The sequence below is a fragment of the Streptomyces sp. OR43 genome, from assembly GCF_008042275.1.
Classification (GTDB): Bacteria; Actinomycetota; Actinomycetes; order Streptomycetales; family Streptomycetaceae; genus Streptomyces.
The window spans coordinates 1-44,813 of sequence record NZ_RDBK01000005.1; the positions used below are offsets into that span (position 1 = coordinate 1).

Below are 44,813 nucleotides of genomic sequence, written 5' to 3' on the forward strand. Positions count from 1 at the left end.
GTCCCCCACCCCGTCCGCTCGCCCGGCGCCACCCGCGKCCGTGGCGCTTCCTTCGTACCGCAGACCCGTACGGAAGGCCGTCGAACGCCAAACCTCCCTGGTCACGCTCACTTTGATGATCACAGCCCCCGCAGTGTTCGCCGTCGCCGTACTGCGGCCCCGTTCCCGATGACCTCCGGAGGCACCCATGTCGGAATGGCTGGTTCTCACCCTCGCCATGGCCGCGGCCAGCACCGTCGTGCTGACCATCGCCGTACTCAACAACCGCCGGCTCCCCGAGGACGACGACCCGTCCGAGACACCTGACGTCATCGAGTACATGACGATGATGATCGGGGTCGTCTACGCGATCGTGCTGGGCCTCGCCATCGCGGGCGTCTGGGAGGGTCGCGGCGCCGCCCAGGAGTACGTACGCCAGGAGGCTCAGGCGCTGCACGAGGTCAGCGCGCGCTCCTCGGTCTATCCGGTCGAGGTCCGGACCCGGATCCGCGCGGACGTCGACGCCTACGTCAGCTACGTCGTGCACGAGGAATGGCGGACCATGAGCGAGCACGGCACCCTCAGCGACCGGGGCGGAGTGCTCCTGGACCGGGTACGCGCCGACGTCACGGACTACCGGCCGAAGACGGACCACGAGGGGCAGGCCTACCAGCCGCTGGTCGACCAGGTCGCGGCGGCGGACGACGCCCGCAACGCACGGGGGCAGAGCGCGGGCGCCACGATGCCCGGGGTCGTCTGGTTCGGGCTGATCACCGGGGCGCTGGTGACGGTGGGGCTGATCTTCACCCTGCAGATCCGCCGGACGTTCCGCGAACTGCTGCTGGCCGGCCTCTTCAGTGTGCTCATCGCCTTCCTCCTCTTCCTCATCTGGGACTTCGACTCCCCCTTCGGCCGCGGCATCTCGGCCACCGCCGCGCCGTTCCTGGATCTGTTCCCCGGCGCGGCCGGCGGATAGCGGGCCGCTCCCCCGGGCGGTGCGCCGCTCGGGGGACAGCGGTGCCCCGAGCGGCGCACCCCGATCGCGGGCGAAATGCACCACTTCTAGCGTTGCGCGCATCGAGGTGCATTTCTGACGCTTTGTGGAAATCCGTTCCGCAGCTGCTCCTCGGGGACCCGGAGGATTCACCATGCGCGCAATACGTGTCACACCCGTCGCTCTGCTCGGCGCCGCAGCACTCGCCCTGACCGCCCCGGCCGTGACCGCGTATGCCGCTACCACGGGCGGACCGTCCAGCAACGGAAGCGGATACACCGTCACGCCTTCGGTGATCGCGCCCGGCGGCCAGGTCACCCTGGCGGCCAGGGCCTGCTCCACCACGGCCACGGCGTCCTCGGGGGTGTTCGACACCGTCAGCATTCCCCAGGGCGGCACCGGCCGGGCGACGGTCGACGCGGACGCCAAGCCGGGCGCCGCCTACGAGGTGACGTTCACCTGCAACACCTCTCCGGTCTCCACGGCCAAGGTGAACCTCACGATCAGCGCGGCCACCAGCACACCCACCACGAGCTCGACGAGCTCCGCGGTGTCCACCGCCTCCCCGGCCGGTGTGCAGGGCGGTCTCGGCGGCAGCATCGACAGCATGGACACCGGCGAGATCGTGGCCGGCACCGCGCTGGCCGTGGCGGCCGCCACCGGCACCGTCTTCGTGGTGCGGCGACGCAAGGAGAGCCGCTCGCACTGACCGGCACCGCCGGCACAACGAAAGTCGCCCCGGGTCCTCTTGGAGGACTCGGGGCGACTTCGGTTATCGGGCCGGTGGGTGCGTCGTTACGGTCAGACCGCCCCATGGCTCATCCTCCGGCGGCGCATGACGTACATGCCTCCGCCGAGGGCCGCCGAAGCGACCAGGCCCGCGCCGACGCCCATCTCCGCCGGGCTCGCGGCCATCGAGCCGCCGAAGCCGCCCTGCGCGCCCCGGCTGTTGAGCACGGTGAAGCGGTGTCCGGCCGTCCGGTCGGTGCCGTCGCAGCGGACCGTCAGGTTGTAGGAGCCGGGTGTCGCGTCGTTGAAGATCCGGACCCGGGCGTGGCCGACCCGGCCCGCCGAGAGCCTCGTGGTGCGGAACGCGTTGGACGAGACGCTGCCGCCCCGGCCGCAGCCCTCGGCGCTGACCTGCATGGCCGCGCCCTGGTGGACGCGCTCGGGGTCGACGGTCACGTTGTTCGGACCGTTGTTGCGGCCGTTCCCGCCGTTCCCGCCGTTCCCGCCGTTCCCGCCGATTCCGCCGTTGCCGCCGTTTCCTCCGATTCCTCCGTTGCCGTTGCCGTTGCCGTTGCCGTCTCCGTTGTCCCAGTCGCCCGGGTCGTTCCAGTCGTTCTGGCTGTTGCCGTTGTTCTGGCCGTTCCCGACGTCTCCACCTGCTGCTGCCATCGGGGCACCGAGCCCGAGAGCGGCGACGGCGGTCGCGGCGACAACGAGAGCGCGTGTAGCACGCATCGTTCGAACCTCCAGCGGAAAGCGCCCCGGAGCTCTGTGCACCGGGATGGATCGACGAGAACGCCTCCCATGACGAACCCTCACCAGATCCTTGATCCACCGCATTTCGGGACTGCTCCACCCCGGTGATCCGACACACCGGGCGAACGACCGCGAACCTGATGGACCCGCAGGTCACAGACCGTCAGAACTTTTATCCGGCCGCTACTCCGATAAGCAGCCCGCCGGGTCGCCGCCACCCGTTCGCGCTTCCCTGAATGCCGCCCGGCCGACCCACGCCTAGCGTTCCCCTCGTCGCGACGAAGGGAGAACCATGGGCCGGGACAACTGGCGCCCAGAACGGATCAGACACTCGCCGTGGGGCGCACTCGCACTGGCGATGCTCACCGGTCTCGCGTTGATGCGGAACGGCGCGGACCTCTCACCCGGGCCGCCGCAGCCGGTCGCCGCCACGTCGGTGGGCCACCAGAAGGTCGCCCCGGGAGCGCCGGTGGCCGGCCCGGCCGTGAAGCCGCTGGCGTACGCGCCCGTCGCACGCGTCGGCATCCCCTCGATCGGGGTCGACGCACCGGTGATCGACGTGAACCTCGACGCGAACGGCTGGATCGAGACACCGCCCCCGCAGGATCCCAACCTGGCCGGCTGGTACCAGAACGGCATCGCGCCGGGTCAGCTCGGCACCTCCGTCATCGTCGGCCACGTCGACAACCAGGCGGGACCCGCCGTCTTCTACGGACTCGGCTCACTGAAGAAGGGCAACCGCGTCGAGGTCACCCGGAGCGACGACCGGATCGCCGTGTTCGAGGTCTACGGCGTCGAGGTCTTCTCCAAGAACGACTTCCCCGGCGCCCGGGTGTACGGCGACACGGGGCAGGCGGAGCTGCGGGTCATCACCTGCGGCGGCGGATACACGAAGGCCAACGGCTACGACGGCAACGTGGTGGCCTTCGCCCGCCTCGTCGAAACCCGCTGAGGCCCGCCGAGCGCCGCTGAGGCCCCTCGGCGCCTGCTGCCGGGGGACGCTGTCCGTCCCCCGGCAGCAGCCGTGCCCCGCCTCAGCGGCGCTGCGGCACCGTGATGCGGTACCCGTCGTCCAGCAGCTCCGGCAGATAGCGGCGCAGCGCGGCCACACTCTGCGAGCGGTTGCCGCCCGCGTCGTGCGACAGCACCACCACTCCGGAGCCCGCTCCCTCCCTGACCCGGCGGACGATGCTGTCGGTTCCCGGCACGGTCCAGTCCAGGGTGTCCACCGTCCAGGCCATCGGCTCCATGCCCAGCGCGGCCCCGATCTCGAACGAGTTCCGGTTCCAGGCCCCGTAGGGCGCCCGGTACCAGAGCGGCGGAGCTCCGGTGATCTTCTCGATCACCTCACTGGTACGGCCCAGTTCGTCGGTGACACCGGACCGGGACAGCTTGGTGACGAGCGGGTGGGTCCAGGAGTGGTTGCCGACGGTGTGCCCCTCGTCGGCGATCCTGCGTACCAGGTCCTCGTTGTCATGGGCCATCTCCCCGCAGAGGAAGAACATGGCCCGTACGTCGTGCTTGCGCAGCGTGTCCAGGATGTGCGGGGTGTAGAGCGGGTCGGGACCGTCGTCGAAGCTCAGCACCATGGCGCGGCCGATGTCCGGCAGTTCCTCGAACGGCCGGGTACGGACCGGTGGCGTCGCCGGCCGGTAGTGGGGCGGGTTGCCCGCGGTCATGGGCCTCAGCCGGTAGGCCAGCGGCCGGGTCCGCAGGGCGGCTGCCTGCGGACCGGCCGCGACGGCCGACGGCGGCGCGGGACGCCGGAACGGGGTGCCCGCGGAGTCCGCCGCGACCAGGCGCACGACAGTGGCGGCGCCCAGCCCGGCCGCCAGCCTCAGCAGCGTTCTGCGCATCGGCGGCATCTGATCATTCTTCATGACCAACTGCTCGCACATCCGCTCTGTCACCCCTCTCAACGACACCGGTCACGGAGGGTTCTGCACCCAATGGAGGGAGCGCGTCCGCGCATCCGGCAGCAGCGCGCCGGGGCACTCGAGAGCCCGGGACGGGGGCGCCCGAAGGAGCCGATAGCCTCACTGCCGTGACAGACCAGCAGCCCCACCAGTTCGAACGTGGCACAGACGGCCCGAAAGTGATCGTCGCGGGCCTCGACGGTTCCGATTCCTCCATGCGCGCAGCCGCGTATGCCGCAGGGCTCGCCCGCCGTCAGCGGGCCATGCTCGCCCTCGTCTACGTCCAGCCCGTGCTGACCGCGGGTGCCGCGCTCGGAGCGCCGGTCGGCGATGCGACCGGGGATGTGGCGGAGAGCCTGGTGAACGAGATCCGGGAGTCGACGGAACGGATGAAGGACATATGGGATGTGCGCTGGGAGTTCCACACCTTCCGCGGTGATCCGTACAACGGGCTGGTGACGGCGGCGGACGAGCTCAAGGCCGACGCCGTCGTGGTGGGCGCGTCCGAGTCGGCGGGGCACCGGTTCATCGGCTCGGTGGCCGTACGTCTGGTGAAGGCCGGGCGCTGGCCCGTCACCGTGGTCCCGTAGCGCGCCCCCTCCCGCGCCGCCGCCCGACCGTTCACCGCACCATTCGCCGCTCCGTGCGACCGCTCGTCGCACGGGGCCGCTTTTGTCCTGTTCCCCGGGGCGTGAATGCGTTCGTATACGCCAGTCAGCAGCGAGGCGGCAGGGACCTCCGCGGGGAAGGGCGTGCATCATGACCACGACGACGACCGATGACCGGGCACTCGCGGATCTGCAGCGTGAGCACGGACCCGCCCTGTTCCACTTCCTGCTCGGCCTGACCTTCGGCGACCGGCAGCGGGCGGAGGATCTCCTCCAGGAGACGCTGGTGCGGGCCTGGCAGCATCCGGAGGCCTTCGACGGACCCTACGAGTCGATGCGGCCGTGGCTGTTCACCGTGGGACGCCGGCTGGCGATCGACGCCCGCAGGTCGCGGCTGGCCCGGCCGGCCGAGGTCAGCGACGCGGTGCTGGAGAGCGCCCCGGGCCGGGAGGACACCGCAGAGACCGCGGCGTCCGCGCTCGATGTGCGCGAGGCGGTCCGCACCCTCAGCCCCGAGCACCGGGCCGTGCTCGTCCAGATCTACTTCCGGGGGCTGAGCGTGGGCGAGACCGCCGAGGTGCTCGGGATACCCGCCGGCACGGTGAAATCCCGTTCCTACTACGCCCTGCGCCTGCTCTCCCGTAACCTCCCCGGCTATTCGAGCAGGTCCTCCTCCGTGAGCAGCGGCAGCAAAGCCGCCGCCTCCGCGACCGCCGCGTAGTCGGCGGCGCAGCGCTCGCAGCTCGTGAGATGCCGGGCGACGGTGCGCGCCTCGGCGGCCGGTAGCGCGTCCAGGACGTAGGCGCCGAGCAACTGCCGCATATGGGGTCCCTCCTCCGGGTGGCCGGTCATCGCAACCTCGTATCTGTGACGGATCCGGTCCGGCGGATCCTGTCCTTCTGGCCACGCGGGGCGCGCTCCCCCGGTTCAATGCTGCGTGTAGGGCCGTACCGAGAACGGAATGGGGCGAGACCGGATGCGTCCGGAACGTCAAGACGGATCCAGTGGCGGCGGGCTGCTGATCCCGATGGCCTGGATGTACGCGGAGTACATCGCCGACGAACTGCTGCGGACCGGCGAACTGATGGAGCCGGCGACGCTGGAGTACCGGGCGGGGCGCGATGCGCTCGCCCTGACCGTGTTCCTCTCCGACGGTGCGGTGGCCGGGTCCCTGCCGTCCGCCCGGGTGGACGAGCTGCGGCTGCTGACCGCGTACGGAGCCCCGTGGCGCGGCTGGGTCTGCGCGCGGCTCGACGCGCTGGCGGAGGCGGGCGACACCGGGCCGGACCTGGCTCTGGCCCGTGCTGCCTGGCGGTGGCTGGAGGACACCGAACTCCTGGCGGCCGACCTGGACGCGCTGGGTCCGCAGGAGCTGGAGCCGGCCGACCGTTCCGGGGCGGCGGCGGAGGAGCGGGCGGCCGCGCAGGTCTGGACGCCTGCCTGGCAGCTGGGGCTGCCGCTGGGGCACCTCTCCATCCACCTGTACTGAGGGGCTTGAGGGGCCACGGTGCTGAGGGGTGCTTGACGGGCCGCTGTGCTGAGGCACCGGCCGCCCCGCTTCAGGAACCGTGCACCCCGGCGCGGTACTTCGGCAGCCGTACGGTGATGCGCATGCCGGCGCCGATGCCGGTCTCGATGACGAGCCCGTAGTCGTCCCCGTACACCTGGCGGAGCCGTTCGTCGACGTTGAGCAGGCCGATGCCGGTGGACTTCCCGCCTTCGCCCCGCAGGATGTGGCGCAGGCGTTCCGGGTCCATACCGGTGCCGTCGTCCTCGATGACGACCTCGGCCTCGGAGCCGGCGTCCAGGGCGCTGATGGTGATGCGGCTGGAGGTGACTGCCCCTTCGAGCCCGTGCTTGACGGCGTTCTCGACCAGGGGCTGGAGGCAGAGGAACGGCAGGGCGACGGGCAGCACCTCCGGGGCGACCTGGAGCGTGACCGAGAGGCGTTCGCCGAACCGGGCCCGGACGAGGGCCAGGTACTGGTCGATGGAGTGCAGTTCGTCGGCGAGGGTGGTGAAGTCGCCGTGGCTGCGGAACGAGTAGCGGGTGAAGTCGGCGAACTCCAGAAGGAGTTCGCGGGCCTGCTCGGGATCGGTGCGGACGAACGAGGCGATGGCGGCCAATGAGTTGAAGATGAAGTGCGGGGAGATCTGCGCGCGCAGGGCCCGGATCTCGGCCTCGATGAGCTGGGTGCGCGAGCGGTCGAGTTCGGCGAGTTCCAGCTGTACGCAGACCCAGCGCGCGACCTCGCCCGCGGCTCTCGCCAGCACGGCAGACTCGCGCGGGGCGTAGGCGATCAGGGTGCCGAGGACCCGGTGGTCGACGGTGAGCGGCACGGCGACGGCCCACCGCAGCGGGCAGTCCAGGTCGTCGCACTCGCTGCGGAAGGCGGTGTCGCGGCCGGTGGCGAGGACGTCCTGGACCTGGTCCATGATGTGCCGGCCGTGGTGGTCGCCCTCGCCGTCCCAGGCCAGGATCCGGTCCCGGTCGGTGAGGCACAGGGCGTCGGTGCCCAGCAGCGAGCGCAGGCGGCGGGACGATCTGCGGGCGCTCTCCTCCGTCAGCCCGGCGCGCAGCGGGGGCGCGGCGAGCGAGGCGGTGTGCAGGGTCTCGAAGGTGGCGTGTTCGACGGGCGTGCCGACGTCGCTGGTGCGGACGGGGCGTGCGGTGCGCCGGCCCGTCACCAGGCCGCCGCCGAACAGCAGCAGCACGAGGAGCACGATGACGGCGTATCCGGCCCCGGTCACCGGTGCCTCCCGGTGGTGAGCGCCTCGGGCAGGTGGAAGCGGGTCATGGCGGCGTTGGTGCCGGCGGGTATCCGGCCCGGGGTGGCGAGCGAGACCAGGATCATGGCGAGGAAGCCGACGGGGACGGACCACACGGCGGGCCAGGCGAGCAGCGCGTGCGGCCAGCCGGGGGGCCGCACCGCGCCGCTGACGGTGATGGCGACGGAGAGCAGCGCGGAGCCGCCGCCCAGGACGAGTCCCGCCACCGCGCCGGGCGGGGTGAGCCGGCGCCACCAGATGCCGAGGACCAGCAGCGGGCAGAAGGAGGACGCGGACACGGCGAACGCCATCCCGACGGAGTCGGCGACCGGTACCCGGCTGACGATCAGCGAACCGGCCAGCGGGACGGAGATGGCGAGGACGGTGGCCAGCCGGAAGTGCCGTACGCCGCGCGAGGGCAGGACGTCCTGGGTGATGACGCCGGCGACGGCCATGGTCAGTCCGGAGGCCGTCGACAGGAACGCGGCGAAGGCGCCGCCGGCGATGAGCGCGCCGAGCAGGTCGCCGCCGAGCCCGCCGATGACCCGGCCGGGCAGCAGCAGCACGGCGGCGTCCGCGTCACCGCCGTGGATGAGCTCGGGTGCGTACAGCCGGCCGAGGGCTCCGTAGACGGGCGGCAGCAGGTAGAAGACGCCGATCAGGGCGAGGACGGCGACGGTGGTGCGGCGTGCGTCGCGGCCGTTGGGGCTGGTGTAGAAGCGGACGACGACGTGCGGCAGGCCCATGGTGCCGAGGAACGTGGCGACGATGAGGCCGTAGGTGGCGTACAGCGGATGGTCGGCGCGGAAGACGGAGAGCTGCTCGTCGAAGGTGACGCGGGGCCGTCCGTCGCCCTGCCAGGCGAGCACCAGGAAGAGGGCGGGGACGAGGAGCGCGGTCAGCTTCAGCCAGTACTGGAAGACCTGGACGAAGGTGATGGAGCGCATTCCGCCCGCGGCGACGGCGAGGACGACGACGGAGGCGACGAGGACGTCACCGAGCCAGCCGGGCGCCCCGGTGAGGATCTTGAGGGTGAGTCCGGCGCCCTGGAGCTGCGGGACGAGATAGAGCCAGCCGGCGCCGACGACGAGGACGCTGACGAGTCGGCGTACCTGCCGCGATTCGAGCCGCCCCTCGGCGAAGTCCGGCAGGGTGTACGCCCCCGAGCGGCGCAGCGGGGCCGCGACGAAGACGAGCAGCACCAGATACCCGGCGGTGTAGCCGACCGGGTACCAGAGCATGTCGGGTCCGTGGACGAGCACCAGGCCCGCGATGCCGAGGAACGAGGCGGCGGAGAGGTACTCGCCGCTGATCGCGGCCGCGTTCAGCCGGGGCCGTACGGTGCGCGAGGCCACGTAGAAGTCGGAGGTGGTGCGCGAGATGCGCAGCCCGAACCCGCCGACGAGGACGGTGGCGAGGACGACCGTGGCGACGGCCGCCACCGCGTACGTGCGGCTCACTGTGCGGGGCGGCCTTCCACGAGCCGGGCGAAGTCGCGCTCGTTGCGCTCGGCGCGGCGCACGTACCACCAGGCGAGCAGCGTCAGCGGCGGGTAGGCGGCGAAGCCGAGGACGCCCCAGACGACGGCGGAGCTGTGCAGGGCCTCGAAGACGAGGGGCAGGGTGCCGACGACGACGGCGAGGCCGGTGAACGCGGTCAGCCCGGCGCGGAGCTGGCTGCGCATCAGCGAGCGGACGTAGGCGCCGCCGAGCGCGGTCTGCTCGTCGATCTCCGACTGGGTGCGGTAGCGCGGCAGCGGACGCACCCGGCGGGGCTCCCCCGTCACCACTTCACGCCGGGGCGTTGGCTCTGCGGACATGGGGCCGGAGTGTACGCAGCACCCGACCTTGCTGGGAAGGGGTCCGGGCGCGGGTAGACGCTGGTCAGCGGCCGGTCTGCCGCATCAGCAGATCGCGCAGCGCACGGGTGTGCCGGCGGCTGACGGCGAGTTCCGCCGTACCGATGCGCACGCTCATGCTGCCCGCGTCCAGGCGCAGTTCGTCGATCCGGCCGAGCGCCACCAGGTGGCGGCGGTGGATGCGGACGAATCCGCGGGTGCGCCAGCGCTCCTCCAGGGTGGTCAGCGGGACGCGGACGAGATGGCTGCCGGTGGCGGTGTGGAGCCGGGCGTAGTCGCCCTGGGCCTCGGCGTACGCGATGTCGTCGATCGGGATGAACCGGATGACACCGCCGAGTTCGACGGGGATCTGGTCGTGCGCGGTGTCGTGCGCGGGTGCGGAGCGGCCGCCGACCTGTTCGGCGACGCGGCGCACCGCTTCGGCGAGGCGTTCGCGGCGCACCGGCTTGAGGACGTAGTCGACGGCCTTCAGATCGAAGGCGTGCACGGCGAAGCCCTCGTGAGCGGTGACGAAGACGATGAGCGGGGGCGCGGCGAAGCCGGCCAGCAGCTGGGCGACGTCGAGTCCGGTGAGGCCCGCCATGTGGATGTCGAGGAAGACGACGTCGATGGCGGCCGGGTCGTCCGGACCGGCCTCGACGGCGCCGCCGATGCGGCGCAGCGCCTCGGTGGCGCCGGTGGCTCCCTCGGCGCTGCGGATCCGGGGATCGGCGCGCAGGAGGTACAGGAGTTCCTCCAGGGCGGGTTCTTCGTCGTCGACGGCGAGTACGCGGAGCATGAGGCCGGAGTTTAGGGCCTGTACGACGCGGTGCGGTGGGGTCTGCTGAGTGATTCACGGGCTGTTTCCGTACGGGAGCGCATGTGCAGCCCGCAACACCGTCGCGATGTCGGCGCCTACGTCCTGGAGGTGCTCGGCGCCGCCGACGCCTTCCGTTTCGAGGAGCATCTGGAGGACTGTCCCCGGTGTGCGGGCGCCGTGGTGGAGTTCGGCGGGGTGACGGCCGCTCTCGGGCGGTACGCACGGCTGACGCCGCCGGGCGTCGACCCCGTGGCGCGCGCCGGTCCCGGTCTGGTGCGGCGGGCCACTCGGGCGGTGGCGGCCGGGCGGCGCAGGACGCGGCGGCGGCGCCTGGTCATGGGGGCGGCGGCCGTGGTGCTGGCGGCCGGGGCCCCGTTCACGGTGCCGGACGGGGGGTCCGGCACCGGGCGGTGGGCGGCCGTGGACCGGGGTTCGGGAATGGCGGCCGTCGTGACGGCGGGGGCGCGCGAGTGGGGTGCCGAGGTCGGGCTGGAGGTGTCGGGGGTGCATGGGTCCGGGGTCTGCTCGCTGGTCGCGGTGGGGCGGGACGGGGACGAGGAGACCGTTGCCACCTGGTCGTCGGCCGGTCCGGGTGAGGCGCCGCTCCGGATCGACGCGGGCGCGGCCCTGCGGCCCGGGGACATCGCCCGCTTCGAGGTGCGTACGGCGGCGGGCCGGCCGTTGCTGCGGCTCACCCGTTGAGGCGCGCTACTTGAGCAGCTTGGAGAGCCGCCGGTCGGCCAGCGGCTTGCCACCGGTCTGACAGGTCGGACAGTACTGGAGCGAGGAGTCGCTGAAGGAGACCTCACGGATGGTGTCCCCGCAGACCGGGCAGGCCTGACCGGTGCGCCCGTGGACGCGCATGCCGCTCTTCTTCTCGGCCTTGAGGCGTCCCGCCGCGAGGCCGCTGGAGCGGGCGACGGCGTCGTTCAGGGTGGTGCGCAGAGCCGTGTGGAGCCGGGTGATCTCGTCGTCGGTGAGGTGCGCGGTGAGTTTGAACGGGGACATCTTCGCGACGTGCAGGATCTCGTCGCTGTAGGCGTTGCCGATTCCGGCGATGAGGGACTGGTCGCGCAGGGCGCCCTTGATCTGGCGGCGTTCGCCTTCGAGCAGCGCGGCGAACGCGTCCCGGTCGAAGGCCGCGTCGAGCGGGTCGGGGCCGAGGCGGGCGACGCCGGGGATCTCGGCCGGATCGCGCACCAGGTACACGGCGAGGCGTTTGGTGGTCCCCGCCTCGGTCAGGTCGAAGCCGTCACCGCCGGTGAGGACGGTACGCAGCGCCAGGGGGCCTTTGCCGGGGCGCGGCGGGGCGGCGGGAAAGCTGTCCTTCCAGTGCAGCCAGCCGGCCCGGGCGAGGTGGGTGACCAGGTGCAGCGGGCCCACGGCGATGTCGAGGAACTTGCCGTGCCGCCGGACGCCGGTGACCGTCCCGCCGTGCAGGGCGGTGAGCGGTGGGTCGTACGTCTTCAGGACGCTGATGGCGAGCGGCAGGACGCGGTCGATCTCCCTGCCGACCAGGTGGTCGTCGAGGAAGACCCGCAGGGCTTCGACTTCCGGCAGTTCGGGCATGGTTCCCAGCCTGCCGCAGCCCGCGCCCGGGCGCCTACCGGAGGCCGTACACGCGCTCGGCCGTGGTGGCGAGGACGGCGTCCCGCTCGTCGTCCGCGAGGCCTTCGAGGAGCGCGAGCGCGGTCTCGACGACCTCGGTGTACGTGGCGGCCAGCCGGCAGACCGGCCAGTCCGAGCCGAACATCACCCGGCCGGGCCCGAAGGCGTCGAGGACCGTGCGGGCGTACGGGCGCAGGTCCTGGACGGTCCAGTCGTGCGGGTCCGCCTCGGTGACCAGTCCGGAGAGTTTGCAGACGGTGTTGGGGAGGGCGGCGAGCGCCCGCAGATCGTCGGCCCAGGGGCGCCGCTGCCCGGCGGCGATCCGCGGCTTGCCCGCGTGGTCGAGTACGAAGGTGAGCCCGGGCAGCAGTTCGGCGGCGCGGACGGCGGCGGGCAGCTGGTGGGGCTGGACCACCAGGTCATAGACGAGTCCGGCGTCGGCCACGGAGGCCAGTGAGCGCAGCACGTCCGGGCGCAGCAGCCATCGGGGGTCGGGTTCGCCCTGCACCTGGTGGCGGAGCGAGACGAGCCGGTCGCCACCCGGGAGCTCGCGCAGGGCGGCCAGGGTCCCGGCGACGTCCGGGGCGGTGAGATCGGTCCAGCCGACGACGCCGGCGACCAGGTCGCTGCCGTGGGCGAGCGCGAGGAGCTCGGGGGTCTCCTCCGGGACGGTCACGGTCTGGACGAGCACGGTCGCGGACACGCCGTTGGCCCGGGCCTCCGGCTCCAGGTCGGCGAGGGTGAAGTCGCGGCGCAGGGGGGCCAGTTCCTCGCCGGTGATCCAGTCCTGGTCGCGTACCGAGAGGTCCCACACATGGTGGTGGGCATCGACGATGTGCGGGCGGCCGGTCATCTCACAGCTCCCAGGCGACCGGGAGGCCCGCTTCGGCCCCGTCCGACGAGTAGTCGTGCGCGACGTCGAGGAGTTCGGCCATCCTGGCCTGCCAGGCGACGTTGACGGGGAGCTGTTCCAGTTCGGCGAGGAGGCGGGCGTAGTCGTCGCACTCGATGACATGGAACAGGTCGGTGCCGCTGCGCCAGATCGTCCAGGAGGCGGCTCCCGCCGCCCGGATCGCGCGGGTCAGTTCGGCCGGGACCTCGCGGTGCGCGGCCTCGTACGCGGCGATGCGGTCCGCGCGGACCTTGGTGTGCAGGGCGATCCGCATGTCAGTGTCCGTTCTCGGTCAGCAGGCCCTCGGCCCGCAGGTCGTCCCAGAGGGCGTCGGGTATCTCCTGGCGCAGGAGCGCGGCGGCGTCGCGCACCTCGTCGGGCGACCGGGTGCCGACGAGCACGCCGGCGACCGCCGGGTGGCCGAGCGGGTAGTGCAGGGCGGCGGCGCGCAGGGGCACGCCGTGGCCCTCGGTGACGGCCTTCAGGCGCAGGGCCCGGTCCAGGAGGTTCAGCGGCGCGGCGGCGTAGTCGTACGTCGCGCCGGGGCGCGGGTCGGCGAGGAGGCCGGAGTTGAAGACGCCGCCGACGACGACACTGCGGCCGCGGGCAGCGGCCGCGGGCAGCAGATCGCTCAGGGCGGACTGGTCGAGGAGGGTGTAGCGGCCGGCGCAGAGCACCACGTCGACGTCGGTATCGATGACGAAGCGGGTGAGCATCGCGGTCTGGTTCATCCCGGCCCCGATGGCGCCGATCAGCCCTTCGGCCCGCAGCTTCTCCAGTTCCGGGTAGGCCTCGCCGAACGCGGCTTCCGCGTGGTCGTCGGGGTCGTGGAGGTAGGCGATGTCGATGCGGTCGAGGCCGAGGCGTTCCAGGCTGTCCTCGATGCTCCGGCGGACGCCCGCGGCGCTGAAGTCCCAGCGCCTGCGGTGCGTCGCACGGACGGCGAAGCCCTCGGAGAGTCCTTCGGCCGCGGCGGCCCCGCCGCCGGGCAGCGGGTCGAGCACCCGCCCCACCTTGGTGGACAGCGCGTACGCCTCGCGGGGCCGGGCGCGCAGCGCCTCGCCGAGCCGTCGCTCCGAAAGACCGAGCCCGTAGTGCGGCGCGGTGTCGAAGTGGCGCACGCCCTCGTCCCAGGCAGCGTCGACGGCCGCCGCGGCCTGCGCGGGCTCCACGGCGCTGAAGAGATTGCCGATGGCGGCCGCTCCGAAGGAAAGCTCGGTGATCTCGACCGCGCTGTTGCCCAGCCTGTTGCGCCGCATGTGTCCGCCGCCCTCCCCGAAGATCGCTGCCTGAACACAGCGAATATTCATCGGATCACTTGGGCGCGTCAACACCCAGGAGCACATCAGTGACGGCAATTACTCGTCGATCTGTCCGATCTATGGGGCGGTGCTCACGGGCAGCAGCGTCAGCAGTTCCGCCACCTCCTCCTCGGCGCAGCGCCCCAGCCGCTCCAGGTCGGGCAGCGCCTTGCCGTCGGCGACCAGGCCGATCTGCACCGTGCCTCCGTACGTGGTCAGCGCGACGGCCAGCGACTGGCCGCGGGCCAGGGGCGCCATCGGGTAGAGCGCGCGCAGTGGGCAGCCGCCCAGCGAAAGGGCCGAACGCGGCAACGGCACGCTGGTCACGAGCACGTCGAAGAGCATGCGCGCGGCGTTCCCGGCCAGTGGCGCGCCGAAGCGGTGGGCCAGCGAGGGCAGTTGGTCGGCGAGGACCGCGACCGCTCCGGCCCCGCGCAGCGGCCCGGCGGACTTGTTGCGGTCCATGGCGTGGCGGACGGCCCGCAGCCGCTCCCAGGGGTCGGGCTCGGAGACGGGAAGGCCCAGCAGATACGCGGAGAGCCGGTTGCCGTGGGCCGCGGCCGGGCCGCCGGGGCGACGGCGGGAGACGGGGACCAGGGCGCGCGGGTCGGAGCCGGGCAGCGGCTCGCCGCGCTCCAGCATCCAGCGGCGCAGCGCACCCGCCACGACCGCGAGCAGCACGTCGTTGCCGGTGCCGCCCGCCGCCCGGCGGATCCGCCGCACGGATTCGAGGTCGAGATCGGCCGTGGCGAGGCGCCGGGTGCCCGACGAGCTTGCGCTGAGGGCCGGCGCGCCGCGCAGATCGAGGCGGCTGGCCCGTACGAGCGAGGCCCCGACGCCGAAGGCGCGGCCGAGGTCCTCGATCCGGCCGAGGGCGAGTCCGGCGACCTGACGGGGTCCGGGCATCCAGGAGCGCGGGGGCACGGGGCGGGCCCGGCCGGCCGCGGGTCCCGGCCGGGCCCGGCCCGCGGCCGAGGCGATCTCGTCGAAGATCCCGGCGCCGATGGCGACCGCGCGCATGCCGTCGGCGAGCGCGTGGTGGAGCTTGACGAGCACGGCGAAGGGGCCGTCCGGGGCGCCTTCGATGAGGTACATCTGCCAGGGCGGCAGGCCGCGGCGCAGCGGCTGCTCCATCAGTTCGCCCGCGAGCAGCGTGGCCGCCGCCATGAACCCGGCCTCGCCCTCACCGGCGGTCGCCGCCTCGGGCAGCCGCACGCGCTTGACGTGCCGGTGGACGTCGAAGTCCTTGTCCGCCGACCAGGCGGCGCCGCCGACGGGCAGCAGCACGTCACGCACCCGCATCCGCAGCCGCGGAATGGCGGCGGCCCGGGTGCCGAGCAGGTCGAGGAGTGCGTCGGGGCGCGGAAGGCGGTCGCCGTCCGGCGCGAAGACGGCGAGCGCGCCGAGGTGCATGGGGTGCGCATCGGACTCGAGGTGCCAGAAGGCCAGATCGAGAGGTGCCAGTAGCTCAGTGCCCAACGGGTCCTCATGTCATGGAAGACGAAGACTGACAGAACCGCAGTCAATCTCGCGCGGTCGGTTACGGTCAAGTACAGACATGTTACGTTCTGTTACTTTTCAGTAGTGTGCAATTCCAGGACCCTGCGGCGCCCTCGGCAATCAGCCGCGTGGCGGAATGACGAATTCGCACCAGACGCATTTGCCGGTGCCCCGGGATTCGACGCCCCAGGCGTCCGCCAGCCGGTCGACGAGCATCAGCCCGCGGCCCGAGACTCCCGCGTCACCCGCGTCACGGCGGCGCGGCAGCGCGCTGGACCGGTCCTCGACGTCGACGCGCAGGCGCCGTTCGGGCCCGGTGAGGACCCGGATGGTGACGATCGCGCCGCCGTCCGTGTGCATCAGGGCGTTGGTCGTCAGCTCGTCGGCGGCCAGCTCCACCTCGTCGGCCCGCTCCTTCGCACCCCAGGCCCGCACCGCCGCGCGGATCATGTGGCGCGCCGAGCTGAGCGCCTCCGGGTCGTTCTGTCCCACGTGCTGCTGGAGCCGGCCGCCCGGCTGCGGGGCATGGGCGGCCTTGCGGCGCAGCAGCAGCACCGCCACATCGTCCTCACCGCCGCGCTCGTCGACCGATTCGCAGAGCCGGTCGGCCAGTCGCTGAAGGTCCTCGGGGCCGTTCCTGATCATGGCGGTGAGCAGTTGCATGCCCTCGTCGAGGTCGGCGCCCGGCAGCTCGACCAGGCCGTCGGTGAACAGCACCATGGTCTGCCCGGGATCCAGCTCCACCGTGCTGACCGGATACTCCAGCCGCCCGAACTCGGCGGAGAGCCCCAGCGGCAGCCCGCCCTCGACGAGGACCTTGCGGCAGCTCCCGTCGGCGTCGCGTACCAGGGGGTCCACATGGCCGGCCCGGACCACCTGCACCACCCCGGTGGTCAGGTCGGCCTCGGCGTACGTACAGGTCGCGAAGCGGTCGGTGTCCAGCTCGTGCAGGAAGACGGAGGCCCGCGCCATGACCGTGGCGGGGCTGTGCCCTTCGGCCGCGTACGCGCGCAGCACGATGCGCAGCTGGCCCATGACGGCGGCGGCATGGGTGTCATGACCCTGGACGTCCCCGATGACCGTACCGACGCGGCCTCCGGGCAGCGGGATGACGTCGTACCAGTCGCCGCCGATGTCCCGGCCCAGCCGGGCCGAGCGGTAGCGCACGGCGATCTGCGCTCCGGGGACATCGGGGATGCGGCGGGGCAGCATCGCCTGCTGGAGGCCCTCGGCGAGGTCGTGCTCCTGTTCGTACAGCATGGCGCGCTGGAGGCTCTGGGCGATGGAGCTGCCCAGCGCGACCAGCAGGTTGCGTTCGTCCGCGGTGAATCCGTCCTTGTCGCTGTACAGGAGGCCGAGGGCGCCGATGGGGCGGGCCTGGGCGATCAGCGGCAGATAGGCGGCCGAGGTGATGCCGAGATGGCTGATGTGGGGCCAGAGAACCGGATACGAGTCCGCGAAGTCCTCGGCGGACTCGATGAAGCGGGGCCCGAGCGTGCGCACGACCTCGCTCATCGGGTACTGCTCGTCCGTCCGCGTGTACCGGGTGCCCGGCACGAAGGCGCCTTCGGGCCCGTCGGCCACCAGGTGGATGCGTCCGGCCTCGATCAGCCCCATGACCAGGCTGGTCGCCCCCAGGTGAGCCAGTCCCTGGGAGTTCTTGAGCACGTCGATGACGTCCTTCACGGTACGGGCGTGGGCCAGCGCGGCCGTGGTGGCCTCCACCAGGCTGGTCCGCCGCCGCCGCTCCTCGTCCAGCTCGTGGCGGGCGGTGGCGTCGGCCAGCTCCTGCGTGGCGTCGCGGACGATCCCGATGATGCGGCGCGGCCGCCCGGTGGCGTCGCGCTGGACGAAGCCCTGGGTGTGCGTCCATTGGAGGGTGCCGTCGCGCCGCAGGATGCGGAAGTACGCCCCGTAGTTCTTGCGGCCGGACTTGAGCGCCTGGGTGACCATGGCGTCGAGACGTACGCCCTCGTCCGGCGGCACCCGCGTCCCGAGTGTCGTCGGCTTGTTGTCGTACTCGTCGGCCCGCAGGTCGAAGACGTCCAGGGCCGCCTGTTCCATGTGCATGAGGCCGCTGTCGAGGTCCCAGTCGAAGCTGCCCATACGGTTCAGGGCGAGACTGAGGTCCGGGTGGGCGGGCCAGTCGTCCGGGAGTGACAGGGCACCCGCTACCCGATCATCCATGTGGGTCACTCTGCCATCATTTGTCCGATTCTTCGAGCGAGCCGTCCATCTGGTGAACGTGCGATGGAACACATTTCCAAGCCGCTCGAACGGGCCTTCTCCCCGGAGATTCCGCGGGATTCCCCGGTCCGGCAAAGGTGCGGGGTGCCGGATATCGCCGCAGAACGCCGACCCGCCCCGAAAGCGGGCAGAGCCAGCGGCTAACGTGTGCGTCGGGGTGGAGTAAGCCAAGCCTTACCACGGCCCGCCCCGCTCCTGCTCGTTCGTCCTAAGGAACAGCTCGCCATGACACGCCCCGTCCGCGTAGCCATCGTCGGAGCCGGCCCTGCCGGAATCTACGCAGCGGACGCGCTGCTCAAATCCGATGCCGCCGCCGACCCGGGCGTCTCCATCGACCTGTTCGAGCGGATGCCCGCCCCCTTCGGCCTGATCCGTTACGGCGTGGCTCCGGACCATCCGCGGATCAAGGGCATCGTCCAGGCGTTGCACCAGGTCCTCGACAAGCCCCAGATCCGCCTCTTCGGGAACGTCGACTACCCGAACGACATCGGGCTGGACGAGCTGCGGTCCTTCTACGACGCGGTCATCTTCTCCACCGGCGCCGACGCCGACCGCGCCCTCGACATACCCGGGAGCGGCCTGGACGGCTCGCACGGTGCCGCCGAGTTCGTCTCCTGGTACGACGGTCACCCGGACGTCGCGCGCACCTGGCCGCTGGAGGCCGAGAAGGTCGCCGTCCTGGGCGTCGGCAACGTGGCCCTGGACGTCGCCCGCATCCTCGCCAAGACCGCCGACGAGCTGCTGCCCACCGAGATCCCCGCCAACGTCTACGACGGCCTGAAGGCCAACAAGGCGCTGGAGGTGCACGTCTTCGGGCGACGCGGTCCCGCCCAGGCCAAGTTCAGCCCGATGGAGCTGCGGGAGCTGGACCACTCGCCGAACATCGAGGTCATCGTCAACCCCGAGGACATCGACTACGACGCGGGCTCGATCGAGACGCGGCGCGGCAACAAGCAGGCCAACATGGTCGCCTCCACGCTGGAGAACTGGGCGATCCGCGACGTCGGCGACCGGCCGCACAAGCTCTTCCTTCACTTCTTCGAGTCCCCCGTCGAGATCCTCGGCGAGGACGGCAGCGTCATCGGCCTGCGGACCGAGCGCACCGAGCTGGACGGCACCGGCAACGTCAAGGGCACCGGCCGGTTCAAGGACTGGGACGTGCAGAGCGTCTACCGCGCGGTCGGCTACTACTCGCAGGAGCTGCCCAAGCTCCCCTTCGACGTCGCGTCCGGCACGGTTCCGCATGCCGCCGGGCGGGTTCTCGCCGGCGGCGAGCCGATGGAGTCGGTGTACGTCACCGGGTGGATCAAGCGGGGCCCGATCGGCCTGATCGGTCACACCAAGGGCGATGCCAACGAGACGGTCGCCTGCCTGCTGGAGGACCACACCGCCGGCCGGCTGCCCGCCCCGGCGCAGCCCGAGCCGGCGGCCGTGACCGAGTTCCTGGAGTCGCGCGGCGTCCGCTACACCACCCGTGAGGGCTGGTACCGCCTGGACGCGCACGAGCGCGCGCTGGGCGGGGCCCAGGGCCGCGAGCGGGTCAAGGTCGTGGAGCGCGACGCCATGCTGGACGCCTCGGAGCCCGGCAACTGACACGACGGCGAGGGCCCCGGAACACACCGCTCGGAGTGTTCCGGGGCCCTCGCCGTCAGCGCGACGTCAGCGGCCCTGCAGCGCCTTGACGTTGTCGCCGAAGGTCCAGCCCCTGGAGCCGTCCCAGTTCAGCGACCAGGTCATCAGGCCCTTGAGGCTGCCGTTGTAGTGGTTCCAGGCCTGGGCGACGAGGTTCGGCGCCATGTGGCCCCCACCGGCGCCCGGCTGGGCGGGCAGGCCCGGCACCTGCTTGTCGTAGGGCACCTTGATGGTGGTGCCCTGGATCACGAGCCCCTTGTCGAGGCAGTCCGTCTGCGCCGTGAAGCCCTGGACGGTGCCGGCGGAGTACGAGTCGCCCGCGCAGCCGTACATGCTGCCGTTGTAGTACTGCATGTTCAGCCACCAGAGCCGGCCGTTGTCCGCGTACTTCTTCACGATGGGCAGGTACGCGCCCCAGATCGAACCGTACGCAACACTGCCGCCGGTGACGTAGGCGGTCTCCGGGGCCATGGTCAGACCGAAGTTCGACGGCATCCGCGCGAGCACGCCGTCGATGATGCGGATCAGGTTGGCCTGCGAGGCGGACAGCTGCTTGATGGTGCCGCTGCCGGTCAGGCCGGTCTCGATGTCGATGTCGATGCCGTCGAAGTTGTACTTCTTCAGGATCGGCACCACGGTCTCGACGAAGCGGTCGGCGACGGCGCTGGAGCTGAGGTCGATCCCCGCGGCGGCGCCGCCGATGGACATCAGGGTGGTGAGTCCGGAGGCCTTCGCCTGACACATCTCGGCGGGCGTCGGGACCTTCACGGTCGAGTCCATCCCGTCCTGCCACAGGACGGTGCCGTCCGAAAGGATCACCGGGAAGGCCGCGTTGATCACGTTGTAGCCGTGCTGCGGGATACGGCTGTCGGTGACCGGGATCCAGCCCAGGGGCGGGTGCACGCCGTTGGACGCGCCGTCCCAGTTCTCCCAGTACCCCTGGAGCACCTTGCCCGACGGCTTCGACTTGACCGCGCAGGTGTCCTCCTGCGCGGAGCTCGGTGTGGCCGCGACCAGCATCTGTACGATGCACGCCGCCGCGAGGCCGGCTCCCAGCAGCCGTGAGGTGCGACCGAACATGACGGACTCCCTTCCCTGATTAGCATGCCCCTGACAATTCATGACGGGGCCGCGCTTGCGCTCAACGTAAAGTGGTCCAGACCTTCCGTCAATAGGTCTGGACCAAAGGTGTCCGGCTTGTCCGTTCACCGGTCGGCGGGTACGCCCCGGGACCGTTCGCGCACCCGGTCCGGATAGCGCTCGGTGAACCGGACCGCCAGGACCAGCAGGACGACGGGGATGATCCAGTTGAACCAGTCGGCCCCGGACGACGTGTGCACCGCGACCAGCCCCAGCAGCGCAGTGGCGGCGAAGACACCGCCCCAGACCAGGGTCAGCACCTGGTTCACCCGCCGGAACACGGGCGACCCCCACACCTCACGGGGCGTGGTCTCCCGCGCGTACTGCTCGGTGAACGGGACGAACGCCAGCGAGCCGAGCGCCACCACCGCGACCACCGAGCTGGACAGCACCTGCGCATACCGCTCCACCCAGGAGAGGTCCTGGGTGTCCAGGAAGAGGGCGAGGATGCCGAGTACGGCGAAGAAGACGATGCCGGTGACCTCCAGCACCTTGAACGAACCCCGGCGCAGGTCCGGGAGGTTGAGGACGACGGCTGCGACGAGACCGGCCAACGCCGCGTACTCCCAGGTGCTGGGCGACGCGATGACGGCGAAGATGATCCACGGGGCGAACGCGAAGAACAGATTCCCGGTCCGCCGCCCGGATTCGGCTTGGGCCACCGGACACCTCCGGGGCATGTCACGCGGCGCTCTGCCGCTTCCTCCATGGTGAAGCCGGGCCTCTTCCTCCGCATCTCCGCAGCCGCATCTCCGCATCCACGGGCCCGCGTTGCGGCGGCTGCGGGCCGGAGATTCAATGAGGGACCGGCACGGCACGCATTCGGGCGTGCACGGACGCCAGGGGAGGCCGTCATGGCCGCACATGCCCAGCAGGCCTTCGACCCGGCCCGCGTCGTCCATCTGTCCGGCCGTTTCGCCCCGGTGACCGACGAGGTCGACGAGGCCCGGCTCCAGGTGACGGGCGAACTGCCGGACGAGCTCGACGGCCTCTTCCTGCGCAACGGGCCCAACCCCCGCTTCAGCCCCATCGGTTCGTTCCTCTACCCGATCGACGGGGACGGAATGCTGCACGGGGTGTGGATCTCCGGCGGGCAGGCCCGGTACCGCAACCGTTTCGTCCGCACACCCGCCGTGCTGGCCGAGGAACGCGCGGGCCGGGCCCTGTGGGGCGGTATCGAATCGATGATCATGCCTCAGGTCCCGGATGTGGAACCTGAGTTGGCCGGTACGTTCCGCGACCTGCCGGACATCAACGTGGTCCGCCACGCCGGACGGCTGCTGGCGCTCGCCGAGTCGGACTGCCCCTTCCTGATCACGCCGGATCTGGGCACGGCCGGCAAGGAGACGTTCGGCGGAGCACTGCCGGCCGGCATCACCGCACATCCGAAGACGGACCCGCTCACCGGCGAGATGCTGGTCTTCTGCTACGCCCTGGAGCCCCCTTACCTCACCTGGTCGGCCATCGCGCCCGACGGCTCCGTCGCCCGCGGTCCCACGCCGGTCGACGGGCTCGACGAACCGATGATGATCCACGACACGGCACTCACCGCCAGGTTCCTGGTGATCGTGCTGGCGCCGGTGTTCTTCGACATCGCCGCCGCGATGAACGGTGGATCCATGATCGACTGGCGGCCGGAGCGCGGCACCCGTGTGGCCCTGGTCCCCCGCCACGGCGGCCCGGTGCGGTGGGCTTCGGACGATGCCTTCTGGCTGTGGCACACGGTCAACGCGTACGACACCGGGCCCGAGGGTGATGTGGTGCTGGACTACGTGCAGTGGTCCCGCCTCTCCCTGGGCGCGCCGGACCCCGCGCAGGCCCCCAACACCGCCGGTCTGGTCCGCGCGGTCATCGATCCGGTGGCCGGCACGATGCACCGGACGGTGCTGGACGACGCCAGGATGGAACTCCCCCGCACGGACGACCGCTTGATCGGCCGGCGGCACCAACAGCTCGCCGTGGCCTCCGATTCCGGGAACCCGGATCTGCTGCCGGGCGAGTTCGACACCCTGCGCTGGTACGACGGAAGGGATGCGTCGGGTACGAGTACGGTCTGGCGGGCCGGGAATCTGTCCGTCGGCGAACCGGTCTTCGCCCCCTCGCCCGGCACCGCGCCGGGCGAGGGCGGCCACTGGATGACCTACGCCACCGACCGCACCGACGACACCAGTTGGCTGCTCGTCATCCCCGCCGAGGACCCCGCGTCCGGCCCGGTCGCCCGGGTGCGGATCCCGGTCCGGGTCCCGCTCGGTCTTCACGGTAACTGGCTGCCGACACAGGAGTGAAAGGCCCCCGGACCATGGGGTGGCGACGCTCCCGCAGATACTGCCGCCCCGCGCGGAGGCGGGTCCCGCGCACGATCGGCGTTGCACCGCACCCGSGSGACCGGGCCACGCCAATGGCGTAAGCCCGAGGTCGCCTGCCCGATCCCCGGCGCTCGGCCGCTCAACCGTCGACGGATCCCTCCATGTCGTCCCGCCACGGCAGTCGGATGGAGGTCTGCGGCTCGTCGGTCATCGGCGGCACCAGGTCCTGCGGCGGCTCGTCCGGGTCGGCGGGGGAACCGGTCGGTTCGTCCGTCGGCAGCTCCGGGTACTCCTCGGTCGGGCCGTCGGACGGGAGGCCGGTCGGCGTCGGGCAGTTCGTCGGCACCGGCACCGGCGCACCGGTCGGCTCCTCCGTCGCCGCGACCGCCTCGCCCGGCGGGGTCGGGGCAGCGGGCGGCGGGCAGTCCCCCGGCCCCGGTGTGGAGCGCGACGGGATCGGCTTCTTCGGCGGCTTCGGCGGCTTCGGCGGCTTCGGCTCATGGGACTTCGCCGGGGGTACGTCGGGCAGCGGCCCGGTGATGTCGGTGCCGGGAGCGTAGGGCGGCGGCACCTCGGGGGTGCGGTCCCGGGCGCCCTCGTCCCCGACTGCACGCGCCATCCAGCTGTTGTGGTCCGCGTCCACGACGACCAGCTCCGCAACCGTCTTCGGGGCGGGTGCGACGACGACGGTCCTCGCCGGGTCGTAGCCCGCCCACTTCTCGCCCCGTCCGCCCTCCGCGTCTCCCGCACCGGCGGGCCGGCTCAGCGGGTTGCCGCAGGCGCAGCGGACGCGCGGGAGGCCATGACCGTCCGCCATCACGGCGGTTCCGGCCTGGAGCACGGACTGGAACGTGGTGGCCGAGCCCGCGCGGAAGCCGTGGTTGCCCACCCGGGTGTCGGCGCGCAGTACCACGGGGGTCAGGCCGCGCAGGAAGTCCGGGACACCTTCCCGGGGCACGCCCGCAGCCTGCGCGAATGCCTCTTCCCTGGCAGGGTCGGCCGCGAGAAGACGAATCTGCTGTCCGACGTCGCAGGAGGCGACCGAGCGGGTGCCGCCGTAGAGGCCGGGGGTCGATCCGGGGGACTGCCCGCCGCCCGCTGCCCCGACCCCGCCGGGCGAGGCGGTCGCGGCGACGGAGGAGCCGACCGGTGCGCCGGTGCCGGTGCCGACGAACTGCCCGACGCCGACCGGCCTCCCGTCCGACGGCCCGACCGAGGAGTACCCGGAGCTGCCGACGGACGAACCGACCGGTTCCCCCGCCGACCCGGACGAGCCGCCGCAGGACCTGGTGCCGCCGATGACCGACGAGCCGCAGACCCCTGCCCGCCCGTCGGCGGGACCAGGCCGAGCAGCGAGCGGGCCAGCGTCGTCCCTGCCCGCCCGTCGGCGGGACCAGGCCGAGCAGCGAGCGGGCCAGCGTCGTCTTGCCGCAGCCCGACTCGCCGACCAGCGCGACGATCTCGCCCGGCCTGATGTCCAGGTCGACCCCGTCACACGCCCGTCACACGGCCGGGGGCGTGATCGAGCACCCTCCAATGTTTGCTATGGTTTTCCACGTCGGAACGGGCAGGGCCCGCGAGACAGACACCTAGTCCGGGTGGCGGAATGGCAGACGCGCTAGCTTGAGGTGCTAGTGCCCTTTATCGGGCGTGGGGGTTCAAGTCCCCCCTCGGACACAGAGCAGATGCCGATCAGGAGAGATCCTGGTCGGCATTTCGCGTATGCGGCGACGAGCCTCCGCCAGGATCTCCCACTCACCGGCTGCCGGTACGCCGCCGGGCAGGGCTCGGCACCACCCCTTGTTGAAACGGTTCATTCCTGGCTACGGTCACTCCGGAGAACGGCGTTTCCGAGCGAGGAGAAGCATGAGCCGCACCGAAACCGACACGCTGCCCTGGTACGAGGACCCGAGCCCGGGTACCGGCGGCCTCGCGCCGCGGTCCTGGTACGCGACCTCCGACGCCTGGCGGATGTCCCTGAACGGCGCGTGGGCGTTCCGGCTCTCGCCCCGGGCCGCCACCGAGGAGGAGTCGTTCGCCCGGCCGGGGTTCGACGCCTCGGCGTGGGGGACGGTCGTGGTGCCCGGTCACTGGGTGCTCCAGGGGGCCGGTGGCGCTCCCGCGTACACGAACGTCGTCTATCCCTTCCCCGTCGATCCGCCGCGGGTGCCGTCCGAGAACCCGACGGGCGACCATCTGCGGACGTTCACGCTGCCCGGCGACCGGCCGCGGGACGGCGAGCTCGTGCTTCGGTTCGAAGGGGTGGAGTCCTGCGCCAGGGCCTGGCTCAACGGACGGGAACTGGGCGACTTCAAGGGGTCCCGGCTGCCCCACGAGTTCGCCGTGGGCGATCTGCTGAACCCCGGCGAGAACGTCCTCGCGGTACGGGTGCACGCCTGGTCGTCGGGCAGTTATCTGGAGGACCAGGACCAGTGGTGGCTGCCGGGCATCTTCCGTGAGGTGACGCTGCTCCACCGCCCGGACGACGCGCCCCGGGACTTCTTCGCGCACGCGGCCTACGACCACCGGGACGGCTCCGGCACGCTGCGGGTGGAGTGCGAGGGGGCGGACGGCCGGGTCCTGGTGCCCGAGCTGGGTGTCGACATCGCCGCGGGCGAGTCCGTGACGCTGCCGGTCGAACCGTGGACCGCCGAGACGCCCCGGCTCTACGACGCGGAACTGGTCACGGCCGGCGAGCGGATCCCGCTGCGGATCGGCTTCCGTACGGTCGTGGTCGAGGACGGCGTCATCAAGGTCAACGGCAGACGGCTGTTGTTCCGCGGGGTGAACCGGCACGAGTTCCACCCGGAGACGGGCCGGGCCGTCGACGCGCGGACGATGCGGCGCGATCTGGTGCTGATGAAGCAGCACAACATCAACGCCGTACGGACCAGCCACTATCCGCCGCACCCCGCCTTCCTCGACCTGTGCGACGAGCTGGGTCTGTGGGTGATCGACGAGTGCGATCTGGAGACACATGGCTTCGTCGACCTGGAGTGGCGGGGCAACCCGGTCGACGACGAGCGCTGGACCCCCGCGCTGCTCGACCGCGCGGCCCGCATGGTCGAACGCGACAAGAACCACGCCTCCGTCATCATCTGGTCGCTGGGCAACGAGTGCGGTTCGGGCAGCGGCCTGACGGCCATGGCCGGGTGGATCAGGGGCCGGGACCCGGAGCGGCTGGTGCACTACGAGGGCGATCTGTCCTGCGAGGACGTCGATTTCTACTCACGGATGTATCCGACGCACGCCGAGGTCGAACTCATCGGCAAGCGGGCGGAGGATCCGCTGGCCGATCCGGAGCTCGACGCCCGGCGGCGTGCGATGCCCTTCGTCATGTGCGAGTACGGGCACGCCATGGGCAACGGACCGGGCGGCCTGAGCGAGTACCAGCGGCTCTTCGAGCGGTACGAGCGCTGCCAGGGCGGTTTCGTCTGGGAGTGGATCGACCACGGCTTCGCCCATCCCGAGCACGGCTTCGCGTACGGCGGGGACTTCGGCGAGGAGCTGCACGACGGCAACTTCGTCTGCGACGGCCTCCTCTTCCCCGACCGCACGCCCTCCCCCGGGCTCGTCGAGTACAAGAAGGTGATCGAGCCGGTGCGGATCGGCCCGGGCTCCGCCGCCGGTGCGTTCACGGTCACCAACGGCTACGACTTCGCCGGGCTGGGGCACCTCGACTTCGTCTGGTCGCACGAGGTGGACGGCACGGTCGTGGCCTCGGGCACCCTGGCGGTGCCGGATCTGGCGCCGGGCGCATCGGCGGAGGTGGCACCGGACCGCGCGTCCACGGGCGACGGCCTGTGGACCGTACGGGCGGTGCTCGCCGCGGACACCGCGTGGGGCGAGCGCGGGCACGTGGTGGCCTGGGGCCAGGTGGAGACCGGCGCGCGGGCCGTCCCCGCTCCGGCGTCCGGCGAACGCCCGGTGCGCGCGGGAGACGTGATCACGCTCGGGCCGGGTGTGTTCGACGCGGCGACCGGGCTGCCGGTGCGCGTCGGGAACGTGCCGGTGGAGGGGTTGCGGCTGGACGTGTGGCGGGCACCCACCGACAACGACAACGGGGCGGCCTGGCAGCCGGACGAACGGTACGGGCTGCGCTGGCGGGAGCTGGGGCTGCACCGGATGCGGCACCGCGTCGACGCGGTCGAGGCGGACGGGGACGCGCTGACGGTGCGGACGCGGGTGGCCCCGGCGGGCTGGGACCTGGGGCTGCGGACCACCTACCGGTGGACGGCCGCCGGGGACCGGCTCGGGCTGACGGTGTCCGTCGTGCCGGAGGGCGACTGGCGGGTGCCGCTGCCCCGGCTGGGGATCCGGTTCGCCCTGCCCTCGGCGTACGGCGGTGCGCGGTGGTCCGGCGGCGGGCCCGGTGAGGCGTACCCGGACACCCGGGCCGCCGCGATGCTCGGCACGTGGGAGAGCGAGGTGGACGCGCTCCAGACCCCGTACGTCCGGCCCCAGGAGAACGGGGCCCGGGCCGACGTCCGCTGGGCGGAGCTTACCGAGACCGGTGGCGCGGGGCTGCGGGCCGAGGGCTCCACACCGTTCTGGTTCACCGCGCGGCGCTGGACGAGCGAGCAGCTGGACGCGGCGGAGCACGCGCCGGACCTGGTGGCCGGGGACCGTGTCTGGGTCAATCTGGACCACGCGGTGCAGGGCATCGGCTCGCAGTCGTGCGGGCCGGGCGTGCTGCCGGAGCACCGGCTCGACGTGGAGCCTGCGGAGTTCTCGTTCGTGTTCGCGCCGCTGGGCTGAGCCCGCTCCCTGCCCTGCCCCGGCTTCGGGGCAGGGCAGGCAGGGCTCCGGTCAGCGGAACAGACGGCCCGGCAGCAGGTGCTGGTCGCGCAGCGCGTCGCGGACCATCGCCGCGTACTCCGTCGCCCCGCGCTCCGAGGTGTGCGTGTTGTCGCGCTTCTCGTCGGTGAGGTAGAGCGCCTTGGAGGCGTCGGGGCCGAGCTCCTCGACCCGTTGCCGGGTGAGGGCGGTCAGGTCGACGAGCGGGACGTCGTACTCGGCGGCCAGCAGGCGGATCTGTGCGGGCAGATCGACCCCGAGGCCGTTGACCAGGAGTGCGGTGCCGTTGTCCAGCGTGCCGTCGGCGTTGAACCAGCGCCGGACGATCGGGGTGACGAGCACGGGCCGGCCGCCTTCGGCGCGGATCGCCCCGATCATCGTGGTGAGGTTGGCTCGGTAGTCCGCCTCGGTCGTCTGCTTGTCGTTGTGGGCGAGCTGGATGAGCACGGTGTCGCCCCGCCGGATCAGCGGGCGGACCGTCGGGAAGAGCTGGGGCTGGTCGAGATACGTCTGCGAACTCTCGCCGGAGTCCGCGTGGTTGGCGACGGATATGCCGGCCCGGAGGTACTGCGGAAGCTCCTGCCCCCAGCCGGTGTAGGGGCTGCCGAGCTGGTCGCAGACGGTCGAGTCGCCGATCAGGAAGAGCTGCGGGGTGCGCGGCGCCGAGGCCACGTGCAGGCCCGCGAGGAGCGGGGCGGGGCCGCCGAAGGCGAGGTCGAGGCCGGGGCTGCCGCTCGCCCCGGTGGGTTCGCCCTCGGGCTCGCGCACGTCGACCGTGAACGTACGGACCACCTGACGTCCGGCGACGGTCGGCGTCTCGCCGAGTACAACGCGCCGTGTCTCGGCACTGACCGTCGTACGGCCCTCGGTGGCGCCGCCGAGGCGCGCGGTGACGCGGTAGGTGCCGGGGGCCACGTCGTAGTGGCAGATCACGGGGGCGGAGCCGGTACAGCCGGCGGGGCCGGACGCCGCCGGCCGCTGTAGCGGGGCGGGCTCGGCGACGGCGGGCGTGGCGAGGGCGGCCACGGCGGCGACGGCGGCGAGCAGGGCGGGGGCGGTTCTGCGGGCGACGGGCATGGCGGGTTCCTTCGACGATGCGGGTGTGGGTGCGATACCGGCAGCCATGCCGTACCGCAAGCGCTTTCTACCCCGGCACACCGCACTTTGAATCCTTTCAGTGCAGGTAAGTCGCGTGCGCTCTCCCGCCGCGGCCCCCAGCCGTGAGGACGCCGCCGCTGTGGAAGGATGCCCGGCATCATGAGAACCAGGGTCTTTCGTTTGGATCAGGTCGGATCAGGGAGCGGGGTCCGGTGCGTGCAGCGGCAAGGCGGAGGAGGGAGTCACTGCGGAGCATTGGCGACCGACGACAACGCCGCAGATGTGCGTGCCGGGGCCCGCGAGCCCGGCATGATCCAAACGAGAGGCCCTGGCACCAAGGCGTCCGGCGGGCCCCGATGAGAGGGCGCGCGAAGCCTCCGCCGTCGCCGCTGCCCCAGCGCGACGGGGTCGATCCGGTCCGGGTGCGGCTCCCGGAGGATCCGGACGGGCAGTGGCCGACGCTCCGCGATCATCTGCTGGCGCGGTTCGCCGACGCGATCGGCGCGGAGCGGGTCGACGCCATGCTGGCCGGGGGCCGGTTCGTCTCCGTCCGGGGTGCGGTGACCGGGGACGAGCCGTACACGGCGGGCCGGTACCTCTGGTTCCACCGGGACTTCGCACCGGAGGAGCCCGTGCCCTTCCCGGTCGGTGTGGTGTACCGGGACGAGCACCTGGTCATCGCGGACAAGCCGCACTTCCTGGCGACGACTCCACGTGGCCGGCACATCACCGAGACGGCGGTGGCCAGGCTCCGGCGTGAGCTGGCCCTGCCGCTGCTCCAGCCCGCCCACCGGCTGGACCGGCTGACCGCGGGGCTGGTCCTCTTCGTCGTACGGCCGGAGGAACGGGGCGCGTACCAGACGCTGTTCCGGGACCGCCTCGTACGCAAGGAGTACGAGGCGGTGGCACCGTACGCACCGGGGCCGGCCTTCCCCCGTACCGTACGCAGCCGCATCGTGAAGGAGCGCGGGGTGATCGCCGCCCGCGAGGAGCCCGGTGAACCGAACAGTGAGAGCCGGATCGAGCTGCTGGAACACCGGGCCGGGCTCGGCCGCTACCGGCTGCTGCCCGCCACCGGACGCACGCATCAGCTGCGGGTCCATATGAACAGCCTCGGGCTGCCGCTCGTCCACGACCCCGTCTACCCCGTGGTCGAAGCGGAGGGCGCCCCCGACGACTTCGCGCGCCCGCTGCAACTCCTGGCCAGGGCCCTGGAGTTCACCGACCCGGTCACGGGAGAGCCGCACCGCTTCGAGAGCGGGTTGCGGCTCTCCGCGTGGCCGGAGCGATAGCCGGGACGTCCGTGGCCGGGGGGCGTCGGACCGGGGCCTCAGTGGCCGCGGGCGATCCACTCGTCCAGGTGCGGGGCCTCCGCGCCGATGGTCGTGGCGTCCCCGTGTCCGGTGCGGACGGCGGTCTCCGGCGGCAGGGCGAGCAGCCGGTCCCGGATCGAGTCGACGATCGTCGGGAAGTGCGAGAACGAACGGCCGGTGGCGCCGGGCCCGCCCTGGAACAGCGTGTCGCCGGTGAAGACGGTGGACAGCTCGGGGGCGTACAGGCAGACGGCGCCCGGGGCATGACCCGGGGTGTGCAGGACGGTCAGGGTCGTGCCCGCGATCCGGATCTCCTGGCCGTCGGCCAGTTCACCGTCCGGGGCCCGGTCCGGATGGGTCTGCTTCCACAGCGGCAGGTCGTCGGGGTGGAGCAGGACCGGTGCGCCGGTGGCGGCGGCGAGTGCCGGGGCGGCGTCGATGTGGTCGTTGTGCGCGTGGGTGCAGATGATGGCGCGCAGCGTACGTCCGCCGAGCGCGGCCTCGATGGCGGTGGCGTCGTGGGCGGCGTCGATGACGACCGCCTCGGTGTCGTCGCCGACGATCCAGACGTTGTTGTCGACGTCCCACTCGCCGCCGTCGAGGGCGAAGGTGCCGGAGGTGACGAGATGGTCGATGCGGGCGGTCATCAGAAGACCACCACCGAGCGCAGGACGTCGCCGTCGTGCATCCGGGCGAAGGCCTGCTCGATGTCGCCGAGGGCGATGGTCTCGGTGACGAACGCGCCGAGGTCGATGCGGCCCTGCTGGTGCAGGTCGATGAGCATCGGGAAGTCGCGCGAGGGCAGGCAGTCGCCGTACCAGGACGACTTGAGCGAGCCGCCGCGGCCGAAGACGTCCAGGAGCGGGAGTTCGAGCTGCATCTCCGGGGTGGGGACGCCGACCAGGACGACGGTGCCGGCGAGGTCGCGGGCGTAGAAGGCCTGCTTGTACGTCTCCGGGCGGCCGACCGCCTCGATGACGACGTCGGCACCGTTGCCGCCGGTGAGCGCGCGGATGGCCTCGACCGGGTCACTGCTGCGGGAGTTGACGGTGTGCGTGGCACCCATCTTCTTCGCCGTCTCCAGCTTGCGGTCGTCGATGTCCACCGCGATGATCTTCGCCGCGCCGGCCAGCCGCGCGCCTGCGATCGCCGCGTCGCCGACACCGCCGCAGCCGATGACCGCGACGGAGTCGCCGCGGCCGACCTCGCCGGTGTTGATGGCGGCCCCGATGCCGGCCATCACGCCGCAGCCGAGGAGGCCGGCGACGGCCGGGGAGACCTCGGGGTCGACCTTGGTGCACTGGCCGGCGGCGACGAGGGTCTTCTCGGCGAACGCGCCGATGCCGAGCGCCGGGGACAGCTCGGTGCCGTCCAGCAGGGTCATCTTCTGCTTGGCGTTGTGCGTGTCGAAGCAGTACCACGGGCGTCCGCGCAGACAGGCGCGGCACTGTCCGCACACGGCACGCCAGTTGAGGACGACGAAGTCGCCCGGGGCGACGTCGGTGACGCCGTCGCCCACGGACTCCACGACGCCCGCGGCCTCGTGGCCGAGGAGGAAGGGGAACTCGTCGTTGATGCCGCCCTGCTTGTAGTGCAGATCGGTGTGGCAGACGCCGCACGCCTGGATCTTCACCACGGCCTCACCGGGGCCGGGGTCCGGAATCACGATCGTCTCGACCCGTACCGGCTCGTTCTTTCCCGGTGCGATGACCCCTTGTACGTGCTGCGGCATTCCCGTGGTCTCCCTTGTGCGGCTTTCCCTGGGACCGGTTCAGGAATTTCCCTGGGCCCGGATCAGGAGTTTCTCGGACCGGTTCAGGACTTTTCCTGAGCTCGATCACAAGCAACGGTACGCGGTGCGGCAGCCCCCGGTGGCGCGCCGCGTTGGCGCACCACCGTAACGCCACGAGGCCCCCGGGTCAGTCCCCGTACACCCGGCGGCCGCCCACGTACGTCGCCAGGACGCGCGTCTCTGCGATCTCCTCGGGCGGCGCGGCGAAGGGGTCGCGGTCCAGGACCACCAGGTCGGCGAGGGCGCCGGCCCGGATGCTGCCGGTGTCGTCCAGGTGGTTCACGTACGCGGAGCCCGCCGTGTACGCGGCCAGCGCGTCGGTCAGCGAGATGCGCTGCTCCGGGAGGAAGGCCCGGCCGTGGTCACCGCCGGGTACGACGCGGTTGACGGCCGTGTGGATGCCGTGCAGCGGATCGGCGCTGCTGACGGGCCAGTCGGAGCCCGCGGCCACGGTGGCGCCGGAGCGCAGCAGTGCGGCGAACGGGTACTGGAGCGCGGCCCGTTCGCGGCCGAGGAAGGGGATCGTCAGCTCGTCCATCTGCGGTTCGTGGGCGGCCCAGAGGGGCTGGATGTTGGCGGTGGCGCCGAGCGCGCGGAAGCGGGGGATGTCGTCGGGGTGGACGATCTGGAGGTGGGCGAGGTGGGGGCGGGTGTCGGTGCGGCCGTTGGCGGCGCGGGCGGCCTCGACGGCGTCCAGCGCCTCGCGCACCGCCCGGTCGCCGAGCGCGTGGAAGTGGGTCTGGAAGCCGAGGGCGTCCAGCTCGGTGACGTACCGGCGCAGGTCGAGGGGGTCGACGAAGCTGGTGCCGCTGTTGGCGGTGGCGCAGCCGCAGGCGTCGAGGTACGGGGCGAGGAGGGCGGCGGTGCCGGTCTCGGCGACCCCGTCCTGCATGATCTTCACGGATCCGGCGCGGAAGTTCCGGCCGGTCAGCTCCTCGCGTCGGGCGACGAGTCCGGGGATCTGTTCGCTGCCGTGCTCGCGGTCCCACCACAGGGCCCCGGTGACGCGGGCGGTGAGCGAACCGTCCCGGTCCGCGGCGCGGTAGGCGTCGGCCACGTCGTCCATCGAGCCGTAGGTGCCGACGATGGCGTCCTGCCAGGCGGTGATGCCGTATGCGTGGAGCAGGCGCTGGGCGCGCAGGAGGCCGGCGAGCCGGTCGGCGGCGGTGGAGCGGGGGGCGTGGCGGGCGACCAGGTCCATGGCGCCCTCCTGGAGGAGTCCGGTGGGTTCGCCGCGCTCGTCGCGTTCGATGCGGCCGTCGGCCGGGTCGGGGGTGTGGGCCGTGATGCCGGCGACGGCCAGGGCCCTGCTGTTGGCCCAGGCGCCGTGGTGGTCGCGGTTGAGCAGGCAGGCGGGACGGTCGGGCACGGCGGTGTCGAGCTGCTGCCGGGTGGGGGCGCCGCCCTCGAACGCGTCCATGGACCAGCCGCCGCCGGTGATCCACTCGCGTTCCGGGTGCGCGTCGGCGTAGGCCCGTACGGCGGCGATGGTGGCGGTGGCGTCGCCGGCGCCGGTGAGGTCGCACTGCGCGAGTTCCTGACCGGCGGTGACCGGATGGACGTGGGCGTCCTGGAAGCCGGGGACCAGGAGGCGTCCGGCGAGGTCGACCACCTCGGTGCGCGGGCCGATGAGTGCGCGTACCTCGTCGTGGCCGACCGCGGTGATCCGGCCGCCGGTGACGGCGACGGTGGTGGCGCGGGTGCGTGCGGCGTCGGTGGTGTGGACGGGGCCGCCGGTGAGGACGAGGTCGGCGGGGGTGCGGGGCATGATGCTTCTTCCTTCGGTGGGTGGTTCGGGCGGGAATCAGGCCGGGTCGGGCACGGGCTCCGCGAGCGCGTCCGGGGCGACGGAACGGCCGGTGACGAAGTACGGGGACCGCCTGGCCCACTTGGCCCAGGCCGCGGCGACGAAGCCGGTCAGCAGGATGACGGCCGGGCACAGGAGCATGAACCAGCCGTTGTCCGGGCTGACCTCGAAGTGGTCGGCGGAGGTGGCGAAGGTCCAGCAGAGGTATCCGCCGAGCGCGAGCAGGACGAGGGCGCTGGTCACGGGGAGCACCACCGCCCGCACCGCCAGGGCCCGGCTCTCCCGGAACGAGCCGCGGAAGCGGGCCGCGGCGGCCAGCGCGGTGAGGGCGTAGTAGAGGGAGACGACGACCCCGATCGCGTTCACGGACGCCAGGATGAGGTCGCCGACCTTCGGGATGACGAGGGAGAGCACGGCGATGGCGGCGGCGATGCAGCCGACCGCGACGGTCCCGGCGGCGGGTGTCCCGTACCGCGGGCTGACCTTGGTCCACAGGGGTCCGAGCGTGCGGTCGCGGCCCATGGCGAACATGCCGCGCACCGTCGGGATCACCCCGGACTGCAGGGAGGCGACGGCGGACAGGGTGAGGGCGATCAGCGGGAGGGCGGCGAGCGGCTGGCCGGCCAGCTGGTTGCCGAAGTAGGTGAGCCCCTGGGCGCCGTGGGCGGTCAGCTCGTCGAGCGACAGGACGCGCTGGAAGGCGAAGGAGCCGAGCAGGAACAGGCCCAGCATCGTGAAGAGTGTGATGAGCCCGGCCTTGGACGCGTCCTGCGGATCCCGGATCTCCTCGGTGACGCTGAAGGTGGACTCGAATCCCCAGAAGCAGAAGACGGAGAGCAGCAGTCCCTGGGCGAGCTGCTCGAAAGACGGGATGGTGAACGGGTTGAGCCAGTCGAGGCTGAAGGGCTGTGAGCCCGCGAACAGGCCGTATCCGCAGAAGCCGAGCAGGACCGCGTACTCGAAGACCAGGAGGTACTTCTGGAACGTGGCGGCCGACCGGAGGCCAGTGACCGCGGTGAAGGTGACGGCGACGAGGACGACGATGCCGAGCGCGGTCGACTGGGCGGTGGAGTCCGGGTCGAGCCGGAGCCCGGACACCTCGTGCAGCCCGGCCTCGCCCGCGAGCTGGAGCAGGGCGGAACCGGTGACCGTCGTGGTGTAGGCGAGGAACACGATCGTGGAGACGATGCCGATCCAGCCGACTAGGAAGCCGAGCCAGGGGCTGAGCGAGCGGCCGGCCCAGACATAGCCGCTGCCCATGTTCGGCTCGACCCGGTTGAGTCGGGAGTAGGCGCCCGCGATGCCCAGGATCGGCAGGAAGGCGAGCAGCATGATGATCGGCAGGTGGAGCCCGACGGCGGTGGCGGTGACGCCGAGTCCGATGCCGATGCTGGTGGTGGCCGCGGTCGACGAGGCCGCGATGGCGAAGCCGTCGACGACGCCGAGGCTCTTGCGCAGGGCAGCGGGTGGCCGGGCCGGTCCGGCTGGTTCCTCGCGGTAGGACGTCACGGTCGCTCCTTCACCGAGGGGCGCTGTTCGGCCCCGATGGCGGCACATCGAACTCCTCGGGGGTTCCGCACGTCAACGGTGTTGTCGTAAGGTGCCGGGCATGGAGGCGAGCGAGCGGGTGGTGCCCGAGGGTGCGCGGCGGCGCAGGCGCCCCACCAAGCAGGGCGTCGTGCTGTCCGAGCAGCTGATCGTGGAGACGGCGCTGCGGCTGATCGGCGAGCACGGGGCGGCGGCGCTCACCGTGCGCCGGCTCGGCGCCGCACTGGGATGCGATCCGAGCGCGCTCTACCGCTACTTCCGGGACACGGACGAGCTGTTGCTGGCGGTGGCCGACGAGCTGATCGGGCGGACGCTGCGCAGTTGGCGGCCGACGGGTGACTGGCGGGCCGATCTGCGGTCATTGGGGCTGCGGATGCACGCGGACTATCTGGCCCACCCGCGGGCGGCGCTGCTGACGTGCGCGCGGGTGACCGGCCGCACGCACGAGATCCGGTCGGTGGAGGCGATCCTCGGGGTGCTGCGGGGCGCCGGTTTCCCGGATGGGGAGGCGGTGCGGATCTACCACGTCTTCGTCGACCAGACGCTGTCGTTCGCGGCGCTGGACGCGTCGACGCTGGCGCTTCCGGAGCGGGCCAGGGCACAGGAGGTGCAGGCCTGGCCGGAGGTCTACGCCCGGCAGCCGGCGGACACGCACCCGAACATCGCGGCGACCGCGCCCGTGCTGGTCGCGGAGATGAGCCGCAGCGGTTATCCGGCGGCGCTGGAGATGATGCTGGCCGCGGCCGCCGCCCGGTTGCAGCACGTCAGGCGGTAGGCGGCGGACGGCAGTCGGGCGCACCACGTCCGGGCGGAAGCCGTCGGACGGGCGCACCACGTCCGGGCGGCAGCCCTCGGACGGGCGCACCACGTCAGGCGGTAGGCGGCAGCCCTCGGACGGGCGCGCCACGTCAGGCGGTAGGCGGCAGCCGGCAGTCGGGCCGGATCAGGGCGCGAGCACGTCCAGTTCGTGCAGGGCGCCCACCGCGATCTCCTTCGTCAGCCGCTCCGCCCCGGCGGCGTCCCCCTCGCGCACCGCTTCGGCGAGCCGGACGTGGAGGGTCACGGCCGCCGGATCGGGGTCCTCGAACATGACCTGGTGGTGGGTGCGTCCCGCGAGGACCTCGGCGACCACGTCGCCCAGGCGCGCGAACATCTCGTTGCCGGAGGCGTTGAGGACGATCCGGTGGAAGGCGATGTCGTGTTCCAGGTACCCCTCCAACTGCTGGCCGCGCGAGGTGGCGACCATGCCGAGGGCCCGTTCGGTGAGCGCGGCGCACTGTTCCGGGGTGGCGTGGCGGGCGGCGAGCGAGGCGGCGACGGGTTCGATCGCCGAGCGCAGGACGGTCAGCGAGCGCAGCTGGCGCGGACGGTCGGCGCCGGCCAGCCGCCACCGGATGACCTGCGGATCGTAGACGTTCCACGCCTCGGTCGGCCGTACGGTCACACCGACGCGGCGCCGGGACTCGACCAGGTGCATGGACTCCAGGACCCGGATCACCTCCCGTACGACCGTGCGGGAGACGTCGAAGCGCTGGGCCAGCTCGTCCGTACGCAGAACCTGGCCGGGCGGATGCTCACCCGCGGCGATCTCCAGCCCCAGGGCGTCCAGCACATGCGTATGCAGCCCCTGGGCAGGTGTGGTCATGGGCCAAGCGTACGGGGGCTGCCCCGGGAGGCCCCGCCGGGAACAAAAAGTACGACGTTTATGTCACACCATCTTGAATAAGTCGTACGTATAGGTTTCAGTAGCGCGACGGACCGATGTCGACGACGACATCGAAGAAGACAGCGAGGCACCGAAATGAGCACCCCCCACGTCATCGTGGTGATGGGCGTCGCAGGGACCGGCAAGACCACGATCGGTCCCCTGCTCGCCGCCGAACTGGGCGTTCCGTACGCCGAGGGCGACGACTTCCATCCCGCGGCGAACATCGCCAAGATGTCGGCCGGTACCCCGCTGGACGATGCGGACCGGTGGCCCTGGCTCGACGCGATCGGGCAGTGGGCGCACGGCCGTGCGGGGCTCGGCGGCGTGGTCAGCAGTTCGGCGCTGAAGCGCGCCTACCGCGACCGGCTGCGCAACGAGGCCCCCGGTGCCGTCTTCCTTCATCTGAGCGGCGACCGGTCGCTCATCGAGGAGCGGATGGCGGGCCGCAAGGGCCACTTCATGCCGACCGCGCTCCTCGACTCGCAGTTCGCCACCCTCCAGCCCCTTGAGGACGACGAGGCCGGCGTCGCCGTGGATGTGTCCGGCACCCCCGAGGAAATCACCCAGCGAGCCGTCGCCGCGTTGCGCCGGCTCGATAACTAAGGATCATCACCGTGACCAGTCTCAGCGTCGAGATGCTGGCAGCGGACGCCGTCGAACCGATCACTTCGGCCGGCAACGCGCAGTTGGGCATCGCCGTCCTGGCGGGCATCGCCGTCATCGTTCTGCTCATCACCAAGCTCAAGATGCACGCGTTCCTCGCGCTCACCATCGGCTCGCTGGCGCTCGGTTCGTTCGCCGGCGCCGCGCCGGCGAAGACGATAGCGAGCTTCACCGCGGGCCTCGGCTCCACCGTCGCGGGTGTCGGCGTCCTCATCGCGCTCGGCGCGATCCTGGGCAAGCTGCTCGCCGACTCCGGCGGCGCGGACCAGATCGTCGACACGATCCTCGCGAGGACGAGCCACCGGGCCATGCCGTGGGCCATGGTCCTGATCGCCTCGATCATCGGTCTGCCGCTGTTCTTCGAGGTCGGGATCGTGCTGATGATCCCGGTGGTGCTCCTCGTCGCCAAGCGCGGCAACTACTCCCTGATGCGGATCGGCATCCCGGCCCTGGCCGGCCTCTCCGTGATGCACGGGCTCATTCCCCCGCACCCCGGACCGCTGGTGGCGATCGACGCCCTCGACGCCAACCTGGGCGTCACGCTGGCCCTCGGTGTCCTGGTCGCGATCCCGACGGTGATCATCGCCGGTCCGGTCTTCTCCCGGTACGCCGCCCGCTGGGTGGACATCAAGGCGCCCGAGAAGATGATCCCGCAGCGCCCGTCCGAGGACCTGGACCGCCGGCCGAGCTTCGGCGCCACCCTGGCGACGATCCTGCTGCCCGTCGTCCTGATGCTGGCCAAGGCCCTCGTCGACATCGTGGTGGACGACCCGGAGCAGGGTCTCCAGCGAGTCACCGATGTGATCGGCTCGCCGCTGATCGCTCTGCTCGCGGCGGTCATCGTGGGCATGTTCACGCTGGGCCGGGCGGCCGGGTTCACCAAGGCCCGGCTCTCCACCACCGTGGAGAAGTCCCTCGCCCCGATCGCCGGAGTGCTGCTCATCGTCGGCGCGGGCGGCGGCTTCAAGCAGACGCTGATCGACGCCGGTGTGGGTCAGATGATCCTGGAGTTCTCCGAGGACTGGTCGATCCCCGCGCTGCTCCTCGGCTGGCTGATCGCCGTGGGCATCAGGCTCGCGACCGGTTCGGCCACGGTGGCCACCATCTCCGCGGCCGGACTGGTCGCCCCGCTGGCCGCCGACATGTCGACCTCGCACGCCGCCCTGCTGGTCCTCGCCGTCGGCGCGGGCTCGCTCTTCTTCAGCCACGTCAACGACGCCGGGTTCTGGCTGGTGAAGGAGTACTTCGGGATGGACGTCGGCCAGACGGTGAAGACCTGGTCGGTGATGGAGACCATCATCTCCGTGGTCTCGCTGGCCTTCATCCTGCTCCTGTCACTGATCCTCTAGGGGCCGCTCCCCCGGCTCCCGCCACAGCGGGTGCTCGCGACGGGCCCACCGGCGCTCGACCGACCCGGTACGCATGCCACGGCGTGCCTCCGGGTCGGCGAGCGCCATCGCCATGTGTCCGCCCAGCACGATGCCGATCGCGAGCGCCAGCCAGTCGTGGACGAACGTCGCGGCGGTCCGCCACACCAGCGGGGCGAGCCCGGTGAACCACATCAGCAGCCCGGTGCCCACCATGACGAGCACCGCGCCCGCGATCCAGGCGGCGTACAGCTTCTGCCCGGCGTTGAACTTCCCGGCCGGGCGGGACTCCGGCCGGTGGTCTCGCCGGCGCACCGCCCGCAGCCACTGCCGGTCGTGCGGCCCGAAACGGTTGAGCCGGCCCAGATCGGCCCGCAGCGACCGCGCGAACAGGCCCGCCAGCAGCGGTACGGGGATCAGCAGCCCGGACCATTCGTGCAGGGTGACCACGAGATGGCGGCGTCCGACGAGTTCGGCGAGCTGCGGTACGTACAGACAGGCCGCCGTCGCCACGCACAGGAGCGTCAGCGCGGCCGTGGTGCGGTGCACCCAGCGCACCGGACCGCTGAAACGCCGTACCCGGCCGCTCGTCTCAGGTGGTGGGGGCATCGTCGCGGCCGTTGGACCGGCCGACCCAGGCGTCGACGTCATATCCGAGCTTCTCCCAGTATCCGGGGCGTACGGAGTCCGTGACGGTGATCCCGGAGAGCCATTTCGCCGACTTGTAGAAGTACATCGGGGCCACGTACAGCCGGACCGGGCCGCCGTGCGAGTGGGACACCGGCCGGTCCTGCATCCGCAGCGCGACCAGCACATCGTCCCGGCGCGCCTGATCGAGGGTCAGGCTCTCGCTGTACGTGCCGTCGAAGCAGGTGAACCGGACCGCCTTCGCCCCGGGCCGGACGCCCGCCGCGTCCAGCAGCGCGGACAGCCGTACGCCCTCGAAGGGTGTCTCGGGAACCCGCCAGCCGGTGACGCACTGGACGTCCCGGACCATACGGGTCTGCTCCATGCGCTTCAGGGCGTCCAGCGTGTACGTGGCCGGGCGGTCGACCAGGCCGTCGACGGTCAGCCGGTAGTCGGTGGCGCTCTTCCTCGGTACGGACGTGGCGACGGAGTAGTAGCGGAAGCCGCCGCCGTTGGGCAGTAGCCCGGTCAGCCCGGTGGGGTCCTTGTCGGAGAGCGCGCCCAGGCCGGACTCCAGGGTCCGTTGCAGTACGGGGGCCGCGACGAGCCCGGCGGCGCCGAGGCCCAGCATCGTCAGGACGAGCCGACGGCCCACGGGAGTGCCGGTACCGTCCGGATCGGGGCCCTGGGCCGCCGGATCCGGCTCCGCGCCGGTAGAGGAACTGTTCACCCCTCGATTCGAGCACTCCGGACCACCCGGCGCCAGGGGCGGGGGCGGTACGTCACCGGCCCGTCAGATTCTGCCCGCCACCGGCGGGCAGCGGATGCCAGACTTGCGCCATGCCGAACCGTGAAGCGCTCAAGCCGTTCCTCCTCGCGTTCCCCGGACCGCTGCGCGACCGGCTGGTCGCCTCGGTGCTCGACGGGCGAAAAGTGTCGACGACCGGACTGTTCGCGGAGTACCAGGTGGAGCGGGAGGATCCGCCGCCCGTGGGCGAGCGGTCCGCGCTGATCGACTCGGACGGCCGGGAGATCGCGGTGCTGGAGATCACGGAGGTGCGGATCCTGCGGCTCGGGGACGTCGATCTCCAGCATGTCCTCGACGAGGGCGAGGGCGACACCTCGGTGGCCGGGTGGCGGGAGGGCCACGAACGGTTCTGGCACAGCGAGGAGATGCGGGACGCGCTCGRCGACCCGGAGTTCACGGTCCACGACGACACGCTGGTCGTGGCGGAACGGTTCCGGGTCGTCGAGCGCATCGGGCCCGGCGCGGCACGCGGCTGAGCGGCCGGCCGGGGCTCACCGCACCTCGGCCTCGTCCCTCCTCTCCGGGCCCGTGCCCTTGACGAGGCCCAGCCGGCGACGGAACGTGAGCAGCCAGGGGTGGCGCTCGTGCAGGTCGGCCGAACGGCGGTCGAGCTCCTGGCCCAGGCGCTCGGCGCGCTTCTCGATGTCCAGCTCGTCCAGGATGCGGTCCACCTCGGCAAGCAGCGCCCCGTGCAGCTGCCACTTCCTGGGGTGTTCCTGGACGGCGGCCAGCAGCATGTCCGCCACCCGGTCGCGGGTCGCCCGGCTGGCGGTGAGCGCGTCGGCGAGCTGTTCCTCGGCCTCCTCGGCGCTGGCGGCCATCGGAGTGGTGATGAGTACCGAGAAGCTTTCGATGGCCCCCGCCATCTGTTCGAACAGTTCCGTGATGTGGGCGGCGACCTCGGTGGGGAACAGAGGTTCGTCGCCCCGGTCCTTGGCGAGGTCGGTCAGCGTCCGGGACAGCACCCGCACGACGACCGCGCAGATCTCCAGCGTGTCCAGACCGGTGCGCAGCACCACGCGGTGAAGCAGCCCCTGCCGCACCCGCGGGTTGTACATGAGGCTTTCCTCGGCCTGCCGCAGGGAGGCGTCCACCTCGACGATGTCGTGGTCGAGACGACGGGCCCGGTGCAGCCGCTCGGCCGCCTCCGCGACGGTGACCGGACGGGCGAGGGCGCTGCCGAGGTCGCGGAACATCTGCCCCATCTCACGGGCCAGTCCGTCGATGGACGCCCCCGCGGACTGCACCCAGACGGGCGGGGCGAACAGCAGGTTGAACAGCAGGCCCACACCGGCGCCGATGAGTGTCTCGTACACGCGCTCCCACGCCATGCTGGACCGCGCGGTTTGCGAGGTGACGCCGAGGACGAGCATGGCGCTGATCGCCACCTCGGGGACGAACTCGTCGACGCGGACCAGTCTGCCGATGATCAGCGCTGTGAAGATGGTCAGTCCCAGGCTCCACCAGGAAATGCCGACCAGGGCGCTGAAGCCGCTCGCGATGAGGACGCCGACGATGACAGACACCACACGCTTGACCGACATGTTGACGGTGGCGTAGAGGGTCACCTGGACGACGAGCAGCGCGGTCAGCGGTGCGGTCAGCGGGGCGGGCTCGGTCAGTGTCGCGGTCGCCACGGCATAGGCGATCACCGCGGCGCCCGTGGAACGCAGGGTCTGCGCGGCCACGGGCTCGGTGGTGCGCCGGACGAGGTTGATGACGGGTTCGGCTACTCCTGGCATCTTCTTCCCTTGCCCGGATCCGGCGCTTCGGCACGGTTCCGGGCCCGGAACCCCACCGGACGGACGCGGGCGGCGCCGTAGGCGGCCCCGCCGCCGGCCGCCCTATCCGACCGCCTCCGCGGCCGCGCGGCCCGCCGCCCGGCCGGAGAAGATGCAGCCGCCGAGGAAGGTGCCTTCCAGGGAGCGGTAGCCGTGCACCCCGCCGCCGCCGAACCCGGCCGCCTCGCCGGCCGCGTACACCCCGGGCAGCGGGCTGCCGTCGGCCGTGAGGACCCGGGAGGACAGGTCCGTCTCCAGTCCGCCCAGCGACTTGCGGGTCAGGATGTTGAGCCGTACGGCGATCAGCGGTCCGGCCTTGGGGTCGAGGATGCGGTGCGGGGCCGCCGTACGGATGAGCTTGTCGCCGAGGTAGGTGCGGGCTCCCCTGATCGCGGTGATCTGGAGGTCCTTGGTGAAGGGGTTGGCGATCTCCCGGTCGCGGGCGGTGATCTCGCGGCGCAGGTCGTCCTCGTCGATGAGCGCTTCGCCGGTGAGCGCGTTCATGCCGCGGACGAGGGCGCCGAGGTCCTTCTCGACGACGAAGTCCACGCCGTTGTCCATGAACGCCTTCACCGGTCCGGGCACGTCCGCGCGGGCCCGGCCGATCACGTCGCGGACGGACTTGCCGGTCAGGTCGGGGTTCTGCTCGGAGCCGGAGAGCGCGAACTCCTTGCCGATGATCTTCTGGTCCAGGACGAACCAGGTGTAGTCGTGGCCGCTGCGCATGATGTGTTCGAGGGTGCCGAGCGTGTCGAATCCGGGGAACAGCGGGACGGGCAGCCGCTTGCCGCGGGCGTCCAGCCAGAGCGAGGACGGGCCGGGCAGGATCCGGATGCCGTGTTTGGCCCAGATCGGGTTCCAGTTCTCGATGCCCTCGGTGTAGTGCCACATCCGGTCGCGGTTGATGTGGTGGGCACCCGCGTCCTCGGTGATGCCGAGCATCAGCCCGTCGACATGGGCGGGGACGCCGGAGAGCATCTTCTGCGGCGGGGTGCCGAGCCGCTCGGGCCACTGTTTGCGTACGAGGTCGTGGTTGCCGCCGATGCCGCCGGAGGTGACGATCACCGCCTGGGCCCTGAGCTCGAAGGTGCCGGCCGTCCCCCGGCTGCTCGCGGTGCCGCGGGCCGCGTCGCTGGGCTCCAGGATCTCGCCGCTCACGGTGTCGACGGTGCCACCGGTGCGGCCGAGGCCGGTGACACGGTGGCGGAAGCGGAAGGTGACGAGCCCCTTGGCGACGCCCTCGCGCACCCGGCGCTCGAAGGGGGCGACGACGCCGGGGCCGGTGCCCCAGGTGATGTGGAAGCGGGGGACGGAGTTGCCGTGGCCGTTCGCGTCGTAGCCGCCGCGCTCGGCCCAGCCGACGACGGGGAAGAACCGCATGCCCTGCCGGTGCAGCCAGGAGCGCTTCTCACCGGCCGCGAAGTCGACGTACGCCTCGGCCCACTTCTTCGGCCAGTGGTCCTCCTCGCGGTCGAAGCCGGCCGTGCCGAACCAGTCCTGGAGGGCCAGCTCCTGGCTGTCCTTGATCCGCATCCGGCGCTGTTCGGGCGAGTCGACGAGGAAGAGACCGCCGAAGGACCAGTGGGCCTGGCCGCCGAGCGACTGTTCGGGTTCCTGGTCGAGCAGAATGACCGAACGGCCCGCGTCGACCAGTTCCGCGGTGGCGACGAGCCCCGCGAGTCCTGCCCCGATCACGATCACATCAGCGTCGTACGCCATGGGTTCCATCCTTGTCGGGGTGACCGGGCCGCGGTCCGGCGGAACGACCGCACGTCATCCGTGCGGCCGCTCGCGAAGTTACTCGTGCGTCAGATCTTCGGTACCGGCCGTCCCGGCGTCAACCGCCCGGTCGGCGGCGCTTCGGCCGCCGATGCCGTTCCCAGGCGCTATCGTCGACACAAATCACCCTCTTACGGCCTGACTCGGGGTGGGGAAGCGTGTCGGTGCTGGTCATCGTGCTCTCCGTGAGCGCCGCCTGCTGCCTGGGGTTCGGCTTCGTGCTGCAACAGGCCGCCGCCCGCCATGCCCCGAAGAGCGACTACCTCTCGCCCCGGCTGCTGCTGGACCTGATGCGGGTGCGCAGTTGGCTGGCCGGCATCGGACTCATGGTCTGCGGCATGGTGCTGGGCGCGCTGGCGCTGGGCAAGGGCGAGGTCTCCGTCGTCGAACCGCTCCTGGCCACCAATCTGCTCTTCGCGATGGCCCTGTCCCGTCACCGCACCGGYCAGCGGCTGGGCCGCGGTCAGTGCCGGGAGGGACATCCGCAGCGGGCCCGTCTCGAACGCGCTCTGTACGAGGATCAGCCCCGTCACCCCCAGGACCAGCACGGCGTACGGCTGCCAGCCGGTGACGAGCGCCGCCCAGCCGCCGTCCGAGAGGCGCTGCCCGCTGACCCGGGTCAGGGCGTCCTGGAGTCCGTACAGCAGTCCCGCCGCCACCGCGAGCAGCGCGGGCGACACCCCCGACCGCGC

At 71.9% G+C, this 44,813-nt stretch carries 42 protein-coding genes, 1 tRNA gene and 1 pseudogene; 17 read left to right on the forward strand and 27 right to left on the reverse strand.

All coding sequences use genetic code 11. The annotated features are described in order from the left end of the window. Positions 1–187: 187 nt before the first annotated feature. Positions 188–955, forward strand: a complete 768-nt coding sequence (locus tag EAO72_RS02835; protein WP_148015624.1) for a bestrophin-like domain — start codon at positions 188–190, stop codon at positions 953–955. Between the two features lie 172 nt (positions 956–1,127). Continuing rightward, positions 1,128–1,682 (forward strand): hypothetical protein, encoded by a 555-nt coding sequence (locus EAO72_RS02840; RefSeq protein WP_148015625.1) that lies wholly within the window; start codon positions 1,128–1,130, stop codon positions 1,680–1,682. 92 nt (positions 1,683–1,774) lie between these two features. Here the strand turns inward: EAO72_RS02840 and EAO72_RS02845 are convergent, their stop codons facing one another. After that, complete coding sequence (locus tag EAO72_RS02845; RefSeq protein WP_148015626.1) at positions 1,775–2,437, reverse strand: hypothetical protein; 663 nt, start codon at positions 2,435–2,437, stop codon at positions 1,775–1,777. A 313-nt stretch (positions 2,438–2,750) separates the two neighbouring features. On the opposite strand from EAO72_RS02845, the gene EAO72_RS02850 reads away from it, so the two are divergent. Further along, positions 2,751–3,410, forward strand: a complete 660-nt coding sequence (locus tag EAO72_RS02850; RefSeq protein WP_148015627.1) for a class F sortase — start codon at positions 2,751–2,753, stop codon at positions 3,408–3,410. A gap of 82 nt (positions 3,411–3,492) precedes the next feature. Here the strand turns inward: EAO72_RS02850 and EAO72_RS02855 are convergent, their stop codons facing one another. Next, positions 3,493–4,338 (reverse strand): polysaccharide deacetylase family protein, encoded by an 846-nt coding sequence (locus EAO72_RS02855; protein WP_148015628.1) that lies wholly within the window; start codon positions 4,336–4,338, stop codon positions 3,493–3,495. A gap of 164 nt (positions 4,339–4,502) precedes the next feature. Between EAO72_RS02855 and EAO72_RS02860 the strand changes: the two genes are divergently transcribed. Continuing rightward, complete coding sequence (locus EAO72_RS02860) at positions 4,503–4,964, forward strand: universal stress protein (RefSeq protein WP_148015629.1); 462 nt, start codon at positions 4,503–4,505, stop codon at positions 4,962–4,964. Positions 4,965–5,133: 169 nt separating this feature from the next. Continuing rightward, positions 5,134–5,703 carry a sigma-70 family RNA polymerase sigma factor gene (locus tag EAO72_RS02865; protein WP_148015630.1) on the forward strand — a complete coding sequence of 190 codons (570 nt, stop codon included), beginning with the start codon at positions 5,134–5,136 and terminating at the stop codon, positions 5,701–5,703. Here EAO72_RS02865 and EAO72_RS02870 read toward each other — a convergent pair. Further along, the gene (locus tag EAO72_RS02870; protein WP_148015631.1) at positions 5,637–5,834 is read right to left on the reverse strand and encodes a zf-HC2 domain-containing protein; all 198 of its coding nucleotides are present in this window, start codon (positions 5,832–5,834) and stop codon (positions 5,637–5,639) included. The two genes, EAO72_RS02865 and EAO72_RS02870, sit on opposite strands and share 67 nt — an antisense overlap. A 124-nt stretch (positions 5,835–5,958) precedes the next feature. Here EAO72_RS02870 and EAO72_RS02875 point away from each other — a divergent pair, with 124 nt between their 5' ends. Beyond that, entirely contained in the window at positions 5,959–6,471 is a 513-nt protein-coding gene (locus EAO72_RS02875; protein ID WP_148015632.1) for a hypothetical protein, read from the forward strand. Positions 6,472–6,541: 70 nt separating this feature from the next. Here EAO72_RS02875 and EAO72_RS02880 read toward each other — a convergent pair whose 3' ends face one another. The 4 genes from EAO72_RS02880 to EAO72_RS02895 form a co-directional block, all read right to left on the reverse strand. Continuing rightward, positions 6,542–7,732, reverse strand: a complete 1,191-nt coding sequence (locus EAO72_RS02880; protein WP_148015633.1) for a sensor histidine kinase — start codon at positions 7,730–7,732, stop codon at positions 6,542–6,544. Then, complete coding sequence (locus EAO72_RS02885; RefSeq protein ID WP_148015634.1) at positions 7,729–9,210, reverse strand: sodium/solute symporter; 1,482 nt, start codon at positions 9,208–9,210, stop codon at positions 7,729–7,731. Before EAO72_RS02885 ends, EAO72_RS02880 begins: the two co-directional genes overlap by 4 nt. Beyond that, entirely contained in the window at positions 9,207–9,569 is a 363-nt protein-coding gene (locus EAO72_RS02890) for a hypothetical protein (RefSeq protein ID WP_148015635.1), read from the reverse strand. The genes EAO72_RS02885 and EAO72_RS02890 overlap by 4 nt, the downstream gene beginning before the upstream one ends. Positions 9,570–9,633: 64 nt before the next feature. Beyond that, positions 9,634–10,386 carry a LytR/AlgR family response regulator transcription factor gene (locus EAO72_RS02895; RefSeq protein WP_148015636.1) on the reverse strand — a complete coding sequence of 251 codons (753 nt, stop codon included), beginning with the start codon at positions 10,384–10,386 and terminating at the stop codon, positions 9,634–9,636. Positions 10,387–10,467: 81 nt separating this feature from the next. Between EAO72_RS02895 and EAO72_RS02900 the strand changes: the two genes are divergently transcribed. Further along, positions 10,468–11,109 carry a zf-HC2 domain-containing protein gene (locus EAO72_RS02900; RefSeq protein ID WP_148015637.1) on the forward strand — a complete coding sequence of 214 codons (642 nt, stop codon included), beginning with the start codon at positions 10,468–10,470 and terminating at the stop codon, positions 11,107–11,109. A gap of 6 nt (positions 11,110–11,115) precedes the next feature. On the opposite strand, the gene EAO72_RS02905 is transcribed toward EAO72_RS02900, so the two are convergent. The 6 genes from EAO72_RS02905 to EAO72_RS02930 form a co-directional block, all read right to left on the reverse strand. Next, entirely contained in the window at positions 11,116–11,976 is an 861-nt protein-coding gene (locus tag EAO72_RS02905; RefSeq protein ID WP_148015638.1) for an Fpg/Nei family DNA glycosylase, read from the reverse strand. A 34-nt stretch (positions 11,977–12,010) separates the two neighbouring features. After that, positions 12,011–12,868, reverse strand: a complete 858-nt coding sequence (locus EAO72_RS02910) for an amidohydrolase family protein (RefSeq protein WP_148015639.1) — start codon at positions 12,866–12,868, stop codon at positions 12,011–12,013. A gap of 1 nt (position 12,869) precedes the next feature. Continuing rightward, positions 12,870–13,181: an L-rhamnose mutarotase gene (locus EAO72_RS02915; protein WP_148015640.1), complete on the reverse strand. Its 312-nt coding sequence runs from the start codon at positions 13,179–13,181 to the stop codon at positions 12,870–12,872. A gap of 1 nt (position 13,182) precedes the next feature. Beyond that, positions 13,183–14,166: an aldo/keto reductase gene (locus EAO72_RS02920; protein ID WP_148015641.1), complete on the reverse strand. Its 984-nt coding sequence runs from the start codon at positions 14,164–14,166 to the stop codon at positions 13,183–13,185. Positions 14,167–14,286: 120 nt separating this feature from the next. Next, complete coding sequence (locus EAO72_RS02925; protein ID WP_148015642.1) at positions 14,287–15,687, reverse strand: wax ester/triacylglycerol synthase family O-acyltransferase; 1,401 nt, start codon at positions 15,685–15,687, stop codon at positions 14,287–14,289. A 141-nt stretch (positions 15,688–15,828) separates the two neighbouring features. Beyond that, entirely contained in the window at positions 15,829–17,895 is a 2,067-nt protein-coding gene (locus EAO72_RS02930; protein ID WP_148015643.1) for a SpoIIE family protein phosphatase, read from the reverse strand. Between the two features lie 285 nt (positions 17,896–18,180). Between EAO72_RS02930 and EAO72_RS02935 the strand changes: the two genes are divergently transcribed. After that, positions 18,181–19,548, forward strand: a complete 1,368-nt coding sequence (locus tag EAO72_RS02935; protein WP_148015644.1) for an FAD-dependent oxidoreductase — start codon at positions 18,181–18,183, stop codon at positions 19,546–19,548. Positions 19,549–19,614: 66 nt separating this feature from the next. On the opposite strand, the gene EAO72_RS02940 is transcribed toward EAO72_RS02935, so the two are convergent. Beyond that, on the reverse strand, positions 19,615–20,667 hold the full coding sequence (locus EAO72_RS02940; protein ID WP_148015645.1) for a chitinase: 1,053 nt from the start codon (positions 20,665–20,667) through the stop codon (positions 19,615–19,617). A 125-nt stretch (positions 20,668–20,792) separates the two neighbouring features. Next, complete coding sequence (locus tag EAO72_RS02945; protein WP_187284913.1) at positions 20,793–21,389, reverse strand: hypothetical protein; 597 nt, start codon at positions 21,387–21,389, stop codon at positions 20,793–20,795. A 192-nt stretch (positions 21,390–21,581) separates the two neighbouring features. Here EAO72_RS02945 and EAO72_RS02950 point away from each other — a divergent pair, with 192 nt between their 5' ends. Further along, the gene (locus EAO72_RS02950) at positions 21,582–23,012 is read left to right on the forward strand and encodes a carotenoid oxygenase family protein (RefSeq protein WP_148015647.1); all 1,431 of its coding nucleotides are present in this window, start codon (positions 21,582–21,584) and stop codon (positions 23,010–23,012) included. 160 nt (positions 23,013–23,172) lie between these two features. On the opposite strand, the gene EAO72_RS02955 is transcribed toward EAO72_RS02950, so the two are convergent. After that, positions 23,173–24,333 carry a DUF6777 domain-containing protein gene (locus EAO72_RS02955; RefSeq protein ID WP_315986285.1) on the reverse strand — a complete coding sequence of 387 codons (1,161 nt, stop codon included), beginning with the start codon at positions 24,331–24,333 and terminating at the stop codon, positions 23,173–23,175. Continuing rightward, a pseudogene (locus tag EAO72_RS43950) lies at positions 24,293–24,535 on the reverse strand (ATP-binding cassette domain-containing protein); the annotation flags it as partial. The pseudogene EAO72_RS43950 and the gene EAO72_RS02955, both read right to left, overlap by 41 nt. 90 nt (positions 24,536–24,625) lie before the next feature. Here EAO72_RS43950 and EAO72_RS02965 point away from each other — a divergent pair. Next, positions 24,626–24,710, forward strand: a tRNA-Leu gene (locus tag EAO72_RS02965). A gap of 189 nt (positions 24,711–24,899) precedes the next feature. After that, complete coding sequence (locus EAO72_RS02970) at positions 24,900–27,791, forward strand: glycoside hydrolase family 2 TIM barrel-domain containing protein (protein WP_148015649.1); 2,892 nt, start codon at positions 24,900–24,902, stop codon at positions 27,789–27,791. A gap of 51 nt (positions 27,792–27,842) precedes the next feature. Here EAO72_RS02970 and EAO72_RS02975 read toward each other — a convergent pair whose 3' ends face one another. Beyond that, on the reverse strand, positions 27,843–28,907 hold the full coding sequence (locus tag EAO72_RS02975) for a rhamnogalacturonan acetylesterase (RefSeq protein WP_148015650.1): 1,065 nt from the start codon (positions 28,905–28,907) through the stop codon (positions 27,843–27,845). A gap of 377 nt (positions 28,908–29,284) precedes the next feature. Between EAO72_RS02975 and EAO72_RS02985 the strand changes: the two genes are divergently transcribed. Next, positions 29,285–30,220, forward strand: coding sequence for a pseudouridine synthase (locus EAO72_RS02985; RefSeq protein ID WP_148015651.1), 936 nt, complete (start codon positions 29,285–29,287; stop codon positions 30,218–30,220). Positions 30,221–30,258: 38 nt separating this feature from the next. Here EAO72_RS02985 and EAO72_RS02990 read toward each other — a convergent pair whose 3' ends face one another. The 4 genes from EAO72_RS02990 to EAO72_RS03005 all read right to left on the reverse strand — a co-directional run bounded on the left by EAO72_RS02990 (position 30,259) and on the right by EAO72_RS03005 (position 35,349). Further along, positions 30,259–30,888, reverse strand: coding sequence for an MBL fold metallo-hydrolase (locus tag EAO72_RS02990; RefSeq protein WP_148015652.1), 630 nt, complete (start codon positions 30,886–30,888; stop codon positions 30,259–30,261). Further along, on the reverse strand, positions 30,888–31,973 hold the full coding sequence (locus EAO72_RS02995; protein ID WP_148015653.1) for an S-(hydroxymethyl)mycothiol dehydrogenase: 1,086 nt from the start codon (positions 31,971–31,973) through the stop codon (positions 30,888–30,890). Before EAO72_RS02995 ends, EAO72_RS02990 begins: the two co-directional genes overlap by 1 nt. 187 nt (positions 31,974–32,160) lie before the next feature. Further along, the gene (locus EAO72_RS03000; protein ID WP_148015654.1) at positions 32,161–33,801 is read right to left on the reverse strand and encodes an amidohydrolase; all 1,641 of its coding nucleotides are present in this window, start codon (positions 33,799–33,801) and stop codon (positions 32,161–32,163) included. A 36-nt stretch (positions 33,802–33,837) separates the two neighbouring features. After that, entirely contained in the window at positions 33,838–35,349 is a 1,512-nt protein-coding gene (locus tag EAO72_RS03005; protein ID WP_410089983.1) for an APC family permease, read from the reverse strand. Positions 35,350–35,449: 100 nt separating this feature from the next. Between EAO72_RS03005 and EAO72_RS03010 the strand changes: the two genes are divergently transcribed. Continuing rightward, positions 35,450–36,163 (forward strand): TetR/AcrR family transcriptional regulator, encoded by a 714-nt coding sequence (locus EAO72_RS03010; protein ID WP_148015656.1) that lies wholly within the window; start codon positions 35,450–35,452, stop codon positions 36,161–36,163. A 168-nt stretch (positions 36,164–36,331) separates the two neighbouring features. On the opposite strand, the gene EAO72_RS03015 is transcribed toward EAO72_RS03010, so the two are convergent. After that, positions 36,332–37,033, reverse strand: a complete 702-nt coding sequence (locus EAO72_RS03015) for a FadR/GntR family transcriptional regulator (RefSeq protein ID WP_148015657.1) — start codon at positions 37,031–37,033, stop codon at positions 36,332–36,334. A gap of 156 nt (positions 37,034–37,189) precedes the next feature. Here EAO72_RS03015 and EAO72_RS03020 point away from each other — a divergent pair, with 156 nt between their 5' ends. Both EAO72_RS03020 and EAO72_RS03025 read left to right on the forward strand, forming a co-directional pair. Then, complete coding sequence (locus EAO72_RS03020; protein WP_148015658.1) at positions 37,190–37,699, forward strand: gluconokinase; 510 nt, start codon at positions 37,190–37,192, stop codon at positions 37,697–37,699. A gap of 11 nt (positions 37,700–37,710) precedes the next feature. After that, entirely contained in the window at positions 37,711–39,108 is a 1,398-nt protein-coding gene (locus EAO72_RS03025; RefSeq protein ID WP_148015659.1) for a GntP family permease, read from the forward strand. Here EAO72_RS03025 and EAO72_RS03030 read toward each other — a convergent pair. Both EAO72_RS03030 and EAO72_RS03035 read right to left on the reverse strand, forming a co-directional pair. Beyond that, the gene (locus tag EAO72_RS03030) at positions 39,094–39,735 is read right to left on the reverse strand and encodes a cytochrome b/b6 domain-containing protein (RefSeq protein ID WP_148015660.1); all 642 of its coding nucleotides are present in this window, start codon (positions 39,733–39,735) and stop codon (positions 39,094–39,096) included. The genes EAO72_RS03025 and EAO72_RS03030 overlap by 15 nt on opposite strands. Next, positions 39,719–40,384 (reverse strand): molybdopterin-dependent oxidoreductase, encoded by a 666-nt coding sequence (locus EAO72_RS03035; RefSeq protein ID WP_261991287.1) that lies wholly within the window; start codon positions 40,382–40,384, stop codon positions 39,719–39,721. The genes EAO72_RS03030 and EAO72_RS03035 overlap by 17 nt, the downstream gene beginning before the upstream one ends. 209 nt (positions 40,385–40,593) lie before the next feature. Here EAO72_RS03035 and EAO72_RS03040 point away from each other — a divergent pair, with 209 nt between their 5' ends. Beyond that, on the forward strand, positions 40,594–41,037 hold the full coding sequence (locus tag EAO72_RS03040) for an ASCH domain-containing protein (protein ID WP_148015662.1): 444 nt from the start codon (positions 40,594–40,596) through the stop codon (positions 41,035–41,037). A 15-nt stretch (positions 41,038–41,052) separates the two neighbouring features. Here EAO72_RS03040 and EAO72_RS03045 read toward each other — a convergent pair whose 3' ends face one another. After that, on the reverse strand, positions 41,053–42,303 hold the full coding sequence (locus EAO72_RS03045; RefSeq protein ID WP_148015663.1) for an FUSC family protein: 1,251 nt from the start codon (positions 42,301–42,303) through the stop codon (positions 41,053–41,055). Between the two features lie 102 nt (positions 42,304–42,405). Continuing rightward, the gene (locus tag EAO72_RS03050) at positions 42,406–44,061 is read right to left on the reverse strand and encodes an FAD-binding dehydrogenase (RefSeq protein ID WP_148015664.1); all 1,656 of its coding nucleotides are present in this window, start codon (positions 44,059–44,061) and stop codon (positions 42,406–42,408) included. A 218-nt stretch (positions 44,062–44,279) separates the two neighbouring features. Here EAO72_RS03050 and EAO72_RS42690 point away from each other — a divergent pair. Next, positions 44,280–44,813, forward strand: a 534-nt coding sequence (locus EAO72_RS42690) for a DMT family protein (RefSeq protein ID WP_459112814.1), incomplete at its 3' end; no start/stop codon positions are given.

Coding starts and splice junctions, on each gene's coding strand:
- EAO72_RS02985 (WP_148015651.1), top strand. CDS start 29,285: ATGAGAGGGCGCGCGAAGCCTCCGCCGTCGCCGCTGCCCCAGCGCGAC.
- EAO72_RS02940 (WP_148015645.1), bottom strand. CDS start 20,667: ATGTTCGGTCGCACCTCACGGCTGCTGGGAGCCGGCCTCGCGGCGGCG.
- EAO72_RS02865 (WP_148015630.1), top strand. CDS start 5,134: ATGACCACGACGACGACCGATGACCGGGCACTCGCGGATCTGCAGCGT.
- EAO72_RS03035 (WP_261991287.1), bottom strand. CDS start 40,384: ATGCTGGGCCTCGGCGCCGCCGGGCTCGTCGCGGCCCCCGTACTGCAA.
- EAO72_RS03015 (WP_148015657.1), bottom strand. CDS start 37,033: ATGACCACACCTGCCCAGGGGCTGCATACGCATGTGCTGGACGCCCTG.
- EAO72_RS03020 (WP_148015658.1), top strand. CDS start 37,190: ATGAGCACCCCCCACGTCATCGTGGTGATGGGCGTCGCAGGGACCGGC.
- EAO72_RS02890 (WP_148015635.1), bottom strand. CDS start 9,569: ATGTCCGCAGAGCCAACGCCCCGGCGTGAAGTGGTGACGGGGGAGCCC.
- EAO72_RS02915 (WP_148015640.1), bottom strand. CDS start 13,181: ATGCGGATCGCCCTGCACACCAAGGTCCGCGCGGACCGCATCGCCGCG.
- EAO72_RS02910 (WP_148015639.1), bottom strand. CDS start 12,868: ATGACCGGCCGCCCGCACATCGTCGATGCCCACCACCATGTGTGGGAC.
- EAO72_RS02900 (WP_148015637.1), top strand. CDS start 10,468: ATGTGCAGCCCGCAACACCGTCGCGATGTCGGCGCCTACGTCCTGGAG.
- EAO72_RS02850 (WP_148015627.1), top strand. CDS start 2,751: ATGGGCCGGGACAACTGGCGCCCAGAACGGATCAGACACTCGCCGTGG.
- EAO72_RS02855 (WP_148015628.1), bottom strand. CDS start 4,338: ATGAAGAATGATCAGATGCCGCCGATGCGCAGAACGCTGCTGAGGCTG.
- EAO72_RS02840 (WP_148015625.1), top strand. CDS start 1,128: ATGCGCGCAATACGTGTCACACCCGTCGCTCTGCTCGGCGCCGCAGCA.
- EAO72_RS03000 (WP_148015654.1), bottom strand. CDS start 33,801: ATGCCCCGCACCCCCGCCGACCTCGTCCTCACCGGCGGCCCCGTCCAC.
- EAO72_RS02990 (WP_148015652.1), bottom strand. CDS start 30,888: ATGACCGCCCGCATCGACCATCTCGTCACCTCCGGCACCTTCGCCCTC.
- EAO72_RS02935 (WP_148015644.1), top strand. CDS start 18,181: ATGACACGCCCCGTCCGCGTAGCCATCGTCGGAGCCGGCCCTGCCGGA.
- EAO72_RS02975 (WP_148015650.1), bottom strand. CDS start 28,907: ATGCCCGTCGCCCGCAGAACCGCCCCCGCCCTGCTCGCCGCCGTCGCC.
- EAO72_RS02895 (WP_148015636.1), bottom strand. CDS start 10,386: ATGCTCCGCGTACTCGCCGTCGACGACGAAGAACCCGCCCTGGAGGAA.
- EAO72_RS03050 (WP_148015664.1), bottom strand. CDS start 44,061: ATGGCGTACGACGCTGATGTGATCGTGATCGGGGCAGGACTCGCGGGG.
- EAO72_RS02835 (WP_148015624.1), top strand. CDS start 188: ATGTCGGAATGGCTGGTTCTCACCCTCGCCATGGCCGCGGCCAGCACC.
- EAO72_RS02870 (WP_148015631.1), bottom strand. CDS start 5,834: ATGACCGGCCACCCGGAGGAGGGACCCCATATGCGGCAGTTGCTCGGC.
- EAO72_RS02905 (WP_148015638.1), bottom strand. CDS start 11,976: ATGCCCGAACTGCCGGAAGTCGAAGCCCTGCGGGTCTTCCTCGACGAC.
- EAO72_RS03045 (WP_148015663.1), bottom strand. CDS start 42,303: ATGCCAGGAGTAGCCGAACCCGTCATCAACCTCGTCCGGCGCACCACC.
- EAO72_RS02875 (WP_148015632.1), top strand. CDS start 5,959: ATGCGTCCGGAACGTCAAGACGGATCCAGTGGCGGCGGGCTGCTGATC.
- EAO72_RS02845 (WP_148015626.1), bottom strand. CDS start 2,437: ATGCGTGCTACACGCGCTCTCGTTGTCGCCGCGACCGCCGTCGCCGCT.
- EAO72_RS02970 (WP_148015649.1), top strand. CDS start 24,900: ATGAGCCGCACCGAAACCGACACGCTGCCCTGGTACGAGGACCCGAGC.
- EAO72_RS03010 (WP_148015656.1), top strand. CDS start 35,450: ATGGAGGCGAGCGAGCGGGTGGTGCCCGAGGGTGCGCGGCGGCGCAGG.
- EAO72_RS02930 (WP_148015643.1), bottom strand. CDS start 17,895: ATGGATGATCGGGTAGCGGGTGCCCTGTCACTCCCGGACGACTGGCCC.
- EAO72_RS02995 (WP_148015653.1), bottom strand. CDS start 31,973: ATGCCGCAGCACGTACAAGGGGTCATCGCACCGGGAAAGAACGAGCCG.
- EAO72_RS02920 (WP_148015641.1), bottom strand. CDS start 14,166: ATGCGGCGCAACAGGCTGGGCAACAGCGCGGTCGAGATCACCGAGCTT.
- EAO72_RS02950 (WP_148015647.1), top strand. CDS start 21,582: ATGGCCGCACATGCCCAGCAGGCCTTCGACCCGGCCCGCGTCGTCCAT.
- EAO72_RS03030 (WP_148015660.1), bottom strand. CDS start 39,735: ATGCCCCCACCACCTGAGACGAGCGGCCGGGTACGGCGTTTCAGCGGT.